We start from the raw sequence: 57,671 nt of genomic DNA, 5'->3' as shown, positions 1-57,671 counted from the left end.
TAGGTAAACTCAATATGGAAGACGACGGTGGTATCGATGCGAAATTAATCGCAGTTCCGCATGAGAAATTGTCACCATTGTACAAAGATGTACAAGAGTATACTGATCTACCAAAACTGTTGATCAATCAAGTTGAACATTTCTTCGCACACTACAAAGATTTAGAGCCAGGCAAATGGGTGAAGATCAGTGGTTGGGAAGGTGCAGACGTTGCGAAAGCAGAAGTGCTTAAAGCGATTGAAGCTGCAAAAAAATAAGATAAAAAAAATCAAACATCATTCAGTTGATGTTTGATTTTTTAAATATCTAAGGCCCTAGCGAGCGAACTGGCTAGGGCTTTTTTATGACTTAAAGGAACTTGATTGGGAAATCAATGAAAATACGCGTTTCGTTGGTATCTCCATAAGTATTCGCTCCGACATCGCTTTGACGCAAAATCGAGTAACGTGCACGGATTTTTAAATCCTTGGCAAAACCGCTTTGAACGGTATAGCTCAATTGGTTAAAGAACTCACGCTCGTTGGCATTGTCAATGTTAGTGCCGATCACATCGATATCCCAGCCATAAACAAATGCAGTGGTCCACTTCAAGCCTGGTACGTTATACGCGCCCAAATCGAGGTTATATTGCAATTGAACTGATTTCTCGCCTTTGCTGTTAAAGTCTGAAAGGTAAGAGTTTGGCAAATAAATACTTTGACCACCGTCTTGGTTGGCACCGTAGTCATAGCCAATACCACCGGTATTTTGCTGGTAAGCACCCATCACTGAGTGTGCACCTTGACTATATGTTGTAGAGAAGGCCCAGATATAGTTATTGAGATCTTCTGTACGTGTATTTGGTCCACCTGAGAAGTAAGTGTCTGCACCTGGCTTAAATTTGGTGCTATAACCGGCCCACTCGTAACTGAGAGAACTATCATTTGCCAGTGGTTGCTTATAAGCAGCACTTACGTAATGACGCTCAATTTTATCTTTGATGTCAGCGCCGTAATACGAAGCATTCAACTGATCGTTAAATTTGTATTTTGCACCCCACACATACGCACGATCAAGATGGTTTTGATCAGTTGCAATGTGCTCCGGCAATTGGTTCTTGGTAAATTTACCTGCAACAAGCTCAAGATCTTTGATTTCATGGCTGGTAATCAAAGTCCCTTCAAAATACTCTGGCGTGTTACGAGTGGTCATGCTGGCCAAAACAGGTAAATCAAGCACCTGAGTACCGTAGGTTAAGGCGGTATTTGACGCACGTGCTTTTACAAAGCCACCACCACGTGTCCATTGATCGTATGGATTACCATTTGAGTCACGTGGGACCATGCTGTTGCCTGAGTTTTTATTATCACCCAACTTAAATGAAAAATCGCCGACTACACCAGCAGCAAAACCAATCGGGCCTTGAGTAAAGCCAGACTCAAGATTCAGCATTGCCGATTGAACCCAAGAATTTGTATCTTTCAGTCCTTTCTTTTTATCGCGCTGGATAAAACCGTTGCGGAGTAAAACAGAACCCTGAGCACCTTCAACAAATCCTTTTGCATCGCTTTGTTCGCTTGCATATGCTGAAGTAATAAGTACAGCGTTGATCACAACTGCTAACGTAAGCTTTTGTGCTTTTAGCATTGAATACCTCGAGAAGATAAATTGTAATTTTTGTTTCTAAGAAGGCTTAGAAAATCACAAAATTGTATAGATAATCTATAGAAAAGATACATTTTTTATCAACATATTTTTCGCATTGTTTTCCAGTTTTCTACATAATCCTTGCAATTTATATATTTAGTTACATGTAGGTAAGATTATTTTTGCTTAAAAAATACGCGAAAAATAATTTCATTGCATATTTTTTGTGCGTAAATGCAGTTTATTGCTTATAAAGTGAGCAATCTTGGTGCATTCAAAATTATTTTGTTACAGCTAATGGATTTAGCCCTTTAAATGCCACTTAATTTTTTATATCTATCTTATGAAAAACGCACCATGCTGTATCCGACTGAACCATAAGTAACAATTTGTACAGCGTGAAAAATCGTATAGCCAGATACTCAATTCAAAGTTGTGATTCAGGGTTAAAATAAAAATCAAAAATAACACCTTGTTTAAATTCACAAAATCTCTTTTGCGAGCCGCATTTTCTCGAGTTTTTTCAACTTGGCATAGCATTTGCTTAATCTTTATCGATCCAAGTCAAAAAATCAAAAGTCTGTTGGTCATGCCCAACACGGGGGAGAATTACAATGAAAAAATTTGCATATCAAGTCGCAGTTCTAGCCAGCTTGGCAGCAAGTACAACTGCGGTGATGGCAGAAGACAAGCCGACAATGGCAGGTTTTTCGGTATCTGGGAACGTGGCTGCAACAACTGACTATCGCTTTCGCGGGGTAACACAGAGCTCGAATAATCCTGCAATTCAGGGTGGTTTTACTCTTAACCATGAATCTGGTGCTTATCTGACGCTTTGGGGGTCAAGTGTCGATTTCGGTATTAAAGGAAATTCGACTGAAACCGATGCATCGCTCGGTTATGCCAGCTCTTTTATGCTTACACCAGACTATAAAGTCGGCTATGACGTCGGTATAACTTACTATGGTTATATTGGCGCAAAATCTAACTTTACCAACCCGTACAACAACAAAACCGGTTTGGCCTTCACCGAAGTATATGGCAAATTAATTTTTGCAGATACGCTACTTAAGGGCGACAGCATCACCACCGGAATCAATTACACGCCAGATTACTGGGGTCGCACCGATGATTTCTGGTACTTCAATGTCGGTTATAGCGCACCGATTGCAGACACAGGTTTTACCGGAATTGCATCTTTAGGCTACAACAAATTTAAAAACAAAGAAGCACTGGCCGTGGTGGCAGGTGGTCCGGGTACCGACGACAGTTATCTTGATTACAAGTTTGGTGTGCAATACAACATTTTGGGTGTAACGGCTGAATTGGCGGGTGTGGGTACCGACATCAGCACCTCTGGCATGACCGATGCCGGTAAAAAACCGTATGATTTGGGTGCTGTGTTGACCCTATCCAAAACTTTCTAATGGGTTAAATATAAAAAAGACCGCTCTATGCGGTCTTTTTTATTTAGCTCATATCGGTACGATACGATAATGCTTCATTCAAATGGTGCCGCTCAATGAGTGGACTTTGCTCCAAATCTGCAATGGTTCGTGCCACGCGCAGTACCCGATGATAAGCCCGAGCCGATAAATTGAGTTTTTGCTGCGCCAAAGACATAATTTTTTCAGTTGCAGGACTAAGCTGAGCAAATGCTTCAAGCTGTTTTGGTGATAGCGCCTGATTTAAGCATTGCTGGCGTTGGATCTGATAGTGATAAGCCTTTTGCACACGTGCGCGAACACTTGCTGAATCTTCAACAGGCGCCGTATTTTGTAGTTCGTGTGCTTGAAGTGGCGGTACATCAATATGTAAATCGATACGGTCAAGTAACGGGCCAGAAATTCGACCTTGATAACGCTTAATTGCTTCGGGTGTGCATTGACAGCGTTGATCCTGATTAAAGGCATAACCGCACGGACATGGATTCATTGCAGCGATCAATTGAAAATTGGCCGGAAATGAAATTTGACGTGCAGCTCTTGAAATCGTGATGGCTTTGGCTTCTAGCGGCTGCCTTAAAACCTCAAGCACCTTGCGATCAAACTCGGGCAGTTCATCCAAAAAGAGTACGCCCAAATGCGACAGCGTGATTTCGCCGGGCTTTGGGTTTGATCCACCCCCCACCAAGGCGATGGCTGAAGCAGTATGATGCGGTGCTCGAAATGGCCTTAAACCAAATGGATGACGGGTATTTGCAATTGAATAGATGCTGGCCACTTCTAGATTTTCTTGGGCAGACAGTGGTGGCAATATGCTGGGTAAGCGTGACGCCAGCAAAGTTTTACCTGTTCCCGGTGGCCCTCTAAATAAGAGTGAGTGTCCTCCAGCTGCCGCAATTTCAAGAGCGCGGCGAGGACGTAGCTGACCTTTGATATCGGCAAGATCAAAAGGGTAGTGATGTAGATCGTTATCTTGTATCAATACAACCGGATCAAGCGGATGAATCTTTTGAAAGTGATCACAGACCTGTTTTAAATGGCTGGCTGCATAGGCCTGAAACTGTGGTAACTGACCAATTTCAATACTGTTGTCTTGCGGAGCAATGAGTTGATGTCCTGCCTGCTGACAGGCAATTGCAATGGTCAATGTGCTACTAACTGGACGAAGATGGCCATCGAGAGCCAGTTCGCCTACCAACTCATAACCATCGGTGCAGCCTTCGGGGAGTTGTCCAGATGCGACCAAAATTCCCAAGGCAATGGGAAGGTCTAAACGTGACCCATCTTTGGGCAAATCTGCTGGAGCAAGGTTTATTGTGAGGCGTTTACTGGGAAACTGAAAGCCACTGTTGATAATGGCTGAGCGCACCCGATCTTTACTTTCGCGAACGGCAGCCTCTGGTAAACCAACGATGGTGAGTGATGGAAGTCCTTGACTTAAATGAACTTCTACTTCAATTTGTGGTGCGTGTAACCCTAAAACTCCTCGCGTGAGAATTTTGGCAAAAGACATGATATTATTGTTCCATTATGGTGCTTTTTTTAAATAATTTTAAATCGAAAAAGTGCGCTAAAAAGAGGCTTATTGATTATTTTGGAGGTGCTCTTCAAGTAATGTGATTTGTTCTTGTAATTGAGTAAGACGCATATTGGCCTGTTCGAGCGCGATACGTTGACGTTCGATTTCGTGATGAGACACCAAATCGAGTTTCTCGACAGCTTCGTTTAAAAGCGCACGTAAATTGTGTTCAAGGTCTTTTTTGGGTTGATCCATCTGCTCAAGAATGGCAGCAATAAGCGTCTCAATCATAACGTATACACAATGCTTTATAAGATTTGAGCCCAGTTTAGCATCCCTGCTATTTTGGCTAAAGTCTAGATTATCAAAACAATCTTAATTCATTCAAAAAATTAATCGTTCTTAGAAAAAAGCCGAATTTTTAAGGTCAAAGCTACATCTGAAAGGGCAAATAGGTTATAAAGACAACTCATGCTTTTATTTCTATTTCCCCCAACCTTAGACATATTGGCATGAAAATTGAACATAAAACCTTACTGGTGAAAGAAGCCGAAGGAAAACAAACATGAAGCTCGTAACTGCAATTGTAAAACCATTTAAGCTGGATGATGTGCGTGAGGCCCTTTCCGAAATCGGAGTTCAAGGGATTACTGTCACGGAAGTGAAAGGATTTGGACGTCAAAAAGGCCACACTGAATTGTACCGTGGTGCTGAATATGTCGTTGATTTTCTTCCAAAAGTAAAAATTGAAATTGCGATCAGCGATGAAATGGTAGATGCCGTGATTGAATCAATCACTCGCGTTGCAAGCACAGGAAAAATTGGTGACGGAAAAATCTTTGTAACGAACCTAGAACAAGTGATCCGTATTCGTACAGGCGAGACTGGAGCAGATGCCGTTTAAGTGTTGGCATAAAGTTTGCTGAGTACAAAATAACTCATAAAAATTGAGGTTGGGGGATACGAATGAAAAAAATGCTTTTAGCGCTAAGTCTAACTGGTGCGCTTTTAGGTGGTTCGGCGGCATGGGCAGAGAATGCTGCATCTGCGCCGACAGCCGAAACAACAACCGTTGCTGCAACAACGACACCAGCACCTGTGACTGGTACGGTAGAAGCACCGTCCACCGCATCGACTGAGGTAGCGCCTGCACCAGCAGCAACACCTAAAATGGATTCGGGTGATACCGCGTGGATTCTGATCTCCACAGCTTTGGTTCTTTTGATGACTATTCCGGGCTTGGCACTTTTCTACGGCGGCATGGTGCGTAAGAAAAACGTTTTAAGCACCATGGCACATAGCTTTGTCGCGGCTGCAATTGTGAGTTTGGTTTGGGTTGTTATTGGTTATACCTTGGCCTTTAGTCCGGGTAATGCCTTTGTGGGTGGCCTCGATAAAATCATGCTCTCAGGAATCACCACCACAGCACTCAGTGGCACTATTCCTGAAATTCTGTTTGTTATTTTCCAAATGACCTTTGCAATCATTACGGTTGCCATTATTAGTGGTTCGGTTGCAGAGCGTATGAAATTTGGCGCGTTTGTGGCGTTTATCACCATTTGGGTGATAGTGGTCTATGCACCTATTACCCATTGGGTGTGGGGCGGTGGCTGGTTAGGTAGCGATGGTGCACTTGATTTTGCCGGTGGTACCGTTGTTCATATCAACTCGGGTGTCGCTGGTTTGGTTGCTGCTTATATGTTAGGTAAGCGTATTGGGTTGGGTAAAGAATCCATGGCACCACATAATCTTGCACTTACAGTAATTGGTGCAAGCTTGCTTTGGGTGGGCTGGTTTGGATTTAACGGTGGTTCTGCACTTGCAGCCAATGGTGCAGCAGGATACGCATTGGTCACCACGCAAGTGGCTGCCGCTTCTGCCGCGCTCTCTTGGGGCTTGGTTGAAAAAGTGGTGCGTGGTAAAACCTCATTACTTGGCTTACTTTCTGGTGCGGTTGCAGGTTTGGTCGTGATTACGCCGGCAGCAGGTTTTGTTACTGTCAGCGGCGCATTAATTATGGGCTTAATTGGCGGTGCAGTATGCTTCTGGGGAATTTCAGGTTTGAAGCGTATACTTAAAGCAGACGATTCTCTAGATGCATTTGGTCTACATGCTGTAGGTGGTATTGCTGGCGCGATTTTAACAGCTGTTTTTGCAAGTCCGTTCATCATGGGCGACAAAGCACCTGCAAGCGTTGTACATCAGCTTTGGATTCAAATTGAAGGCGTACTTGCGACTATCGCGTACAGCGCAGTACTGACCTTTATTATCCTCAAAGTGATAGATGTGATCATTGGTATCCGCGTGACATCTGACGACGAGCGTATGGGCTTGGACTTGAGTCAGCACGGCGAACGCATCGAATAATTTGCTCTTTTATAAAAAAACAGCCGCTCAGGCTGTTTTTTTATGTCGTTGTGTTGGTGCGATTTTTCAAGCGTCTAATTTTTTGCTACATTAGCTCAAAGAAATGAATTCATTTGAGCTGCCATGCATTGTCCATTTTGCAACGCCGCAGACAGCAAAGTGATTGATTCACGTCTGGCGGCTGAGGGATGTCAGATTCGTCGTCGACGCGAATGTATCAGTTGCGGCGAGCGTTTTACCACTTTTGAAAGTTATGAAGTTGTCATGCCACGTGTGATTAAATCGAATGGTAAAAATGAACCTTTCGATGAGGCAAAACTTCGTCGTTCCCTGATGCATGCCTTGCAAAAACGTCCCGTGACTCAAGACCAGATCGAAGCCGTTTTAAGTGATATCCAGTTAAAGATCCGCCGTTTGGGCGAGCGTGATGTGAAGTCCCGCGTGATTGGTGAAATTGTCATGCAGGCGTTGTTTGCGCTCGATCATGTGGCTTATGTTCGCTTTGCCTCGGTTTATCAAGACTTTCAGGATGTCGAGGCTTTTCGTCGTCAGATTGAACAAATGCAACAACGTGAACAAGAGTATTAAAAGATGATGGCTGAAGTTGATCGTGATCACCACTGGATGTCTCAAGCATTACTACAAGCCAAATCGGCACAGTTTCGTACCCGTCCTAATCCTGCCGTTGGTTGTGTGATTGTCAAAGATGAGCAGATTATTGGGCGTGGTGCAACTGCACAGGTGGGTGGACCACATGCCGAAGTTTTTGCATTACGTGAAGCAGGTGAAAAGGCACGCGGCGCGACAGCTTATGTGACGTTAGAGCCATGTGCGCATTATGGCCGTACTCCACCATGCGCTGAAGCGCTGATTCATGCGGGATTGTCGCGTGTGGTGATTGCAACACTCGATCCGAATCCACTGGTGGCTGGCAAGGGTCAGACCATGTTGAATCAGGCAGGCATTATCACACAAGTGGGTGTGCTAGAAGAGCAGGCACAAGAACTGAATCGCGGGTTTTTAAAGGTCATGGCGGGAGGTTTACCTTATGTACGCCTTAAAATTGCAGCCAGTTTAGATGGACGTACGGCCATGGCATCGGGAGAATCCAAATGGATTACCGGCGCTGATGCACGACTCGATGTGCATTACTGGCGTGCTCGATCGGCTGCGATTGTGACTGGAATAGAGACAGTATTGGCCGACGATTGCCAGCTCAATGTTCGCTCGTTACCAGCGGTTGACGATATTCAGGAAATTGTACAGCCCAAACGTGTCGTGCTGGATCGACAAGGTCGTTTGCCCTTAACTGCAAAAATCTTACAGCAACCCGAGATGCTGATGGTCATGGGGCCATTTCGTCAGGAACTTGCAGACTTAGGTGTGGTACAATTGGCTGTTCAACCCTTAGATACGTTATTAAAGACGATGGCGCACACCTATCATCTTTATGATGTGATGGTTGAAGCCGGTGCCACTTTATCGACCGCATTCTTGCAACAAGGTTTGGTCGATGAATTGATCAGCTATATAGCACCGACATTGCTGGGGCGAACCGCGCGCACCATGTTTCATGCAGAATTTGAAAGCATGGCTGAGCAGCGACGTTTTCAGTTGATTGATCTGGCTCAGCTCGGTCAAGATATCCGCTTAAGGTTAGTTCCGATTCAAGAGACAGTATGAATTCAGAGGCTTCGGTTTACCATAAACGCCGCCATGCGGCGCGAACGACAGATGAGTATTTATTTCATCAGTTGGTTCCATATCTGGGGAACAAACGTCGTTTGCTACACCTCATTCTAGAAGCACTAGAAATTACTGGAACACTCAATAGCAAGAAAAAAAATCCTCCTATTTTTGCCGATTTCTTTGCAGGCAGTGGCGTGGTTTCACGTCTGGCCAGACAAAATGGCTATCGTGTGATTGCAAATGACTGGGAACCATATAGTCATGCACTGAATCACGCGATATTGGCCTGTACCGATGCGCCTGCTTTTAAGGAATTGGGCGGTTATCAAAAAGCCATTGATATCCTAAATCGGTTACCTGAAGTAAAAGGCTGGGTGACGCATAATCTGTGTCCACGCAATGACGATGTTTATGATCCAAGTCGAGATCGCTTGTTTTTTAAACGCCGTAACGGGATGCGAATTGATGCCATTCGTCAGCAGATTGCTACATGGCAGGCACAAGGTGCGATTAACGATGTCGAAATGAGTGCCTTGCTTGCGCCCTTGTTGTATTCGGCCAGTTTTGTGAGTAATACCAGCGGTGTCTTTAAGAGCTTTCATCAAGGCTGGGGCGGACGTACACAGACTGCATTAGAGCGAATTGAGTCGTTATTGTGGCTGACGCCAAGCCGTTTTTGTGAGATTGGCGATCCGAAACGACCAGCTGCTGAAATGTGGTGTGTCGATGCACAGCATCTGGCCTCACAAATGAGTAGTTTTGAGGTCGATGTTGCTTATCTGGATCCTCCTTATAATCAGCATGCCTACAGCAGTAATTATCATGTGTTAAATGCACTTACGCTTTGGGATCAAGCCGACTTACCACCGCCAGATACCAAAGGTTATAAGAGCGGGATTGATCGTGCATGGCGTAAAGAGCGTCCAAGCCCCTATAATTCTTCAAAATATGCCAAAGATGCATATGAGAAACTGCTCGAAACCATCAATGCGCGTTATATCCTGACCAGCTATTCGACCGATGGCAACATTGAGCCAAAAGATTTGCTCACAGCCAATCTAAAGCGTGGCAAAGTGACCTTGCTGACGCAGGATGTGCCGCGCTATCGGGTGAGCAAGCAGCGCCAGTCGGAGCGGGCACGTGTACTTGAGTTCATTGTGATCACAGACACGCACGCGAAATCTGGCCCACCACTACGGCAGTTACTCGGACAACTGTATCATTTTGCCGAATTGGGTGGGGTTGATACGTCGGGGAACAGCACCCAACTGGCCTTGTGGTGATTACGGCTGAATTAATCTTCTACACATTGGAGAAAGTACCATGTTTACAGGCATTATCGAGAGTCTTGGCAAGGTCGAGAGCGTTCAGAATGTCGGTGGTGATGTACGGCTGCGTATTCAAACCGACTTAGATATGTCGGATGTCCATTTAGGTGATTCGATTGCCACCAACGGTATTTGTCTGACCGTAATTGAGTGGGGAGATAACTGGTACGCGGCGGATGTTTCCCGCGAAAGTTTAAACCGAACCACACTCGGTCAGTGGAAAGTGGGCCAGCCGGTCAATGTGGAAAAAGCCATGTTGCCGACCACGCGCTTTGGTGGACATATTGTGAGTGGGCATGTGGATGCAGTGGGCGAAATTACCGTGGTGCGTGAAGATGCGCGTTCGATTTATTATGAAATCACAGCACCTGTAGAAATTGCCAAATACCTTGCCGAAAAAGGTTCTGTCACCGTAGACGGTATTAGCCTGACCATCAATCATTTGCGCGGCAATATTCTGAGCTTGAATCTGATTCCTCACACGGCTGAGCGTACCAATATTGGCACCTGGAAAACTGGCAGCAAGGTCAATTTGGAAGTCGACGTATTGGCGCGTTACATCGAGCGACTTTTGCTGGGTGACAAAGCCGCTGAACACACCCATCAATCGAATATCAGTATGGCATTTCTGGCCGAGCACGGCTTTATGAAATAAGCAAAAAAAGCAGGCGGATCAGCCTGCTTTTTTATTTCTGGTGTCGGGTGTGATTTGAAAAATTTGAACGACTTAAAATATAGTCAATTTCTTCTTGTGCCGACTGCTTTAACTGGCTGCGAAACTGGGCAACGGCTTCTTCAATGCGCGTATCTGCCTCAAGTTCGAGGCGCAAACGTACGCTTTCAAGCTCCGAGATGATTTGACTGTCGGAAATACGGCTAGCACGTGAGTAATCCATACTGACATCTGGATTTTTATGATAGCGTGCAGCGAGTTGCTCAACCTCAGAGTCAATTTGAGCTTGTAGCTCAGCCAAAACCACGCTTTGTTGCTTGAACTGCTGAACTTCATCGGCATAAAGCGCGGCGTGATAACGGGCTTGCTCGGCACGTTTTTCTGCCAGTGATTTCTCTAGTGCTTGTTGCTTGCGAATGCGCGCTTGCTCGATCAGTTCTGCCTTAAGGGCAGCATAAGCCTCTTCAATCTGTTGCTGTGCAAGCTGTTGTTGTTTTTGATCGTGCTCAATCCAGTATTGAATTGGAGTTTTCGGCTCTAATAAATCGCAAATCCGGTCAAGATCGTTTTTGAAGGTCTGGCGAACCGCCTCCGGTGCATTGAGCCAACGCGTTTTAAAATCATGCCCGACATTTAATGCCACAATAGTCTCCTTCAACAACTCTACGCGATGTCCTTATAATTTAAAGGTACGCGGTTCAACCCCTAAACGACGATAAAATTTGAATTTTTCTCGTCCAATCTGTTTGGCCGCTTCGGTATTTTCAATAATTTCAATAATGTGACTAAACTGAATGCCATGTTCAAGAGCATGATTGTTAAAATTAAAAATAATCCACTCTGCGCTATCAGGCAATTGCTCTGAAATACATACCGCTGTATCGGGCTGGTTAATTCCATGCCCGATAAAGCTTTCAGCATCAAAGGTCCAGAGTTTTTCATCCAGTTCTTTTTGCAGCTCCAGTACTGGACAGTACCACCATAACTTTTGTTGCTGTTTGATGAGCTTGCGAACCAAACGGCAAGCACTATCGACTTGCCGTTCCTGACTGGTTTCAAACAGATAAAAACTAACTTTAGGCATTCGCTTTTACACGATTGGCCAAGAATTGAACCAAAAGCGGTACTGGACGGCCGGTTGCGCCTTTGGCTGTTCCAGATAACCATGCAGTACCGGCAACATCAAGATGTGCCCAGCGATATTCTTGAGTAAAGCGTTGCAAGAAGCAGGCTGCGGTAATTGCACCACCGTGTGGTCCACCAATATTGGCCATATCGGCAAATGGTGAATCGAGTAATTCTTGATACTCATCCATCACAGGAAGGCGCCATACACGGTCAAATGCATCTTCACCTGCATGCTGTAATTCAAGTGCTAACTCATCGTCTGGTGAAAATAAGCCACTCACCACCTTGCCCAGAGCCACCACACAGGCGCCAGTCAGTGTCGCAATATCAATCACCACGCTTGGATTAAAGCGTTTGATGTAGGTAAGAGTATCGCACAGCACCAAGCGGCCTTCGGCATCGGTATTTAAGATTTCCACCGTTTGACCGCTCATGGTGGTGACGATATCACCTGGTCGAGTGGCTTTATCTGACGGCATGTTCTCGGCAGCAGCGACTGCACCCACCACATGAATAGGTAAGCGCGCCTCACATAAAGTGCGCATCGTGCCAAGCACAGATGCAGCACCGCACATATCAAATTTCATTTCATCCATGCCTTGTGCGGGCTTGAGTGAAATCCCTCCGGTATCAAAAGTGACGCCTTTACCGACTAGCACCACAGGCGCCTGTTCAAGCTGCGCATTATATTCAAGTGTAATGAGGCGTCCAGGACGAGCAGAGCCTTTGCTGACAGCCAAAAAGGCATTCATGCCCAAATCAGCCATTTGCTGTTCGTCTAGCACGCTCACCTTCAGCAGATCTGGAAATTCGGCAGCCAAGGCTTTGGCTTGTTCTGCCAGATATTCTGGAAAGCAGATATTTCCTGGACGATTCCCTAAATCACGTGCCAAACCTTGGCCTGAAGCCAATGCTTCGATCAGGCTGAGTTGGTCGGCATCAAGCGTGGTCGAGGTCGCAATCAAATCGATACGTTCAAGTAAGGTTTCTGTTTTTTTAGATTTGAATTCGTTAAAACTGTAATTGGCTTGAGTCAGACTCAGGGCAAAAAGATAATGTAATTCGACAGGTAAGGCCGAAATATCGAGTACGATGTGTTGGAATTTGGTGTTTGCTGTTTTTATCACGCTTTGAGCGAGCTTGGCCAGTTTCGCCGCTTTAAGCTCTACCAAATCACCCAAACCGATCAGTAGCGCATTTGGATAGGCCACGATTTTTTCAATCAGCGGGAGAGTGTCGTTAAAACCAGCCTTAAACTGTGTTGTGGCAAGAGTCGCGTCTAATCCATTAATTTTATATGTATTTTGTAATGATTTTAGTGCCTCTTCATGGGTGAGTGCGACAAAAAATCCACGCGTTTGTGTTTCAGGTGCAGTCGATTGAAGGGTAAATTTCATGGGGCTTTTAATACCTGTTCGCCATTGATTAACTTCTGACATTGAAACATTTTCTTTAAGCCAGTTTCAATGTGCAACACACGGATAGGTTTTATATTTTTATCATTCGGGTAAACTAGCAGAAGTTTGAATTGCCTTTTTGGAAGCACTAATTTGATTATTCGGCGTTATCTCGTCAAACAAGTGGTATCGACGTCCTTGGTGGTGATTGCCTTATTGACCTTGATCATGATGGGCGGTCGATTAATCAAGTACTTTGGTGTTGCTGCTCAGGGTCGTTTGGATGTAGGGGTACTGTTTAGCATTATTGGCTACCGTATGCCTGAATTTTTGACCTTGATCTTGCCTTTAGGCTTTTTTATCGGCTTGATGCTGGTGTTTGGCCGTTTATACGTCGATCATGAAATGGCCGTACTCAACAGTAGTGGCATCAGCCGGATTCGCCTAGGACATCTCTTGGTGCCGCTTGCGCTGGTTTATTTAATTTTTCAGGGCATTTTGATGCTGTGGATGACGCCATGGGGCTTACGTCAGTTTGATCAGCTCTCGAGCAGTCAGGCCGTACGTACCGGATTTGATTTGGTTCGACCCAAAGAATTCATTTCATCTGGGCCCTATACCATCTACGCTGGCGATTTATCTGAAGATCGTAAAAATCTGAAAGATATTTTCTTTTATCAGCGTGCGCAAAAAGAAGGTAAGCCAGATGTCATGATTCTGGCCAAAGAAGCGACGCGTGTGGTGCTCGACGATGATACCGCAAACGTTGTAGACCTCATTCAAGGTCGCCGATACGAGATTCATGCAGGGCAGCCAAAATATTCACAAGCCGAATTTCAACGCTACCGATTACGCTTGGAAAACGACAAGTCTGCGACTTTTGAAACCGATAAAGTTGAAGCACTGCCGACCACAAAAATCTGGAATAAGTGGAATGATCCCGTCATTGCCAGTGAAATGGGCTGGCGAATCTTTGGACCATTTACCATTGTGATTGCCCTAATGATGGCGGTGGCACTGTGTGAAGTGAGTCCACGCCAAGGGCGCTACTACCGTCTGATTCCTGCCATCTTTATTTTTGCGAGTTTGATTGTTTTAATGATCGCGATTCGTACTCGAATCAGCAAAGATGAATTGGGTGTCTGGGCTTACCCGGCCGCACTGGTGATTTATGGCGCTGCGGCAGCACTATTTGCACGCAAACAAAAACTGGCACCAAAAATTAAGAAACAGATCAAGCGAGTGAGGGCATAATGTTAGCACGTCGAATAGTTGCACAGCATGTGACCAAAACCACGGCGCTGGCTATGCTGGGTACCACGATTGTTTTGGTGATTTTGCAGGTGCTGTTTACTTATTTAGGTGAATTGTCCAACTTAAAAGAAGGTTACAACGCGTGGCAGGCATTTTTGTACGTGTTGTGGGGCGCACCGCGTTATCTGTATCAAATTTTACCGGTTTCCGCGCTGATTGGTTCGGTACTGGGGCTCGGTACACTGGCATCCAACAGTGAGCTGATTGTCATGCGTTCGGTCGGTATTAGCTTATGGCGCATTGTGGGCTGGGTGATACGTTCCGCCTTGCTATTGGTGGTGTTGTCATTTGTTTTAAGTGAGTGGGTTGTCCCTTATACCAACGAACGTGCCAACAGCATTAAAAGCCATCAGTCGGTCGCGGCACTTGGCGAGGTACGCGGTTACTGGTCTAGAGAAGGTCAGCGCTTTATTTATGTCGACTATGCCAACTCACAAGGTCAGCTTAAGCGCATTCAGGTGGTCGATTTTGATCAGGATTACCGTTTGAAATCTATCACCAATGCCGATCAAGGACAGTTTGTCAAAGATGGGCAATGGACGCTGGGCGGTACGCAGCAAATCCAGTTGCAACCGGAAGGGGATGCGGTCAAAACAGTCGCGGCACAACAGCCATTCTCTTTAGCGCTACAACCCAAATATGTACACATGGTCACCATTGACCCTGAAGATTTGTCATTTAGCCAGTTGGTGAGTTTCATGAGCTATATGCGTGAATACAGCCAAGTACCAAAAACCTATCAGTTGGCATTTTGGAAAAAAGTCGCATCGCCATTTTCGCTGATTACATTGGTATTGATTGCGTGTTCATTTATTTTTGGACCACTGCGCCAGCAATCGATGGGCTTTCGTCTGGTTATCGCCTTATTTATTGGTCTTGGTTTTTACTATTTGCAAGACTTTTTAGGTTATGCCAGTCTGGTTTATACGCCATCACCGGCGTGGTTTGTACTTGGCCCGATTGTATTGCTATGTGCTGCGGGCAGCTATTTACTTTATCGGGTGAAGTAGGATCGGCTACATCAATTGAGTGTATGATCGACAGGATATAAAGCCCTGACTCAGGCATAGAGTCTGGCTTAAAAATTCGCTAAAATATTGCGACAAAATTATAGACATAACGAGTGTAAATTATGACGGATGTAACTGTTGGAAAAATCCCTCACGTGTTAGTGATTATGGATGGGATTGGGCATCGTGAAGCGGTGAAAGACAATGCTTTTTTAGCAGCGAAAACACCGAATCTGAGTATGATGAAACAGCAGCATCCGCATAGTCTGATTTCCGGCTCCGGTGAAGATGTAGGCTTGCCAGACGGTCAGATGGGCAATTCGGAAGTGGGACACATGAACCTAGGTGCAGGTCGCGTGTTGTACCAAGATTTTACCCGCATTACCAAAGACATCCGTGACGGTGGCTTTTTTGAGCACGACGTACTTATCGATGCGGTTGAAAAAGCCAAAGCAGCGCAGGGAGCTGTGCACATCATGGGCTTGCTCTCCGAAGGTGGGGTTCACTCACATGAAGACCACATTGTGGCGATGTGTGAGCTTGCACTCAAGCGCGGCGCCAAGGTGTATTTACATGCCTTTTTAGATGGTCGTGACACACCGCCAAAAAGTGCCCAGCCATCGTTAGAAAAACTCGATGCACTCTTTGCACAGTATGCTGGTCAGGGCCGAATTGCGACGCTGATTGGTCGTTATTTTGCCATGGACCGTGATAATCGTTGGGACCGCGTAGAACAAGCATATCGTTTATTGACTGAAGGCGAAGCGGTGCGTGTCGTCGATACAGCAGTCGAGGGTTTGGCACAAGCCTATGCCGCCGATGAAAGTGATGAATTCGTAAAAGCCACGCGTGTTGGTGCCGCTGCGCCGATTCAAGATGGGGACAGCGTTGTGTTTATGAACTTTCGTGCCGATCGTGCGCGTGAACTGACCCGTGCATTTGTTGAAAAAGAATTTACTGGCTTTGAGCGTCAGGTGGTGCCGCAACTGGCAAAATTTGTCATGTTGACTCGTTATCAAGCAACAATTGATGCGCCTGTGGCATATATGCCTGAGGCTTTGCACAATTCACTGGGTGAATACTTGTCCAATCTCGGCAAAACCCAGCTACGCATTGCTGAAACCGAAAAATATGCCCATGTCACCTTTTTCTTTAGTGGTGGTCGTGAAGATGAATATGCAGGTGAAAAACGAATCTTGATTCCATCACCGAATGTGGCGACCTATGACCTCAAGCCTGAAATGAGTGCCTATGAAGTGACCGAGCAATTGGTTGCGGCTATTGAGTCTGGAGAGTTTGATCTATTGGTGGTGAACTATGCCAATGGTGATATGGTTGGGCATACTGGTGTTTTTGATGCCGCAGTGAAAGCGGTCGAAGCGGTGGATACCTGCTTGGGCAAAGTCTATGCTGCTGTTATGGCCAAACATGGGCACATGATTATTACCGCTGACCATGGTAATGTGGAGCAAATGCAGGATTACGAAAGTGGTCAGGTACATACCCAGCACACCACTGAATTGGTGCCATTTATTTATGTGGGACCTCAGTCTGCGGAGATTGCCAATGGCGGTGTACTTGCAGATGTGGCGCCAACATTACTGCACTTGATGCAGCTTCCTGTTCCAGCAGAAATGCAAGGCCGTAATCTTATTCAGATTCACTCATAAGGACACTCTGTATGACTCAGCGCTTCAATTTTCGTGTTTTACTGACAGGTTGGTTGATGTGTTGCAGTCCCTTGGTGTTGAGTGCCGCACCTGCCACAGCGCAGGTGGGTGAAGATGGTCAAGCGATTCGATCAGTCGAAGTGCCGGTCGAATCGATACAGCAATTTGTACAAATTTATAATTTGGTCAAAGACAACTATGTCGAATCCAAGCCAGATGAAGTGCTGTTTCAGCAGGCCATCAAAGGTTTGGTGGGCGGTTTAGACCGATATTCACGTTATCTCTCGCCTGAAGAATACAAACAATTGGTTCAATATACCGAAGGTGATTTGGCCTCGGTAGATTTTGCCTTGGTGTATGAACCACGTGCCCACCAATGGGTGATCCGTGATCTGAAAGAGGGCGCAGACTCTTATAAACTTGGTCTTCGAAATGACCAAATCGTAACAAAAATTGATGGACAAGATTTGCAAGGCCTCAATCATGAACAGGTTCATGGCCTGCTTTACGGTTCGATTGGAACGCCGCTGCAAATGCAAACCAGCACGATGGCTGTGGCCCAGACCCTGATTCGTAATAAAAAAATCGAAGCCGATGTACAGCCCGTATTGCTACATAATCAGGTTTTGGTGCTTAAAGTTCGGGTATTTCAGCAAGATACAGCCAACGAAATTAAACGCTTAATTGAAGAATATGGTTCACCGCGTTTGAAAGCCGTACTGATCGACTTGCGTAACAATCCTGGCGGTTTATTGTCTGCGGCGGTTGAATCGGCTGATTTATTTTTAAATCAGGGCGTGATTGTCTCGACGAAGAGCCGTTCTGAAGGCAATCAGCAATTTCAGGCTTTGCCAAGTAATGAATTTCAGCGATTGAAACTGGGCATCTTAATCAATCATCGTTCTGCTTCGGCGGCTGAAGTCTTTACGGCAGCCATGAAAGAGCACCAGCGTGCATGGGTGATTGGAGAAAAAAGCTATGGTAAAGGCGTCGTACAGAAACTCTTTCCATTGCCAGATGGAGCGGCGCTGCAAATGACAGTGTCTCACTACTACACACCCAAAGACAATATGATTGAAGGTAAGGGCATTCAGCCCAATCAGGTCTATCCCTTACCGGCAGATATGAAAGATGAGATCTATCTAGAGAATGTCTCCGAAATGCTGCTGAAGCAGGCGAAGCTTTAAACTAACTTTCTTCAGTATCAAGACCAAATTTCTTCAAGCGATAGCGAAGTGAGCGAAAGCTCATGCCGAGTTTTTTTGCGGCCAAGGTTCGGTTCCAGTGACTACAATTCAATGCATTTAATAATATCTCTTTTTCAATTTTTTCAAGATATTGCTCGAGTCCTTCGTGAGGAAGCTTGGTTTTAGTTTCAGGCTGCTGTGTGATCACACGTGGAATTTTAAGATAATCGGTTGCTTCAGTTACTGCGGAAGTATAGTCGCGTAGGGAGGAGCCATTTAAGTGTTGCACGTCGATAAATGCAGTTTCACTTAAAGTTATGGCACGTTCGATCATGTTACGTAATTCACGTACATTCCCCGGAAACGGATAATGCAGTAAAAATTCTTCAGCTGCTGCGGTCAGTTGCTTGATCGGGATGATCCAGTCACGACAGACATGCCCAATAAAATGTCGTGCTAAAATCAAAATATCGTCTCCACGCTCTCGTAGCGGTGGCAGGGTAATGTCCATGACATGAATACGAAAAAACAAATCTTGGCGAAATTTGCCCTGTTGAACCAGTTGTTCAAGCTGTTGATGACTGGCACTGATCACTCGAAAATCCACATCGATTTCGTGCTCAGATCCGAGGGGGCGAATTTTCTTTTCCTGAATAGCGCGTAACAATTTGACCTGCATGCTCAGCGGTAATTCTGCCACTTCATCGAGAAACAGACTGCCGCCTTGAGCCGCTTGTATCAATCCTTGCTTGTCTTGTGTGGCACCGGTAAAACTGCCTTTTTTATGCCCAAATAATTCACTTTCCATCAGTTCGGCTGGAATTGCACCACAGTTAATCGCAATAAAAGGGCCTTCATTACGATTACTTAAGCGATGAACGAGATTGGCCACCACTTCTTTACCTGTTCCGGATTCACCGGTAATAAAGACCGGCGCCTGTGAGCGCGAGATTTTTCGTAGCGCAATCCGAAGTGCTTCAATGGGTTCAGATTGCCCAAGCAAGAGCTGGTGTTCAAGAGTTTCCCTATCATTGTCGGGATGCATCTGGCTACTGTTAAGTGCGGTCTGTATCAGTTGTTTCAGATGCTGCGGATTGATCGGTTTACTGACAAAATCAAAAGCACCCGCTTTAAGCGCTGAAATGGCAATTTCCATGTTGCCATAGGCTGTGATCACAGCAATCGGAATATACGGAAAATGTTCATTCACATGATCAATCAAATCTAGTCCATGACCATCGGGTAGATTGAGGTCGGTCAGACAGGCATTGTATTCGTGTGTCGCAAGCAATTGTTTGGCCTGCTCTACATTGTAGGCACAATCTGTATGGATGCCCATGCGCGACAGGCTAATTTGCATCAATGAGCAAAGATCTTCTTCGTCATCGATCAGTAATACACGTGGTTGAAGAATGGTCATAACCCCACAAAACCTAATTTATATATTTTAATTTATTGGGCAGTGGATTCTAAAGCATGCCCCTTTATCTTGTTCAACATAGGTCAGCTTGGCATGATTGGCCTCGCAAAGACTCTGTGATAAATACAATCCTAAACCAGTTCCCTGAATTTCGGTACTAAAAAACGGTTTAAACAGTTGCGAAAGATTACGTTTTGTTACGCCCTCACCAAAATCGACAATATCAATCCAGATCGAAGTCGATGCCAACTGCACCACAATCTGTACTGCGGGTGCATCTGGTGCATTGTGACGAAGTGCATTTCGAATCAGATTGACCAGCACTTGCCGGAGTTGAGATGGATCAAACACAATCGATACATCATGTGCTGGGAGCTGAAGTTCTAATTTCTGCTGTACATCATTTAAGTCTTCGTGCAGTAAACTCTGTAAAAACGGATTGAGCTGGATGGTGATTGGGGTGGTGGTCTGATTACGCGCCATCCCGAGCGTATCTTCAATAATGCCATTGATCCGTTTGGTTTGTTTTCTGATCATGTTCTGCAATTGCTGCTGCTCATGCAGTTCACTATCAGACAGTAATTCATTGGCTTGGGCAATTGCAGCCAAAGGATTGCGAATTTCGTGGGCAATACTGGCCGAGAGTTGCCCCAATGCGGCAAGTTTTAACTGCTGAACACGTTGATTCATTCTTTGAGCGTCTTGCAAGATCAACAAGATTAAGGATTGTTGCGGAACCCGTAAACGCTGAATACGCACATGAAGACGATAAGTCGAAAACTGTGATTCAAAATTGAATGTTTCACCATCTTGCAGCGAGGTCGATCTGAGCACTTCAACTAAGTCTGGCTGAAGATTCACCAATGGCAATTGTTCATGCGCAAAAAGCGGCTGTATGCCTAAAAAACTCGACGCTGCGGGATTACACACCACAACATGATAACTTTCGTCGAGTACCAGATAGCCCTCTTTGGCCTGATCTAGAATATAACGATTGATATTTTGGAGTTGATTGAGCACGTCAGATTGATGATTGGCAATGTTCTCAAGTAACTGAAAACGTCGCACCGCGATTTGCCCGATTCCGTAAACCACAAAAAATAAAAAAGCCAGCAAAATACTGTTGCTGATCGAGCTGAGATGGTCTTTGTCAAACAGGACCAACACCACTTGCTGATAGATCACCACAATGACCGCGAGAAGTGTAACGGTCAGTGACATTCGTGCTTGCAGCAAAATCGCCGCCGAAAAGACCGTCACCACGTACAGCATGCTCAAGTGCAGACTTGGGCTGCCCACGGCGTAGGTGAGTAAACTCAGTACCACAATGTCGACAATAAACAGCAAGGTGAGCTGTGAGGCAATCCATCGTGTAGAGAATTTAAATACGCCACCTTGCATAAAGCTGAGCATGGTGTAAATCACCAGTGTAAAAACGTAAAGTTCGGGATGTAAATAGTCTGAGCTGTGACCCTGACCTGTGGTGTAAAAGATCAGAATCAGGCTTAAGCCAATAATGACACGATAGGCACCATACCAAGCGCCTAAACGATAAATCGTATACGACAGCTGGGTAGACAGAGCAGGCGCCGGCATAGAACAATCAGGAAATAGAAGACTAAGGTTTTATCAGTCCATAACGAATGGCCAGATGGGTAAGTTTGACATCACTGTCGATGGCGAGCTTTTCAAAGATGCGATAACGATAGGTGTTGACGGTTTTGACACTAACAAACAGTTTATCCGCGATTTCCTGCGCACTGATACAGTTCACCACCATCATGGCGACTTGCATTTCACGTTCAGATAAAACATCAAATGGCGATTGCTGGGTATCAGACAGGTAAGAGCTGGCCAATTGCTCTGCAATGTCGGCACTAAAATATTTACCGCCTTGCATGACTTTATTGATGGCACGTACCATTTCGGCAATTGGGGCACCTTTGGTGATATAGCCTTTTGCCCCGGCTTTAAGCAATAAAGATGGATAAGGCTCTTCCGCCAAACCGCTGACCGCTATCACTTTGGTCTCAGGTGCAGATTGCAACAGACGACGTGTGGTTTCGACGCCCCCAATCCCAGGCATATTCACATCCAGCAAGACCACCTGAGGATGCTTCTGACGCACGATATTGATTGCATCTTCACCTGATTCTGCTTGTCCAATCACATCGACATCGGCTTGATCCTCAAGCATACGACAAATGCCCGTACGTACCAATTCATGGTCATCAACGACTAAAACAGTGATCACACAGGCCTCCTGAAATTACAAAGATGGTTTTTTGTTACATAAAGCAAAATTCACTTGCATTGTAATGACAAAATTAGCAATTCTATTCACATAAGTTGAGAGAATAGTTGTACGCAAACATGTCTGACATTACCGTCATGCTGTATGTCCAAATGTAAGGCATAATGCAGGTAATAAGCAAATTTGTGTTCACCCTGAGTTGAGTAATTTACCGTGAAATATGCCAAAAAAACTCTGAAACATGCTTTGGGCATGTCGATTTTGCTAGCTTTGAGTTCAACAAGCTTTGCAGAACTCATTGTGAATCCATCTCCGGGGAATGCTGCTGGTGCTGCATCTTTAAGCTGGTCATCGGATGACGCAAATCAATTATTAAATTCAGACCGTTCGCTTGAGGCTGCTGCCAGTCCTCAGGGGTCGACGTCTGTCACAACCACATTACGCAGTACCACGACCACCACGCTTACGCCTGCACCTGCTGCGCCATCGGCAATTCGTGATACTGGTGGTTATGGCGCGCAACCTGCTGTCAGCGCTCGTGCGGCTTTGGTGATGGATGCACAAACAGGCGAAGTCTTGTTTAGTAAAAATACCAATGCATCGATGCCGATTGCATCAATTACCAAGCTGATGACCGCTGTGGTAACCGCAGATGCGCGCTTGGATATGTCCCAAGAAATCACCTTGGAATCGATTGATTTTGCCGGGGCAGGTGGGAAAAATTCGAGTTCAACCTTGCGCGTAGGCGACAAGATGAACCGTGCCGAAGTATTACTGTTTGCTTTAATGAAATCTGAAAACCCTGCTGCTGCTGCACTGGCACGTACTTATCCGGGCGGACGTCCAGCATTTGTGGCGGCCATGAATGCCAAGGCACGTCAATTGGGCATGAGCTCAACACACTATGTTGAATCTTCAGGACTCGATCCGCACAATATCTCGTCAGCACGTGATTTGGGGATTTTAGTCAGTGCTGCTTCGCAATATGGTTTGATCCGTCAGTTTTCGACCACACCTAGCTATGACTTCAATCTAGGTTATCGCGTATTGAAATCAAACAATACCAACGCGTTGGTACGAAATGGTGGCTGGAATATTAATTTATCGAAGACTGGTTATATCAATGAAGCGGGCCGTTGTGTGGTAATGCATGCAACCGTTAACTCGCGTCCTGCGGTGGTGGTATTGCTCGGTGCAGGTTCAACGCAATCGCGTAACAACGATGCAACCAACCTCTTAAACTGGCTGGCACAACAACCAAAGCGCATTTAAAACGATATACAAACAAGTGCAATAAAAAACCCGTTTCAGAGAACGGGTTTTTTATTGCCTGATAACTTACATGTTCGACAAGATAGAGTCTTTCACTTGTGTCATGGTGGCATCGATAGACAGCATCACGGCATCTGCACATTGCTTGATTGCAGTATCCGGATCTTTTAAGCCATTGCCTGTAACGGTACAGACAATCACAGAACCTTCAGGAATTTTACCCGCTTTGATGTCGCGCATTGCACCGCCAATTGAGGCAGCAGATGCAGGCTCAACAAATACGCCTTCGTACATCGACAATAAACGCTGCGCTTCTAGAATTTCAGCATCTGTTAATTCATCGAACCAACCTTCTGAATCACGAACAGCTGCTTTGGCATGGTTCCAGCTTTGTGGATTACCAATACGAATAGCCGTTGCAATCGTTTCAGGTTGCTCAATCGGTGCGCCACGCATAAATGGTGCTGCACCTGCTGCCTGATAACCCACCATCGTTGGCAGACCGTCTGGTTTAGGGCCCGTAAACTGGTCGGTTGCAGCATCGTAAATCACTTGCTCGAACTGCTCAGCTGGCTGGTTGGCAACCGCTTCGGTATAACCCATCCAGTGTGCGGTGATGTTTCCTGCATTTCCAACAGGTAAGCAGTGGTAGTCTGGCGCACGACCTAATGATTCAACAATTTCATAGGCAATGGTTTTTTGACCTTGTAAACGGTACGGGTTAATTGAGTTTACAATCGTGACCGGTGCTTGGTCGGCCACTTCTTTCACTAAACGCATACCGTCGTCAAAGTTACCACGAATTTGCATGGTGATTGCGCCGTACATCATGGCCTGAGCCAATTTGCCCATTGCAATTTTGCCTTCTGGAATCAAGACAAATGCTTTCATGCCTGCACGTGCAGCATAAGCCGCCGCTGCCGCCGAAGTATTACCTGTTGATGCACAGATAATGGCTTTTGAACCTTCTTCAGCAGCTTTGGTCACTGCCATGGTCATGCCGCGGTCTTTAAATGAACCAGTTGGGTTAAGCCCTTCATATTTCACATAAATTTCGACATCTTTGCCAATAATGCGTGGAATATTCTCTAGTTTAATCAGCGGAGTATTTCCTTCACCTAAAGAAATGGCACGCGTCGTTGCAGAAACTGGCAAACGGTCACGATAACGATCCACGAGACCGGTATAACGATTGGCATTAGACATGATGATTTATGTTCCAAGAGTAAGGTAGAGCTGGCGAGAGGGTTAACCCTCTCCACCTGATTAACTATCGAGCGATTCTAAACGAATTCGCACAATTTCGCCATGAATTGCAGGTAAAGCCTGAATTTTTGCAATGGCGTCATCCATTTTGGATTCGACCACTGGATCAGTCAAAATCACGATCGGGATAAGATCTTTTAAACGCGACTGCTGCATAATCGCATCGATACTAATACCTGCACGGCTCAGAATCGTGGTGATATCTGCCAGTACGCCGGTTTGGTCTTCAGCATCGACACGTAAGTAATAACCTGTGGTCATTTCTTCGCGCTTTAAAATTGGAAGGTCGGTCAAGGCTTCAAAAGCAAGTTGTGGGATGGTGCCTGCACCATCTTCAGTATAAGAAATATCGCGTACAATATCGACGATATCGGCAACCACAGCAGATGCTGTAGGGCCTGCACCTGCACCTGCGCCGTAGTACAACGTTGGGCCAACCGCATGCGCCTGTACCAGTACAGCATTTTTAACGCCATTGACGTTGGCAATCAGTTCTTCTTCTGGAATCAGGGTCGGGTGTACGCGAAGTTCAATACCGTGTTCTGCACGACGGGCAATACCCAAGTGCTTAATTCGAAAACCTAGTTCTTCTGCATATTTGACATCTTGTGCGGTAATCTTGCTGATCCCTTCGGTGTACACTTTGTCAAATTGAAGCGGAATACCAAAAGCACATGAGGCCAAAATGGTCAGTTTGTGTGCCGCATCGATGCCTTCAACATCAAAAGTTGGATCAGCTTCGGCATAGCCGAGTTCTTGTGCTTCTTTTAAGACATCTGCAAAAGCACGACCTTTGTCGCGCATTTCAGTCAAAATAAAGTTGCCTGTTCCATTAATGATTCCAGCCAACCAGTCAATACGGTTTGCGGCCAAACCTTCACGAATCACTTTAATAATTGGAATGCCGCCAGCCACTGCCGCTTCATATGCAATCTGAACAGCATTGTCTTCGGCAGCTTTAAACAGTTCGTTACCATGCTCGGCCAGAAGCGCTTTGTTGGCTGTGACCACTTGTTTGCCATGCTTGATGGCTTCCATGATAAGTTCGTAAGCAGGATGGATACCGCCCATTACCTCAACCACGACGTCTACATCGGGCTGGCGCACAATGTGCATTAAATCGTCACTTTGCTGAATGCCATTAAGGTCAAGATCTGGGCGAGGACGGCGAGTGCCAACGTAGGTAATTTGAATTTCACGACCGGTGCGACGTTTAATTTCAGCAGCGTTTTCTTGTAATAGTTTAAGGGCACCACCACCAACGGTTCCGAGACCGAGTATTGCCAGACGAACTGGTTTCACGTCACACTCCATACATGCATAAAAATTCAATAGGTCTAGATCATAGCTAAAAAAATCGTCAGACTCTAGGGTTTGTTGGCATTTCCATAAGGAAATGCCAACGCTATTGTTTTTTAGTCAAGATGATTTAAGTTTGAACAATGTAGCACTGCAAATATAAGCAGGCTTGATTACTTATTAAGACGTGTATCAAGCTCTTCAGGAGTCAAGTAACCGCCTAAGTATTCACCCTCGACGCTATAAATAGCAGGTGTACCGTTCACGCCAATTTTTTGACCCAGTTGATACTGATCACGTACAGGATTTTTGCACTGTGCTGCTTGTACCGGTTGGCCCTGAACGGCTTGCGCAAATGCTGCTTTACGATCTGCGCTACACCAGATAGCTTCCATGGTCGGCATGAACTGATCGCCACGCGGCCAAGCAATATAACGGACCTCTATGCCTTTGGCATTGATTTCATCAAGATGCTCGTGCAATTTGTGGCAATACGGACAGCTTGCATCGGTAAACACGTAGACCACATGCTTGGCTTTACCATTTTTGGCTGGATACACAATCAGATCTTGTGTCTTGAGCGTTGCAAATAATTTTTTGTTTTCTTTGGCTTGTAAGGCTTCACCTACACTTACTAACTCTTTATTCCCCAACCGGATCACATCGCCTTGAATAATGTATTTACCATCGCTGGTGGCATAAACCGATGGCATGCCATCTAAACTTACCCAATACAGGTTGGGTACTTCTGTCGACTGAACACCGGTAATTTTGGCATTGATGTTGGCACTTTTGAGATGATCCTGCAAAGTCGAAATCAGACGTTGTTGAGCATTGCGTTCACTTAAGGTCGATGCCTCACCCGTTGCCGGTGTATTTGCAGTCAACGTATCTTGTTTGGCAGCATCATCCTGCTTGGAACATGCCGATACAGCTAAACTTCCAGCCAAAGCGCAGGCGATAAAAAGGTGCGAACGGGTAAATGACATAAACAACCCTTTTCATTTCAATTGTTATTTAAAGGCTTTTAGAATATCAAAAAAAAATCCAACTGATGGTAATTATTCGATGCGCTCTGTAACTGATCCGTCTTTGTATCTGGTCTGTTGGCAAGATTAAGCGCGCGGATGGTATTGTTCATGCAATTGCTGCATACGGATTTGAGCCACATGGGTATAAATCTGTGTGGTCGATAAATCACTATGCCCCAAGAGTAACTGCACCACACGCAAGTCGGCACCATGATTGAGTAGATGTGTTGCAAAGGCATGGCGCAAGGTATGCGGAGAAAGCTCCATCTGAATATTGGCTTGCAATGCATAGCGCTTGATGGCGTACCAAAAATTTTGTCGGCTCATAATGCCGCCATGCTGGGTTAAAAAGAGATAATCGGTCGCGCTTTTATATAGCGCAGGGCGTGATTCGCGCAGGTAGCGCTCGACCCATTCAGTCGCAAACTGACCCAGAGGCACCAAACGCTCTTTGTTGCCTTTACCGGTAATACGCAAATAGCCTTGCTTTAAATTAATCAGCTCCAGCTTTAGGTTCAGCAGCTCAGACACCCGTAAACCGCAGGCATATAAAACTTCAAGCATGGCACGATCGCGTAGCCCTAGCGCCGTGGAGGTATCTGGTGCATGAATCAGTGCATCGACATCTTGCTCAGATAAATCTTGTGGCAGACTTCGACCCAGTTTCGGGCTTTTATGCAGCGCCACAGGATTATCGGTTCGAATTTTCTGTTCACGTAAAAACTTATAAAACTGACGCAGTGCCGAGAGACAGCGTGCTATTGAGCGCGGGCTTTTCCCCAGTTTAGTGAGTTCAATCAAAACATCCGAGATGTCATCGGCACTCCATTCGGGCAGGGCGTGGCGAGACAATTGGGCACACTGGATCAAATCGCTTAAATATGCGTTACGGGTATGCGGGCTGACACTTTGTGCCACCAGATAGTCTCTAAAGCCATGCAAAAAACTAAATGGTTTTGGAATTGTAATTGGCGCAGGCGTGCGAGGCTTTTTACTGATCATTCAAGCAACAGATGTTCTGTGATAACAATACATTAGTGTAAACAGCGTTTGCTGTCGATGAGATTTTACAGATGTGAATCGTAACGATTCCTTATTTGTTAATTATTCTCATTTGGATGTATACTATGCAAAAGCTTTCAGGATCAAATTGCAGTGCGTTTATCAGAACTTAGAGTGAAGCAAACTGCCATCATCACAGCGGTGGATCATACCCTTGATGGCAGTCCGGATCAACAAGATCCAATCGCAAACCGCCTTGAAACCTTAGGATTTGTTGCGGGTGAAAAGGTACAGATCGTGACAAAAGGCGTGTTTGGTGGCGATCCGATTCTGGTGCAACTGGGTTTTACCCGCTTTGCTTTACGTAAAGAAGAAGCTGCAAGAGTTCAAATCAGTCAAGAAGGGGCAGGCACATGAGTGAAGCACTTCGTGTCGCCCTTGTTGGAAATCCTAACTGCGGTAAAACCTCTTTATTTAACCACCTAACCGGTACGCGCCAGAAGGTTGCCAACTATGCTGGTGTGACAGTAGAGCGTAAAGTCGGACACTTTGATCTGCCTTCAAAAAAACCGGTGCGCGTGCTGGATTTACCAGGGACCTATAGCTTAAGTGCCACCAGTCCAGATGAAGCCATTACCCGCGATGTGTGTTTAGGCAAAATTGAAGGGGAACGCGATCAGGACGCATTTTTGTGCGTGGTCGACGCCACCAACTTAAAACTTCATTTAGGTTTGGTACTGGAAATTCTTGAACTCAAAAGACCGGTATTGGTTGTGCTGAATATGATGGATGAAGCACGCCGTCGAGGTATTCAGGTGAACTCACAAAAGCTTTCGGAGCGTTTGGGAGTGCCTGTCGTTGAAACGGTTGCAGTGCGTAATTCAGGGATTCAAAACCTGATGAGTGCGCTGGATCAGCACAAGTTTATGGTGCCGCAAACCGAAATGACGGGTCTAAAAGGCACACACCATCAAAAAATTGAAATGATTTTAAATGACGTGGTGCAGTCTGTAGAAGATGCGGATGCGCGTTCCGATCTCTTAGATAAAATCTTTTTACACCCGGTGCTTGGTTTGCTCAGTTTGGCACTCCTGATGTTTGTGGTGTTTCAGGCCGTGTTTGCTTGGGCTGCGCCATTTATGGACAGCATTGAAGGCTTTTTCGGCTGGTTGGGGGAAAGTGTGGGTGCCTACATTTCCCAGCCTTTACTGCATAGTCTAGTGGTCGATGGCATTATTGCTGGTGCCGGCGGCGTGGTGGTGTTTTTACCACAGATTTTGATTCTGTTCTTTTTTATTTTGGTGCTTGAAGAATCTGGCTATCTGCCACGAGCTGCCTTTTTGCTCGATAAACTTATGTTTAAAGCCGGCTTAAGTGGGCGTGCATTTATTCCACTCCTTTCAAGTTTTGCCTGTGCTATTCCGGGCATTATGGCCACGCGTAGTATTACCGATCCACGCGACCGTTTCACCACCATTATGGTGGCACCGCTGATGACCTGTTCGGCGCGTTTGCCGGTGTATGCCTTGTTGATTGGTGCTTTTATTCCTGCACAAACCGTGTGGGGAATTTTTAACCTGCAAGGATTGGTGCTATTCGCCTTATATATGGCGGGTATCTTAAGTGCGCTATGCGTATCGTTTGTAATGAAGTTTTTCCAAAAAGATAATTCACAACATGCTTTATTGATGGAACTGCCAAGTTACCGTTTACCCGATTTAAAAAGTGTGGGAATTGGTTTACTGGATCGCGCCAAAATCTTCTTAAAGCGTGTGGGCGGGATTATCTTTGCCTTGTCGATTTTGCTTTGGTTTTTGTGTACTTTTCCGCAGCCGCCAGAAGGCGCAACGCTTCCGGCAATTGATTATAGTTTTGCCGGTATGCTGGGACATTTGATTCAACCTATTTTTGCGCCGCTTGGCTTTAACTGGCAAATCTGTATTGCACTGATTCCAGCAATGGCAGCGCGTGAAGTGGTTGTGGCCGCACTCGGCACAGTGTATGCACTATCTGCTACCAGTGAAGATGCGGTTACGCAAGGGCTATCGAGTCTGATCAGTGCTGATGGTTCAGGATGGTCGCTTGCAACCGGGCTTGCTTTGCTGGTGTGGTTTGTTTATGCGCCGCATTGCTTGGCCACATTGGCGACGGTTCGTCGTGAAACGGGATCTTGGAAAAATGTGGCTGTGATGACTGGATATTTGTTCGGTCTGGCGTATTTGATGTCATTTTTGACGTATCAATTGGCATCACGTTTTTTCTCTTAAGTGGTTGAGGTGGAGCATGATTGAGTATCTGATTATTGCAGTATTGGTCATCTGGAGTGCATGGGTAGTGTTCAGGAAAGTCTTTCCGAAAACTTCGACTGCGCTATTTATGTCACTTTCAGATCAGTGCCAACAACGTGGCTGGCACGCACTGGCAACACGCTTAAAACCCAAAATGGTGGCCGGATGTGGCGGTAGCTGCGGATGTCCGACTGACGATAAGCCGACATCGCCAGTGCAAGAGATCAAGCCGGTAAAATGGTTGCAATAATACCGCAGATCAACTGATTAAAAAGCCATCAAATCGATGGCTTTTTTTACGCGCTGACACAAAAAACGTCGAATAAAACCAAAACTGAAAAAGCATTCAAAACCCCAAAGTGCTACCATTTTGGCAATCAATTTTTGTCACAATGCGGGGCATGCATGCTTATACAACGGGGTGGACTAAAAGTCGTTGCGGGTCTAGGAATCTCAGGGGTTTCCGCCGTTAATTTTTTACATGAACAAGGCTACCGCGTTGCTGTCACAGATTCTCGTGCAGTCCCCCCGGGGCATGATCAGATTCCGGCAGAGGTGCAAACTCATTTTGGTGCGCTGGATCTGGAGTTGCTCTTACAAGCAGAAGAAATTATTTTAAGCCCTGGATTAGCGCCACAGTTGCCTGAAATTCAGCAAGCAATTGCGCACGGTATACCCGTGATCGGCGATATTCAGGTATTACGCCGTGCCACTACTGTTCCTATTGTGGCGATTACCGGTTCAAATGCCAAAAGTACGGTCACCACCTTGTTTGGTCAGATGGCCAAAGATGCAGGCAAACGCGTAGCAGTAGGGGGTAACTTAGGTCGTCCAGGGCTCGATTTACTAAAAGACGAGCCTGAATTACTGGTGCTTGAGCTGTCAAGTTTTCAGCTCGAAACCACCTCGCATCTGAATGCCGAAGTAGCTGTTGTATTAAACATGAGTGAAGATCATCTGGATCGTCATGGGGATATGCTGGGTTATCATCAGGCCAAGCACCGAATTTTTCAGGGCGTAAAAAAGGTGGTGTACAACCGTGATGACGGCTTAACCCGTCCACTTGTGCCAGACAACACCCCGATGCAAAGCTTTGGACTGAATGCACCAGACATCAATCAATACGGTGTGTTGCGCGAAGATGACGGGACGATGTGGCTTGCACGTGGTCGTAACCGCCTCATCAAAAGCACCGAGCTGTACATTCAAGGCACGCACAATATTGCCAATGCACTGGCCTGCTTAGCACTTGGCGAAGCAATTGGACTACCGCTCGACTCCATGCTCGAGACACTCAAGCAGTTTAAGGGCCTAGAGCACCGCTGTGAATACGTTAAAACTGTTCATGATGTACGTTACTATAATGACTCAAAAGGCACCAATGTCGGCGCTACATTGGCAGCCATTGATGGCCTCGGTGCCGCGATTAAACCCCAACATGGTCAAGTGGTGGTGATTTTAGGAGGACAGGGTAAAGGGCAAGATTTCAGCTTGCTGCGCCCATCGGTTGAAAAATATGTCAAAACGGCAATTCTGATGGGTGAAGATGCCCAACAAATTGAACAGGCATTACAGGGAACAGCGTCAATGGTGCATGTTTCAACTTTGCAAGACGCCGTGACTCAGGCGCAACAGCATGCCCAAGCAAACGACGTCGTATTGCTGTCTCCTGCCTGTGCAAGCTTTGATATGTTTAAAGGCTATCCAGATCGCGGGCATCAATTTGTTGCTTGTGTAAATGCCCTTGTTTAAATAACAAAAATCAGAAGGATAATGTGATGGCTGGCTTTGCTCAGACAACCATAACCAAAATTAATCAATGGTACGATCGCTGGATGCCGCGTGTACCAACCGAAATGACGGCGCGTAACGTGCTGATTTTCTGTGTGGTGTGTTTGCTTTGTATTGGTTCGGTGATGGTGGCATCCGCTTCGATGCCGTATGCCGAATATATGCATGAGAATCCATTTCACTATGTGGTTCGCCATGCGATTTCAATTGCAACCGCCGCAATCGTGGCCTATTTCGTTTATAAAGTACCGCTGAATGTCTGGTTTAAAAATACCTTTTCATTATGGCTGATCACGATTTTGCTGTTACTTGCCGTTTTGGTGATTGGAACAGAAGTGAACGGTTCGCGCCGCTGGATTCGACTGGCAGGTTTTACCCTACAGCCAACCGAAGTTGCCAAAGTGATGATGGCCATTTTTACCGCCGATTATGTGGTACGACGTGCTAAAGAGGTGCGTACCCATTGGAAAGGGCTGGTTCGCTTAAGTGGTGTTATGGCCATTACGGTCGGGCTGATTATTGCTGAGCCAGATTTGGGCGCCACCGTGGTGATTGTCCTGATGATGGTCGGTATTTTCTTCTTGGCTGGCGCACCGCCGACTCAGTTTGCGATTATGCTGGGCGCGGTCGTGATGGGCATCGGCTTTTTAATTTTGTTTGAACCTTATCGTCTGGCACGTGCCTTATCATTTACCAATCCGTGGGCAGATCCACTCGGAACAGGCTATCAGCTTTCAAATGCATTGATGGCCTTTGGCCGCGGGGAATGGTTCGGTACAGGGCTCGGGCACAGTGTACAAAAGCTCTCTTACCTGCCTGAGGCACATACCGACTTTATGCTGGCGGTATTGGGTGAAGAGTTTGGTTTTGTCGGTATTTCGATTGTCATCGGCTTGTCGTTTACTATGCTGGCGTGCTGTATCAAAATTGGTCATCGTGCACTGAAGCACAACTTCTTGCGCGCAGGTTATCTGGCGTATGGGATCAGTATTATTTTTCTGCTACAGATCATTGTAAATGCAGGAATGAATATGGGCTTAATGCCAACCAAAGGACTTACCTTACCGTTTATTAGTTATGGTGGAACATCATTAATGATGTGTGCTGCGATGATTAGTCTGATTTTGCGTGTCGATGCTTCCACGCAAGAGCTCAATCCAGATCGTGAAGAATCGAATTTCTAATCGATTTGCTTCAATAAAAAAACCGTCATTTGACGGTTTTTTTATTATTGGATTAGAGATAAATCCCTTCGAGCATGGTGTGTTTGGGAATCTGCTCTACATCCCACTGAGCCACGGCCTGCGCAAGCATCTGCCGAGGTGTATCACGTTCTACATTAGGTTGCTGCAAGGCGTTAAGTGCCTGTTGAATATAATCAGCTGGGTGTGCCGGATCGAGTGCAGCCGCCAGATTTTGCTTGGAAAGCTTTTGTCCGTGCTCGTTCATCGCCAGTGGTAAATGCATATAGCGCGGTGTGGGGTAACCCAGAAGCTGCTGAAGCCAAATTTGCCGTTGGGTGTTGTCAAGTAAATCTGCACCACGCACCACATCCGTGACACCTTGTAGGTAATCATCGACCACCACCGCCAGTTGATAGTTTAAAATGCCGTCACGGCGCTTTAATACAAAATCACCGAGTTCATCGGCCAGATTGCTGCATTGTCTGCCTTGCAAACGATCTTCAAAACAAATGGGAACTGCGCTGACTTTGACCCGAATGGCCTGATGTTCAAAGGCTAAATTCAGTGTTTGACAGGTGCCAGGATAAATGGCATTGGAGCCGAGGAGTTTACGGGTGCATTGACAAGCATAAATCTGCCCCTGTGCATGTAATTGGTCGAGCACCTGTTCGTACAGCGCCAAACGATTACGCTGAAACACGATTTCGTCGTCCGGCTCAAAACCAAAGGCATCAATGCATTTTAAAATATGTGCTTCACTGCCCGGGTAGATTCGTGGAATATCGGTATCTTCGATGCGAACCAGCCACTTGCCTTGATGCGCTTTGGCATCACAATAGCTGGCAATGGCAGTAATGAGCGATCCAAAATGCAAAGGGCCGGTTGGCGATGGCGCAAACCGACCCACATAAGCAGTATCACGATGAGGCATCGTATTAACCGTTATTTTGCTTCTCTTTGATCTCTGCAAGCGTCTTACAGTCGATACATTGGGTGGCTGTTGGACGTGCTTCTAAACGACGCAGACCAATTTCAATGCCGCAAGTTTCACAGTAACCGTAATCACCTGCTTTAATTTCTTCAAGCGACTGCTCGATTTTACGAATCAATTTACGTTCGCGGTCGCGGGTACGTAACTCAATTGCAAACTCTTCTTCCTGCGTGGCACGGTCGTTGACATCAGGCAATGCTGATGATTCATCTTGCATGGTGTTTAGGGTGCGATCCACTTCGCTCATTAATTCACTTTTCCACGCCTCAAGGATTTGGCGAAAGTGATCCAATTGAGCATCAGACATGTATTCTTCGTTTTTCTTAGGCTGATAAGGCGCGATACCAAATAAGCTGGCAGTAGTGCCCCCTTCAGAGGCCTTTGGCTTGGCTTTGCGTGCAGGCTTAGCCGCCTTTTCGGCGTCTAGAACTTGGGTATTTTCGTCTAAGACGTGGTTTTGGTTGTCATTCGCCATAAAGGGCATTCCTCATCATATACGTATTATCTATACGCAAAAAATATGGTGGTATGCAAGTGTTTTTTATCCAATCCCGTTGGCGGATTTTCCCTCGGGGACGTCATCATATAGAGTTTTACACGAAGATGATAGTCGTGCCGATGTGGATTTTATGTGAATCTATCGGACTCAAGCCTTAAAATAAGCCAAAAAAATAAAAAAGAAAAGTTAATAGCCTGAAATTTCAGTATTTATGTTTTGTAGCATTTTTTCGATACGATGAATATGGCTTTCAAACTCACCATTTGCTTGTAGTTTCAGCACGCGATAGCCAGACGGCAAGGCATCAAAGGCAAAGTCATCGCTTCTGGGTTTGAATTGAACCGAAGTCGAGGGCGATGATAAAAACTCGACATGTTCCCAGCGATGTGAGGACTCTTGATGCACATGGCCGCACAGCACTGCCTTCACTTGTGAATGAGCGTGAATGACATCCAGTAATGTGGCGGTATTTTTTAGTTTGTGCTGGTCAATCCATTTGGATTGCATTTCAAATGGGTGATGATGACACGCCAAAATCATGGACACATTCGGGTGCTGTTGAAGATGTTGCTGAAGTTGCATTAACTGATGGTCGCTGATCCAGCCATCGACTTTCCCGACTACAGCACTGTTCAAGAGCACCAGATGCCATTGGCCCATCGCCACAATACTGATATCTTGCGGTGACGATGCATGAAAGGGAAAATGTGCAGGATCGTCGTGATTGCCTGGCACATGAAAAAACGGAATGCCCAGGGTTTGCATATAATCAAGATAACGCGCATAGGTGACTGCGGTAGGGGTCTGTGCCAGATCACCCGTATGAATAATGGCATCGATCTTGGGATAATGTGCCCGAATATGTGCGATCACCTGATGAAAACTCTGTTCAGGATTAATGCCCACGAATTCATGCTGAGGGTCTTCAAGCAGATGCGTGTCGGTAATTTGAATAATTACATGCGCCTGACTTGAAAAAGGGGCTACCTGAAACATAGTCATATATCTCTTAAGTCGGTGGAGAGTTGAATCTGTTGCCAGAGCCACTGTAACGCCATAATGACGGGTGCATTACGCAAACGCCCAGAACTCAGCAGCATCTCGATTTGAGAATAATCCAAGATATGCAGCTGGATATTTTCGTTTTCCTCTGGCAAACCAAAGATGCCCCCATGTTCTGGAAGATCGGTTTGTGCAGCATAGAGGTGAAAAAGTTCCGAACAGGCACCTGCCGATGGATAGAACGAGAATAAATGCGTCAGTTCATCGATTTGACATCCAGATTCTTCGACACTTTCACGACGAACACATTCTTCCGATGGTTCATCGCCATCGAGTACACCCGCAATAATTTCGAGTTGCCACGGCGATTGAGTGTCATCGAGTGCACCGACCCGAAATTGTTCAATAAGCGCAAATTTTTGTTGGGTGTGGTTGTAAAGCAACACGCCAGCAGCCTGTTTTCTTCGAATCAGTTCGCGCTGGAAAGGCTGGGTATAATGCGATTGCCCAAAAAGTCGATGCTTGAGTGTGACTTTTTCAAGCTGTGTAAATCCCTGATAGAGCGATTCACGGTTTTCTACCTCAACATCATCATGTGAATAACTGGCTTGTTCTATTATGGTCATACTCATTATTAAAAAGGATGAAATACGTGACTGTATTTCATCCTAACTGAGTTCAATTTAAAGACAAATGCTTTTTTCGTATTTTTAGAGCTTTTGATACAGTTTTTGACCGTTTGCGTGATAGGCCGCTTTCATGCTCTTGAGACCCTGTTCAATGTCTTCAGATGAAGCATCGATTGCAGTGCTATTCTCCTGATTTTGTGCATAATTCCGCACGTTTTGAGTGATTTTCATCGAGCAGAATTTCGGACCGCACATCGAGCAAAAGTGTGCCGATTTATGTGCCTCTTTGGGCAGTGTTTCGTCGTGCATGCTGCGCGCCGTATCTGGATCTAGACTCAGATTAAACTGGTCATCCCAACGGAATTCAAAACGTGCTTTAGACAAGGCATTGTCACGAACTTGCGCACCCGGATGACCCTTGGCCAAGTCGGCGGCATGTGCTGCAATCTTATAGGTGATAATCCCGTCTTTAACATCTTTTTTGTTAGGTAGACCTAAATGCTCTTTGGGGGTGACGTAGCACAGCATGGCCGTACCGTACCAGCCAATCATGGCAGCACCGATGGCCGAGGTAATATGGTCATAACCCGGTGCGATATCGGTGGTGAGTGGCCCTAAGGTATAAAAAGGTGCTTCTTTACAAACCTCAAGTTGCAGATCCATATTTTCTTTAATCATGTGCATCGGTACGTGACCCGGTCCTTCAATCATGACCTGCACATCGTGTTCCCAAGCGCGTTGAGTTAGTTCACCTAAAGTGCGTAGTTCACCAAACTGTGCCGCATCGTTGGCATCTTGGATACAGCCTGGACGCAAGCCATCACCCAAGCTAAACGAGACATCGTAAGCCTTCATGATTTCGCAAATTTCATCGAAGTGCGTGTACAAGAAGTTTTCTTCATGATGCGCCAAACACCACTGCGCCATAATTGAACCACCACGCGATACAATACCCGTCAGGCGATTGGCAGTTAAAGGCACATAGCGCAGTAACACGCCGGCATGAATGGTAAAGTAATCGACGCCTTGTTCGGCCTGTTCAATGAGTGTGTCTTTAAAAATTTCCCAGGTCAGATCTTCGGCCACACCGTCTACTTTTTCCAACGCCTGATAAATCGGAACGGTTCCAATCGGCACAGGGGAGTTACGGATGATCCATTCACGGGTTTCATGAATATTTTTACCCGTCGATAAATCCATGATGGTGTCTGCGCCCCAGCGTGTGGCCCAGGTCATTTTCGCAACTTCTTCATCGATACTCGAGCCTAAAGCCGAATTTCCGATATTGGCATTGATCTTGACCAGAAAATTACGTCCGATAATCATCGGTTCAATTTCAGGGTGGTTAATGTTGGCCGGAATAATTGCCCGACCAGCTGCCACTTCCTGACGCACAAACTCAGGGGTAATTTCGGTTAGGTTTTTGGCACCGAAATTCTGTCCAGCGTGTTGGCGCATGTCGACATTGTCGCGCTGGCGCTGGTTTTCACGGATGGCGATATATTCCATTTCCGGTGTGATGATGCCTTTTCTGGCATAGTGCATTTGAGTAACATTCTGTCCGGCTTTGGCACGGCGAGGTTTTTGAATGTGTGCAAATCGAATATCGGCTGTACGGATATCTTTTAAACGTTCCTGACCAAAAGCTGAGCTGAGGGTGCTCAGTTGCTCGGTATCTTGACGCGCTTCAATCCAGTGCTGGCGCACGTGTGGTAAGCCTTTATTTAAGTCAATCTGTACATTCGGATCGGTATACACGCCCGATGTGTCATAGACCATCACGGGTGGATTATGTTCTCCGCCCAAACCAGTAGGTGTATCGGTCAGTTCAATCTGACGCATAGGGACCTGAATGTCTGGGCGAGAGCCTTGGATGTACACTTTGCGAGATGCAGGCAAAATACGCGTCAGGTCTTTTGCATCTTGTTCGTGTTGCGCTGAGAGATCAGCAGAAGAAAGATTCGTTAATTGGTTCATGGCATGATCCTTATGAAAAACACTAACGAATCAAGCAACCAAAAACGATGGCGGGTGTATTTGTAGAACACAAATAGAGGGCTTAAGATTTTGATAACTTGATTCCTACGCAGGTTCTAACCTGATCAGGTTCAACGGTACTCGGGATCAAATCATTGCAAGGCAATCATTTACCCAATCTCAGCGAGTTATTACTCGCGCTCCGTCAAGCATGCGCCCATACTAGCACGGATTGCGGATATTTAAAGATCAAAATATGCCACTTTTTAAGAACAAATCCCGATCGGGATCAATTGTATTTTTGCCTGATTTTTCTTAGTCTAGAACAGCACTATTCAAGGTTGATCATTCTTAGATGTCTATAAAAAAACTGATTGTCGTTATGGGGATGTTGGGCGGTGTTCAGTCGCTGTTTGCACTGGATCTGGTGGGTGCCTACGATCTGGCAAAACGAAATGACCCAACCTTGCAAGCTAATTTGTATCAGTTCCAGGCTGATCAACTCAATTTGGGCATTGCCAAAGGTGCCTTGTTACCTACAGTGACCTTGGCGGGCAATCTAACGCGTGACAGACAATCCGTTAAAAATGATCAGTCTTTCGATTTTCCGGGTGGCACAGATGTGTCGAACAGCTTGATTAGCAACACATCGACCAAGAGACAGGTTTCTTTAACCGCACGTCAACCGCTATTTCGAATGGATGCATGGCAGGGCTATAAGCAAGTAAAAACCTCGGTTCAGCTGAGTGAAGTCACGCTGAAAATTCAGATACAGCAACATCTATTAGATGTCGCGCAGGCATATTTTAATGTACTGCGTCAGCAGTCGCTCAACCGCACCTATTTACAAGAAGAACAGGCATTATCTGAACAATTAAAGATGATGAATGCCAAATTACAGCAGGGTTTATTGGCACGAAGCGATGTCAGTGAAGCCAATGCGCAGTATCAAAATGCGCGTGCGAACCGCATTTCAGGTCAGGTGCAGCAGATGCTGGCTCAAGAGCAACTCAATCGGTTTATTGGGCATAACCCAGATCAGGGATTAGCTGTGCTTCGCACCGATGTGGTGTATCAGCCGCCAGTCCCTGCACGCCTAGACGACTGGTTACAACTGGCTCAGACGCACAATTTATCTATTCAGCAAGCTCGTCTACAGCGCCAATATGCAGACGATAATCGCCGTGTGGAAAAAGCAGCACTTTATCCACAGTTAAATGCATTGGCCACTTATGGTTATACCAAGCAAAGTCCAGATACACTGATTTCCACCAATGGTGCCTTTGATCAGATTGGACTGGAGCTAAGCTGGAATCTATTTAATGGCGGACAGACCCAGACCTCAATTAAAAAAGCCGTTGCCCAGCTTGATCAGGCACAGGCCCAACTCGATGCTGCAGAGCGCAGTGCAAGCGTTGAGGTCAAGCAAGCCTTTTTACAATTACAAACCGACCAATCCAAACTCGAAGCGCGACAAGCGGCCATGCGTTCAGCCGAACAGGTATCGCAGGCTTCCTTGGCGAGTTATAACGAAGGCCTCAAAACCATGGTGGATGTCTTGCTGGCGCAGCGCAATGCGTTTTCGGCCAAGCAAGAGTATGTCAATGCCCAATATGATTATCTAATCAATGTGCTCAAGCTCAAAGCTGCGGTTGGACAACTCAGTGAGGAAGATCTGGTGCAGATGAATACATGGCTCAGCAACGATTAAATTTTGAATGAAATTGCGGCATTGTCATTAAAGTTTCACAATGAATGTGCTTTAATCTCTGCTCAACTTTGTACCGTGCATTTAGCCCGTTTTGGAGGCTGTCTTGAGTCCAACTAATCCTGTCTTGACCCATCATATTTCCTCTCAATTTAACGAGGATCTGCAAGGGGTGAATACCAAATTCATGACCATGGGCGGGCTGGTCGAGCAGCAGGTGGCCAATGCAATTCATGCCTTGCTGGATACCGACGTCGAAATGGCGGTCGATGTACAATACCAAGACAACGTGGTGAACCAGTATGAACGCGAAATCGATGAAGGACTGACCCTGATCTTGGCGCGTCGACATCCTGCTGCGATTGACTTGCGTATGGTGATTGCCATGAGTAAAGCCAATACCGACCTTGAACGTATTGGCGATGAAGCTGCAAAAATTGCCCGTATTGCACAAAATTTATGTGAAGAAGGCGGTTCCCCGCGTGGCTACATGGAAACACGCCATATTGGGAATCAGGTACGTGTCATGATTCATGATGCCTTGGATGCCTTTGCACGACTCGATGCAGAACAAGCTTTAAGAGTATTACTGGCCGATGCCGACATTGATCGTGAATATCAGTCTGCGACACGAACCTTGATGACTTATATGATTGAAGATCCACGACATATATCGCGGGTGATCAATGTGATGTGGGTGCTGCGCTCACTTGAACGTATTGGTGATCATGCGCGTAATATTTCAGAGCAAGTCATTTATATGGCCAAAGGCCTCGATGTACGACACACTAAAATTGAAGAAATTGAACAACATGTGCAGCGTAAATAACTCTATTGTGATCAAGCATATTTTTATCAGCCACAAAACACCTTAGCGATATGCTAAGGTTTTTTTATGCACGTAAAAATCGAATCACGTGACCGCAAAACTGACGCCGATCAACCTCAATTTTAAATAAAAATTTTAAATAAAAAAATCCCAGATTTTTTGGGGGAAAATCTGGGATGAAAACATCGTTAAGCTGCATTTTTATTCAAGATGCGGGGTAACATCTTGCTATAAGTTTATAGTAGATCACATTGGTACGGATGTCTTGAGTAGTCTTGTGAGGCTATGTAATGTTATATGATGATCTGTAAGATTATAAAAACAACGTAGTGAATCCGTGACTCAACGGCTTAAGACACATATACATAAAAAACAGGCAGACCGTTTTAGCGTCTGCCTGAGTCAACCAGAAAAGCAAGATTAGTCTTACTCGGGTTTCCAGCCTTCGGCAGTTTCAACACTGGCATCATTGTTGAAGAACTTTTCACGCTGTTCTTCCAGAAACTTTTTCGCTTCAGGTTCAAAAACGTTGAGTCGCTTTTCATTGATGAGCGTGGTTTGATGCTTCAGCCATTCTTGCCATGCCTGTTTAGAAACATGTTCAAACAGTTCCTGACCTTTAGCTCCCGGAAATGGTGCAAAATCGAGGCCTTCCATTTCTTTTTGATATTTACGACAAAATACGTGACGAGTCATGGCGTTTCCTTAAGCATAAAGTTGGGCAAGACGGTCATGAGCGCGTGCAATTGCAGCTTCAACCTGTTTTGGTGATGTTCCGCCAATATGATCACGTGCATTGACAGAGGCTTCGAGGGTGAGGGCTTTGTCAAATACATCGGCGCCGATCAAATCGGAAAACTGTTGGAGTTGCTCAAGTGAAAGTTCAGACAGATCTTTATCTTCTTGTACACCAAGCGCCACTGCTTTACCCACAATCTCGTGCGCATCGCGAAATGCCACGCCTTTTTTCACAAGGTAGTCGGCAAGATCAGTTGCAGTCGAGAATCCACGAAGTGCAGCTTCACGCATAATCTCAATGTTTGGAACCAATGCTGGCACCATGTCGGCAAAGGCCATTAATGAACCGCGTACGGTATCAATCGCATCAAACAACGGTTCTTTGTCTTCTTGGTTGTCTTTGTTATAGGCTAGTGGCTGACCTTTCATGAGCGTGAGCAAGCTAATCAAATCGCCAAACACACGTCCTGATTTACCACGAATCAGTTCAGGTACGTCTGGATTTTTCTTTTGCGGCATAATCGATGAGCCAGTACAGAAGCGATCTGGAATATTCACAAATTTGAACTGTGCCGAAGTCCATAGAATCAGCTCTTCAGACATACGTGACAAATGCATCATGATCAGTGCAGCTGCTGCATTAAATTCAATCGCAAAATCACGATCAGATACTGCATCGAGCGAATTTTCAGAAACAGCTTCAAAACCAAGTAGCTGCGCCGTATAGGCACGATCAATCGGATACGTGGTTCCTGCCAGAGCAGCAGAACCCAATGGCATACGGTTCACGCGTTTGCGGCAATCTTGCAGACGCTCGGTGTCACGAACAAACATTTCAAACCAAGCCAACAGATGATGTCCGAAGGTTACTGGTTGAGCGGTTTGTAAATGGGTAAAGCCTGGCATAATGGTATGCGTATGGCTGGCAGCCAAACCTAACAAGCCCTTTTGCAGGCGCTGTAAAATCGACAAAATATCGTCAATTTCATCGCGTAGGTACAAGCGAATGTCGGTAGCGACTTGGTCGTTACGGCTGCGGCCGGTGTGCAGTTTTTTACCCGTAATCCCAATACGCTGAGTCAAACGTGACTCAATATTCATGTGCACATCTTCTAAATCAATACGCCATTCAAAGCGGCCAGCTTCGATTTCAGCTTTGATTTCACTCAAGCCCTGAATAATATCGTCACGCTCTGCATCAGTAAGTACACCGACTTTGGCAAGCATGGTCGCATGCGCGATAGAGCCTGCGATATCCTGTTTATAAAAACGTTGGTCAAATTGCACAGATGCGGTAAATTCAGCAACAAAGGCATCGGTCGCTTCGGTAAAACGACCGCCCCACATACCAGACGTTTGGTTTGCGGTTGGCTGTTCAGCGGATTGAGAAGATGTGGTCATGTCGGCTCGGTAAAATAAAAAAGAGTATAACAAATTCTGCCGCACTTGCCGACGCATCAAATGACAAGAAAACATAGCGCAGGCACAAGACAGCAATGCAGAAATCCTATTTTTTTACCAAAATTGGTCGTTGGCAACATTTATTAGAACTGATTGTGGCCAGTAATATGCTGGGGTTGGTGCTTACACTGGCAGAAGCAGGGACGTGGACAGCCTTCGATGGGTTGCGCTTATTGCAATATATCTTATTCATTAATTGGGTGGTTTTTGCTTTTTCGGCACTGATCGATCGCTTTCAAAGTAATTTACATCGTTTACCGCAGGTTGCTGCCTTGGGGGTGGCGTTCGTTCTGTTACAAATGATTGTACTACTTACCACCGTCGCAACCAATCTTATGCTGCACTGGGGGAGTCACTTTCATTTTTATACCTCAACATGGCCACAGTTGTTTACTGGCGCCAGCATGCATCTCAGTTATGGCGTGTTATTGGGTGGTTTTTGCCTACGTTATATGTACATGCGGGATCAATGGTTGAAGCAGCAATATAGTGAATTAAATGCCAGAATTCAGGCCATGCAGGCGCGTATTCATCCACATTTTTTGTTTAACAGCCTCAACAATGTGGTCAGTTTGATCAGTATCGATCCGGAAAAAGCCGAAACCTTACTGATCCATTTGTCTCGTTTGTTTAGAGCCAGTTTTCAAGAGCTAAAACTGGTCAGCTTGGCCGATGAAATCGAACTTTGCCAACGCTATTTGGCCATCGAAAGTGTGCGTTTGGGTAGCCGGTTGCATGTGGAATGGAAATTTGATCCGAATCAGCCCCAATTTCAACAGGTCCAGATTCCACTCCTGACTTTACAACCTTTGCTGGAAAACTGTATTTTTCATGGCGTTGAACCGAGGAGTTCACGCAGTACCATTACAATACTGGTTGAAATATTGCAAAGTGAGGTCAGTATAGTCATTACTAATCCGTACAGTCTGGATAAAATAAAATCGAGAAATGGGCACGGTATTGCCGTTGAAAATGTGAAGCAGCGTTTAATTGCGTACTATGGACGTACAGTAAAATTTCAAAATTATTGCGCACGTGAGTTATATACCACAGTGGTAAGTTATCAATACCGATCAAAATAATAAGTCTGAAACCCCTTAAAAACAGGATGTCATGGGGCCACGACAAAGGAGGAAAAATGAGGATTCTGATTTGTGACGATGAACCTCTTGCGATTGAACGTTTGTCACGGTTGGTGGTGCAATTGGGGCATGAAGTGGTTGCGCATGCCTGTAATGGTCGTGACGCGATTGAGCTGGTGGATCAACATCAGCCTGATGTGGTGCTGCTGGATATTCAGATGCCGGAAATGAACGGCTTATTATGTGCAGAACAATTAGGTACATTCGACCCAATGCCGGCGATTATTTTTTGCACCGCCTACGATGATCATGCACTGGATGCGTTTAAATCCAAAGCACAAGGTTATTTACTCAAACCGATTGCGCAAGACGATCTGGCGCGTGTATTGCATCAGTTGCCGCGTTTAAATCAGGCCCAGATCACGCACATTAAACAACAAGATACCCATGATCGTCCTCATCAGCGCCAGCATATTACGGCACGTACTTATCGTGGTGTTGAGCTGATTCCGGTTGAAAATATTTACTATTTTCTGGCAGATCAGAAATACGTCACCGTACGTCATAAGCATGGCAGTGTGCTGATCGACGAGACACTCAAAGATCTCGAGCATGAATTTCAAGATCGTTTTATTCGTATTCATCGCAATGCATTGGTCTCGATGGATTATTTGGACGGTCTGGAACTGATCAGTTCAGGACAATATCAGGTACGCTGTAAAGAGGTCGATGAACGGCTTGCGGTCAGTCGGCGTCATTTACCCTATTTGCGTGATCGCATGCAAAAACTATAAATTTGAGCCAACTTGATCCTGATTTGATGCGCTACGGGGATATTTTACTTGCATTTTTAATCAATCAAGTTAAGTTTAGAGTCTGTTTTTTTATCGATCTGAGCCCTTATGCAGACCTTAAAGATTGCTACACGACAAAGCCCGCTTGCACTTTGGCAGGCAGAACACATTCGTGATCGTTTACAGGCACTTCATCCGGGACTTCAGGTTGAGCTGGTCAAATTTGTGACCCAAGGTGACAAAATTCTAGATACGCCCTTAGCCAAAATTGGGGGTAAAGGCTTATTTGTCAAAGAGCTTGAGGCGGCATTACTGGATGGGCGGGCAGATCTGGCCGTGCATTCCATGAAAGATGTACCGATGCATTTGCCTGAAGGATTAAGCCTCGCGGTGATCTGTGAGCGAGAAGATCCACTCGATGCTTTTGTATCGAATGAGATTAGCCATTTCGATGCACTGCCACAGGGTGCACGCGTGGGTACATCGAGTTTGCGCCGTAAGTGCCAGATTTTAAAGCAACGCCCAGATTTGAATATTATCGATTTACGCGGCAATGTAGGCACGCGGTTATCGAAGCTGGATCAGGGTCAATACGATGCGATTATTCTGGCCAGTGCAGGCCTAAAGCGTTTAGGTCTGAACGAGCGTATTCGTCACACGCTGCTGCCACAGATGAGTTTACCTGCGGTAGGGCAAGGTGCATTAGGGCTGGAATGTCGTTCAGATGATCATGCATTACTGGAACTGATCGCACCACTTGCGCATGAGCATACCAGTGCATGCGTACGTGCTGAACGAGCTTTTAATGCGTATCTTGAAGGCGGTTGTCAGGTACCGATAGCAGGTTATGCCACTCTTGATCATGACCTCTTGACGTTAGAAGGACGAGTTGGCAGTGTAAAGGGTGATATTCTGTTGAAAGATACTGTTCAGGGGCATCCGGATCAGGCCGAAGCACTTGGCATTCAACTTGCAAAACAATTACTTGAGCAAGGCGCTGGCGATTTACTGCGCGAGTTATACCGCGACTAAATATGTATTTTATCAACACGCGACCTCTGGATCGAGCCGATGAGCTAACACAAGCCTTAGCTGCGCAAGGCTTTCGGGTTGAGTGTCTGCCATTACTGGAACTGGTGGAGCAGCCCTTCGATGCGCATTTGAACGCGCTTTATCAAGACTTAACGCATGCGCAAGTGATCGTGGTGGTAAGCCCGACTGCGGTTGAAATTGGAATGCGCTATTTGCAGCGTGCAGGGCTCACCTTGCAGGATGTGGCACAGGCTGACTGGATTGCTGTAGGGCAGCAAACAGCACAAACATTGTCGCATTATGGTATTCAGGCGCACGTACCGACGATCGAAAGTTCTGAGGGGATGCTGCATCTCCCTGTTTTTGAAACTCAGAGCGCGCTCCATCGTGTGGCATTTTGGCGTGGTGAAGGCGGTCGGCAATTTATGATGCAACACTTGGCCGAGCAAGGGATTCAAATTCTCAATTTTGTTTTATATGATCGCCGCTGTCCTCTGGTTAGCAAACAGCAGATTGGCAATATTGCAGCCAAAATTAAAGAACAAAAACAAAGGGCTTGGGTATTAATCAGTAGTGAAGCCAGTTGGCTCAACTGGCTGGCACTGACCCAGTATGATACGCCATTCTTTGATCTATGCGATTACGTAGTCTTGGGCGAACGACTCGAACAAATATTAACGATCTATCAGAACCAGTCTTCACAGAGTTTTACTATCATACGTGTGGAGAATCTTAAGGCGGCAACGCTTTTGCGTCACTTACAGACATAATCAGGAACATTATGAGAAAAATTTTATCTGTCATTTTGATTTTAGCTTTAGGTTGGTTGGCCAAGCTAAGTTATGACATGTTTCAAATTTCTCAGCAGCTTCCGGTGCTTCAACAAAATTTACTCAAACTCGATCAAAATAATGCCAAGCTGAACGATCAACTGGTGGCTTTACAACGCCAGATCGTTACAGCACCTGAACAGCATTCGCCTTCATCGGCACCGGTTACAAATGCTGCTTTTACAGCAAATCCGGTTGTTTTGATCAAGCAACAGTTGGAGTTTGTCGAATTTGCATTGCAACAACAACAATATACATTGGCAGTTGAAAAGCTCAATGAACTGGATCAATCTTTAGGGCTATTTAATCTGGCACCTACACTCAAAGACAGTCTGCATGTGGCTTTGGCCCAAGACCGACAAACCATTCAGCAGGTAGTGAATGTTAAATCGGCACAGCGTGAACAATTTAATGCTTTAATTTCGCAAATGGACAAACTGCTACAACAAGCTGGACATCAGTCGCGTGTGGAGCTTGATCGTAGTGACACGACGTATTTCTGGCAAGGCTGGTTCCAGTTTGAGAAGGTTCAGCAGCCCTCAGCCAATCTTATGAATCGACAATTAGTTTTTAAAGAAGTTCAGTTGCGTTTGATTTTAGCCAAACAAGCACTTAATTTGGGGCAGGTCACTGAGTATCAAACCACTATCCAAACCATCATCGAGCAAATAGGCCAGCTACCCGATAAAAACAGCCAGCAATTAAAATCAAAATTTGAAAAACTCAAGCAGGTGCCCGTTGTTCCTGTACCTAAACTTGCCGCTTTAGCGCTGATCGGCTAGAAGGAAGCTGTATGAAAGGATTAATCTGGACCTATCTGATTGGTGCCTTGTTTGTTTTGGCGATACTGAGTGTTTTAAGTTATGGCTTTGGTGCCGGGTATGTGTATGTCTACTGGCGTGACTGGCAGCTACAAACAACTGTTTGGGCATCCATTTTTGTCATTGCCATATTAGGTTTTGTGTTGCAACTGCTCTGGATTAGCGTGAAGCGCTATTTAAGCCGTGAGCAACGTAAACTAGAAACGGTTTTTGATTTTAAAAACCTACATCCTTATGAACAACTTGGTGTCATCTGGCTGCTTGATGCTGCACAAGATCAACATGCATTTATCGATCGAATTTTTACCCAATCTGGTTTGTTAAAAGGCATTGTTGAATCCAAGCTGCTGTCTAGGCAAGGTCATTATACACAGGCACTCAACGCACTGAATCATACCGCGCCGATGGCATTTGAGCTGGCAGAGTTGCAACGTATCGAAATTTTTCTTGCTTTGCATGATACAGAAAAGGCTTTAACGCACCTCGAATTTCTTCAACAGCATCAGTTATCACCTTGGCTCAAAGATATTGAGCAGTCCTATCGCCAAAAGATTACAGAATACTGGGGACGTTTAGCCCTTCAGCAATCTTGGTTATATTTACGCTCGCTTCAATATGGGCATCTAGATGCACATACACGTGATCTTTGGTTGCAACAGGTATTAACTCAGTTTGAAGAGGCATCGGTAGATGATTTATATGCCTTACAGCAACGTTATTTAGAATTGGAACAAGAAATACAGACAAGGCCGTATAGTAGTAAGGTGCTCTGGCTAAAACTTTTATCACGCATGCCAGAAATGAGTATTCAGCATGAGCGTTTGGCATTGCATTTACTACGTGAACAGTTTGATCGGGACGTATTTTATTTATGGTTTCAGCAACAATTGTTAAAACAAGCACCAGATTATGCTGATATTGAAACTAAAATTGAAGAAATGGAACAGATATATTTAAGTCAGCCGATTTTAAGTTTTGCTAAATGGTATGTTTATGAAGCCACTGAGCGGCATGCGCAAGCAGATGCATTACTGACACTGTATCCAGACAATGTTTTAATGAGCTATTTAAGAATTAAAGCGAAAATTAAAGACAATGATGAGTTGGTTCAACAGCTCAATCTTATTTTTGAAAATGATGCAAATTTTATTCAATTTAAAATATGAGAAAAAAGATGAAGGAACTCAATCAACATCCTGTTATCCATGAGCAGGCGGTCGCGTGGGGCGACATGGACGCATTCGGTCACGTGAATAATGTGTTGTATTATCGTTATATCGAAAGTGCCCGGATTAAATATATGGACATTTTGGATTTTTTTGCAGCAGAGGTGTATACCGTTGTTGCCTCAAATCAGTGCAAATATTTAAAACCCGTATTTTATCCCGATACACTTAAAATTACGGCATCTATTGAAGAGATTCGGACCAGCGGTTTTAAAATGACGTATCAGATCTGGAGTACGACACAAAATACTTGGGTGGCCAGTGCTGAAGCCATTATGGTGGTAGTCGATAAAAACACCTTAAAAAAACAGGCTATTCCAAATAATATAAAAAACAAGATTATTGAGCTTGAAACTGTTGCTGGAAATACACCTACTGTTTTTTAATTGAGATCAATTAAGTCAAAATTAAGATTTGTATAAATAATGAAAGCGACGCTTTAATCATATTTATTTAAATAGATTCCTGTTTTAACATGAAGACATTGCTTGATTATTTAAACTAATCTAAATATTATGAGCTTAGATGTGATTTAAACAGTTAGCGTTATTGGTCTATTGTTAAAAAGTTTTAATAAACTTGGAGTTGGTTTAAATGAAACCAGATATTAGCGAATTATCCGTTGAAGATTTAAAGCGTTTGCAAGCAGAAGCTGAGCAACTTATTGCCTCTAAAAAAGATCAAGCAATTGAAGATGCGTATAACCAAATTTTAGAAGTTGCTGAAAGCGTGGGGTATAGCGTTGAGCAGTTACTTGAATACGGCGCGCAAAAACGTAAGAAAACAACACGTAAATCTGTAGAGCCACGCTATCGCAGCAAGAGCAATCCAGAAGAAACGTGGACTGGTCGTGGTAAACAACCGCGCTGGTTAGTCGCTGAGCTTGAAAAAGGTGCAAAATTAGAAGATTTCCTTATCTAATTTCATCATTCGGTCACCTTTGGCCAGTAAGCTCGATTAAACCAAGCATCTGCTTGGTTTTTTTATATAAGTGAATTGGCGATGATGGAAAAGTATGCATAATGTCGTAAAGAGAGGAAATTCCTCATCCATGGAAGACACTGTGCAGCGGTAATGACTGAATGAATAAAAAGTCGAAACAATTAAAATGGTGGATCTTTGCAGTCATTGTCTTTGGAGTATTTGTAATTTTACAGATTCCAGCCAACTGGTTAATTGCAAAATTTTCGAAAAACAACCAAGTCTTGAGTAATGTCTCAGGCAATATCTGGCAAGGTCAAGCCGACTGGCATAAAGATCAGCTAAAGGGTTCTGTGCACTGGACTGTCCGTCCGATGGATCTGTTTTTATTAAAGCTTGGCGCACACGTAGAAATTCATAGTGCCAATACTGTTTTAAATGGCAATGTCGGTTACGGTTTTGGGAAAAAATTCAGCATTCGAAATTTAAACGGCGAGATTGCACCCGACACCTTAAAAGCACTCGTCAATTGGCAATGGCCAAATAATAGTATCCAGCTTAAAGATGTCCAGTTGAATTATCAAAAAGCGCAAGGATTCAGCGCAGCATCTGGCAATATGCAATGGGCGGGTGGGCCTTTGGGGTATACCTTTGCCCAGCGCCAAGAGCGTATGAATATGCCATCGCTGCAAGGGACTGTATTGAATCAAGATAATCAACTTGAATTTGATATCCGTGATCAGCGTAATCAAAAAATGGTGAATTTATTGCTGGCACCCGACCTCATGCTTGATGTTCGTCTTACCCAGCGTTTTCTACTGAATGTACCCTCGTATAACGGTCAGGCCGGGCTTGATACCTATGTGATCAGTTCACGTCAGCCCCTGCTTAAAGGAGCGTCATAATGCTCAAGTCATGGGTGGAAACCATTCGGCAAAAACGGCTCGGTCAATTGGATCGCTTGGCACCTCTCATATTGGGGCTGTTGATTGTGTGGCTGTGCTGGAAGCTGGCAGCACTGTTCTGGCTAATTCTAGCCCCTCCACAGGCGATGCAGTTTGAGCGGGTTCAATTAGGATCACAACAAGCGCAAATTCCGAATATCAGCAGCTTTGCCCTGTTTAACGAGCCACAATTGTCGAATAATCCCAATGATCAGCAAAACTTTGAGTTACAGGGGGTGATGCTGGCGTATCCATCACGATTGTCTTCTGCTGTGATCAAGGGTAAAGACAGTGTGGATCGTTATCGTGTGGGTGAGGCAGTGGACAATAGCAGCTATCAACTCAGTGAAGTGTATTGGGATCATGTGGTCTTGAGTCAGCCCAACGGCACCACGCGTGAAATTCGGTTTAAAGGCATGGAAAATGGGCTGTATCAACCGATTCTGGGTACCACGACCACCCCTCAAAATGCTACATCCGTTCCTCCTGCAAGTAATACCGGTAGCTCTGGTTCGGGAGCCGCTTTGGGTCAGGCCATTCAGCAAATGCAGCAAAATCGTGAGCAATATTTGGAAAATATGGGCGTCAGCAGCACCGCCGATGGCTATGAGGTGACCGAACGGACACCCGCGGCTTTAAAAAATACATTGGGCTTAAGGGCTGGAGATCGTATATTGTCTGTCAATGGTCAACGTGTTGGACAAGGACAAAACGATGTTCAATTGCTAGAACAGGCGCGACGTGATGGACAAGTGAAAATAGAAATAAAACGTGGTGATCAAGTGATGACCGTACAACAAAGTTTTAAGTGATATCAGATGGTCACCATAATTTTAGGAAAAATAACCCGCTATGGCTTTATTTAATCATCGTCCCATTTGGGCTTTAGTTGCAGCCGCTCCGGTGATGGCTGTGATCAGTACAAGCACGTATGCACAAACATGGAAAATTAATTTACGCGATGCCGATTTAACGGCTTTTATCAATGAAGTGGCGGATATCACGGGTAAAAATTTTGCAGTTGATCCACGTGTTCGAGGCAACGTCACGGTCATTTCCAACAAGCCATTAACGCGTGATGAAGTCTATGATTTATTTCTGGGTGTACTGAACGTCAATGGCGTGGTGGCGATTCCTTCTGGTAATACCATCAAACTGGTGCCAGACAGCAACGTTAAAAATGCAGGTTTACCTTACGATATGCGCAATCGCGCCCGTGGAGACCAAGTGGTCACGCGGGTTATTTGGGTAGAAAACACCAATCCAAACGATCTGATTCCGGCGTTGCGGCCTTTGATGCCTCAATTTGCCAGTCTTGCTGCCGTGCCGGGCACAAATGCACTAATTGTCTCAGATCGGGCGGCAAACATTGCACAACTCGAAACCATTATTCGTAACCTCGATGGTACGGGACAAAATGATGTCGAGGCCATTACCCTGCAAAATAGCCAAGCTGAAGAAATGGTGGGGCTACTTGAGTCAATCAGTTCAACAGGCGCTTCAAAAGATGTGACTGGTTCACGTGTCAGAATTATTGCTGATGCCCGCACCAACCGGATTTTGATCAAAGGGGATACCGGAACGCGTAAGCGAATCCGCAACATGATTGAAACCTTAGATGTACCCTCAGCAGATCGCTTGGGTGGATTGAAGGTATTTCGTCTCAAATATGCCAGTGCCAAGAACCTGGCAGAAATTTTACAAGGGCTGGTCAGTGGTCAGGCCGTAAATAGCTCGCAAAGTAAAACTGGGAGTAACTCAGGTTCATCTTCTTCCACTGGTCTCAATAGCCTCATTGGTGGAAGTGCATCGCAGAGTAATACCACGGGCAGCAATAACGCTACATCTGGTTCATCCATTAATCTCAATAGCAGTAATAATGCGAACAATCAAAACAGCATCACCAGTTTTAACAATAATGGTGTCAGTATTATTGCCGACAGTGCACAAAATGCTTTGGTGGTCAAAGCAGAACCACAATTGATGCGCGAAATTGAATCGGCGATTCAGCAACTCGATATTCGCCGTGAACAAGTCTTGATTGAAGCAGCCATTATTGAGGTGTCGGGGGACGATGCCGATCAACTCGGGATTCAGTGGGCGCTGGGTGATTTAAGCAGTGGTATTGGCTTGATCAGTTTTAGCAACGTAGGCGCGAGCCTAGCTTCAATTGCGGCAGGTTATTTGTCTAATGGCTCTACAGGTGCTGCATCTGCGATTGCCAGTGGTTCAAATGGTGGCAATGGTGCGACCTTGGCATTGGGTAATTTTAGTAACTCACGAAAAGCCTATGGTGCGCTCATTCAGGCACTTAAGACCAATACCAAATCTAATTTGCTTTCTACACCATCGATTGTCACGATGGACAACGAAGAAGCCTATATTGTGGTGGGGCAGAATGTTCCATTTGTGACGGGGTCGGTCTCAACAACTTCAACGGGTGTGGCCAATCCCTACACCACGGTAGAGCGTAAAGATGTGGGTGTCACGCTCAAGGTGATTCCGCACATTGGTGAAAACGGCACGGTGCGTCTGGAAGTCGAGCAAGAAGTTTCTGCTGTGCAAGACAAGGGTCAAGCCACCGATCTGATTACCAGCAAACGTGCCATCAAAACATCAGTTTTGGCAGAACACGGCCAGACTGTGGTCTTAGGTGGCCTCATTTCGGATAACCGCACGTTGTCGCGTCAAGGTTTGCCGGGTTTAAGCAGTATTCCCTACGTTGGGCGTTTGTTCCGTGCAGATTCAAATAGCAACGAAAAACGTAATCTGCTGGTGTTTATTCACCCAACCATTGTGGGCGATGCCAATGATGTGCGCCGGATTTCGCAGCAGCGCTACAATCAGCTTTACAGTTTACAGCTCTCTATGGATAAAAATGGCAACTTCGCTAAATTGCCAGAAAATCTAGAACAGCTCTACCAACAACCTGCCGCGCCTGTCGCTGCGATTCCGAGCACTCCTTATCAGCAGGTTCCCGTCACAACGGTCACCACGCCAGTGGCAACAGTACGCCCAAGTTCACCCGTTGTGCGTAAGGGGACTTCTTATGCCTTACCCATACAGCCGACTGTAAAAACCCAGTCCTTGAGTGAGCCAGAAGTAGAGCGAACCAGAAATACAGTGACCACCACCACCTTGCGACCTGTGTCATAACGGCAGGCGACGAAGACATGAAGCATGTTATGATGATCACAAATCACGATAAGAGACAGACTTAAGATGATGACGTGGAAATTACAAGCCATTACAGGTGAATTTACAGGACAGGAAATTGCGATTGAGCAGGACATGCTGGTGGGTCGCCATCAGGATGCCGGTTTGGTTTTGCAAGCGGCCGAAGTATCGCGTAAACATGCAGCGCTACTGCTGCAAAACGATCAACTTTGGGTGCAAGATCTAAAATCATCCAATGGTACTTTTGTGAATGACGTGCGTATCGAGGGCGAAGTACAGCTTCACGATGCCGATATTGTTCAGTTTGCCAGTCTTAAATTTGCAGTGTTGGCACCAGCAAAACCACAACTTGAGCGAGAGGCGTTGCCTGAGGTTGAGCTTGAACCGGTTCATCATTCGGTGGAACAGCCAAATGTTAATGCGCATCAGACACAGCCCGTCGATGCAGGTATGCCAACTTTAACCGAACGTGATACCGGTGCTGAAGTGAGCCGTGAAGGTATGCCGCAAAACGTTGCTGTACCAAAACCTGCGCCAATTCCGGACGGCGTGGTGGTGAATGCAACACCAGATCCGAAACCTGTGGCCATTGAGCAACCAGTTTCGTCGGTAGAAAAAGAAATTGAACAACGTAAAAATGCCTCTGTGGGTTTTATGACCATCGTGGTGTTGATTATTCTTGCAGTGATGGCGTGGGTATTTTTAAAGTAAGCATGCCCGATCAATCGTAAGGTCACTCAAGGCATGCCAAACGCATGCCTTTTGGTTTTTAGCAGACAGGTAAAATATGAGTGTAGTGCAATTAGAGCGTCGTCAATTGGTATTGTTTGATCTAGATGGAACCTTGGTCGATACCGCATCCGATATGTATCGTGCCATGAACATCACCTTGCGTGATCTTGGCTGGCCGGAAGTGAGTGAGAAACAAATTCGTCAGTGGGTTGGACAGGGCACAGGCAAACTCTGTGATGCGGTGCTGACTTTTTTATTTCAGCAGATCGATCCTGAGCGTCATCAGCAGCTTCTGGCGCACTACCTGCATGTCTATGCCCAAGAGTTATGTGTGACCAGTCGGCTATTTGATGGCGTTGAAGCATTTTTACAATATTGTCAGGCACAGCACATTTGTATGGCATGTGTCACCAACAAACCAGAGGCACTTGCGCGCAAGTTGCTTGAAGAACTAGACATTGCGCATTATTTCGATCTGGTGGTGGGAGGGGATAGTTTGCCAGTTCGCAAGCCCGATCCATTACCCCTTCTACATAGTGCTGCACAATTTAATGTCGAGCCTCACGCAACACTCATGATTGGCGACTCTAAAAATGATGTGGAAGCAGCACGTCGCGCGGGTATCGATTGTATTGTGGTCAGCTATGGCTATAATCATGGAGAAAATATTTACGACAGTCAGCCACAACAGGTGGTGGACCGTTTAGATCAACTGATTTAGTAATACAGGGGTGGGGCATGTATCAGCGCATGGTGTTTCGATGGCGATAATCGCGTCTTTAATCACTTTTATCGGGCTTCACTTAAAACCATTGAGATAACATCATGACAACACACATTCAGTTTGAACAACTTAAAGCTGCTGGCTACAACACGATTCCCGTGTATCGACAACGTTTGGCCGATACCGATACGCCACTGTCGGTCTTTGCGCGTTTGCGCGATCATACTCAAGCATATTTGTTTGAGTCGGTAGAGGGAGGTGAAAACTGGGCGCGCTACTCCATTATTGGGCTGGGAGAATCTACGGTTTTTTCCTGTAATGCAGGGCAGTTGACCATTAAAAATCCACAAGGTCAGATTTCTACTCAACCATGCACAGATCCGTTTACCTATATTCGCGAGTACCAGCAACAGTTTAAGGTTCCACCGCACGCACTCACACCAGAACTCCCGCAATTTTCTGGGGGCTTGGTGGGCTACTTTGGTTACGATGCGGTGCGTTATATCGAGCCGCGCCTGAATAACGTACCAGAGGCTGATCCAGTTGGATTACCTGATATCTGGATGATGCTTTCCAAGACCGTAATTATTTTTGACAATCTCAAAGACACACTGTTTCTAATTGTGCATGCCGATACTGCACATGAAGATGCTTTTACACAGGCACAACATCAACTCGACAGCCTTGAGCAGTTACTGGCGACACCGGTGAGCCTGCAGGCAAAACCGCATACGCCGCCGCACTTCGAATCGCTCACTGGCAAAGACAACTTCTTGGCATCGATTGAAACGGTGAAAGAATATATCCGTGCTGGGGATGTCATGCAGGTAGTTCCGGGTCATCGTATGGTATCGGATTTTGATGGGGATCCTTTACAGGTTTACCGTGCGCTGCGTCATCTTAATCCATCGCCGTATCTTTTTTTGGTGCAGGGACAGACCTTAACCGATCAGACACCGTTTCATATTGTGGGTTCTTCACCAGAGATTCTATCGCGTCTGGAAGATGGGATTGCCACAGTACGACCACTGGCCGGTACCCGACCACGTGGCAAGACCAAAGAAGAAGATCTGGCGCTGGAAAAAGAGCTCTTGGCCGATGAGAAAGAAATTGCAGAGCACTTGATGCTGATCGATCTTGGGCGTAACGATGTGGGCCGTGTATCCAAGATTGGTAAAGTACAAGTGACGGACCGGATGGTGATCGAACGCTATTCACATGTCATGCATATTGTCTCGAATGTGCAGGGTGAAGTCCGTGACGATATCGATGCGTTAGATGTCTTTAAGGCAACTTTCCCTGCGGGCACCCTTTCCGGTGCACCAAAAATTCGTGCGATGGAAATTATCGACGAAGTAGAACCGGTTAAACGCGGTATTTTTGGTGGCGCAGTCGGTTATTTAGGCTGGCATGGTGAAATGGACATGTCGATTGCGATCCGCACATGTGTCATTCGTGAAAATAAGGTGTATGTACAGGCGGGGGCAGGGCTTGTAGCAGACTCAAATCCTGAATCTGAGTGGAATGAAACCCAAATAAAAGCTCGCGCAGTGATCAAAGCGGTTGAATTATCGTCAAACGGATTGATTTTATGAGTTTTTAGCGGTTTTTTTTAAAAAACCGCTTGCATCGTTTGTGAGTTTTGCTAAACTGCACACCGTTCCGATACGAAACGTACGAAACACTAAGAAGCGCCGGCATAGCTCAGTTGGTAGAGCAACTGACTTGTAATCAGTAGGTCCACAGTTCGAATCCGTGTGCCGGCACCATCTTAAAGTGGTTCAATGTTGAAGTAAAGAACTTACACTGAAAGTTAAGTGTGATATTGGTGAGATTCCCGAGCGGTCAAAGGGGGCGGACTGTAACTCCGCTACGAAAGTTTCGAAGGTTCGAATCCTTCTCTCACCACCAACTAACTTCGATTGAAGTGGTAAATGTACCAACGCTGTGCGGGAGTAACTCAGTTGGTAGAGTGGCAGCCTTCCAAGCTGCATGTCGCGAGTTCGATCCTCGTCTCCCGCTCCATCGAAGGATTATCGCTCTTATAGCTCAGTGGTAGAGCACTCCCTTGGTAAGGGAGAGGTCTCGAGTTCAAATCTCGATAAGAGCTCCAGATACAGTTTGGTAGAGTAAAATCTACAAAGATTTCAAAAAGCAGGCTAATTAGTCTGCTTTTAAAGTATTGGGCGTCTGTTTTTTTAGACTAATGTCGATGTGCTGAGTAGCTTCGATGCCTTTTGTAGCCTCTTGTAGCTTGCTTTCGACGTAAACGAGGAAGATCATCATGGCTAAAGCCAAGTTTGAACGTAATAAGCCGCACGTAAACGTGGGCACAATTGGTCACGTTGACCATGGTAAAACAACTCTTACTGCTGCGATCGCAACTATCTGTGC

General features: G+C 45.6%; 55 protein-coding genes, 4 tRNA genes and 1 riboswitch (1 of these 60 running past the window's edge). Of the genes, 39 read left to right on the top strand and 20 right to left on the bottom strand.

Going from position 1 to position 57,671, the window contains the following annotated elements; all coding sequences use genetic code 11:
- Window positions 1-257: the end of an inorganic diphosphatase gene (gene ppa / locus QLG00_RS04490; RefSeq protein ID WP_004932145.1), read on the top strand. The gene continues 271 nt to the left of window position 1, outside the view; only the last 257 of its 528 coding nucleotides appear in the window; its start codon lies beyond the left edge, outside the window; its stop codon occupies window positions 255-257.
- 91 nt (window positions 258-348) lie between these two features.
- Here ppa and QLG00_RS04485 read toward each other — a convergent pair whose 3' ends face one another.
- Window positions 349-1,626, bottom strand: coding sequence for an OprD family porin (locus QLG00_RS04485; RefSeq protein WP_282470567.1), 1,278 nt, complete (start codon window positions 1,624-1,626; stop codon window positions 349-351).
- A 614-nt stretch (window positions 1,627-2,240) separates the two neighbouring features.
- Between QLG00_RS04485 and QLG00_RS04480 the strand changes: the two genes are divergently transcribed.
- Window positions 2,241-3,053: a TorF family putative porin gene (locus tag QLG00_RS04480; protein WP_151791881.1), complete on the top strand. Its 813-nt coding sequence runs from the start codon at window positions 2,241-2,243 to the stop codon at window positions 3,051-3,053.
- Between the two features lie 43 nt (window positions 3,054-3,096).
- Here the strand turns inward: QLG00_RS04480 and QLG00_RS04475 are convergent, their stop codons facing one another.
- The gene (locus QLG00_RS04475; RefSeq protein ID WP_282470566.1) at window positions 3,097-4,584 is read right to left on the bottom strand and encodes a YifB family Mg chelatase-like AAA ATPase; all 1,488 of its coding nucleotides are present in this window, start codon (window positions 4,582-4,584) and stop codon (window positions 3,097-3,099) included.
- Window positions 4,585-4,653: 69 nt separating this feature from the next.
- Window positions 4,654-4,881, bottom strand: coding sequence for an accessory factor UbiK family protein (locus QLG00_RS04470; protein ID WP_004932220.1), 228 nt, complete (start codon window positions 4,879-4,881; stop codon window positions 4,654-4,656).
- A gap of 274 nt (window positions 4,882-5,155) precedes the next feature.
- Here QLG00_RS04470 and glnK point away from each other — a divergent pair, with 274 nt between their 5' ends.
- The 6 genes from glnK to QLG00_RS04440 all read left to right on the top strand — a co-directional run bounded on the left by glnK (window position 5,156) and on the right by QLG00_RS04440 (window position 10,629).
- Complete coding sequence (gene glnK / locus QLG00_RS04465; RefSeq protein WP_004281042.1) at window positions 5,156-5,494, top strand: P-II family nitrogen regulator; 339 nt, start codon at window positions 5,156-5,158, stop codon at window positions 5,492-5,494.
- 62 nt (window positions 5,495-5,556) lie between these two features.
- On the top strand, window positions 5,557-6,957 hold the full coding sequence (locus tag QLG00_RS04460; RefSeq protein ID WP_282470565.1) for an ammonium transporter: 1,401 nt from the start codon (window positions 5,557-5,559) through the stop codon (window positions 6,955-6,957).
- A gap of 123 nt (window positions 6,958-7,080) precedes the next feature.
- Window positions 7,081-7,545: a transcriptional regulator NrdR gene (gene nrdR / locus QLG00_RS04455; RefSeq protein ID WP_004932226.1), complete on the top strand. Its 465-nt coding sequence runs from the start codon at window positions 7,081-7,083 to the stop codon at window positions 7,543-7,545.
- Between the two features lie 6 nt (window positions 7,546-7,551).
- Window positions 7,552-8,640, top strand: coding sequence for a bifunctional diaminohydroxyphosphoribosylaminopyrimidine deaminase/5-amino-6-(5-phosphoribosylamino)uracil reductase RibD (gene ribD / locus QLG00_RS04450; protein ID WP_025096173.1), 1,089 nt, complete (start codon window positions 7,552-7,554; stop codon window positions 8,638-8,640).
- Window positions 8,637-9,929 (top strand): DNA adenine methylase, encoded by a 1,293-nt coding sequence (locus QLG00_RS04445; RefSeq protein ID WP_004932229.1) that lies wholly within the window; start codon window positions 8,637-8,639, stop codon window positions 9,927-9,929. The genes ribD and QLG00_RS04445 overlap by 4 nt, the downstream gene beginning before the upstream one ends.
- A gap of 40 nt (window positions 9,930-9,969) precedes the next feature.
- Window positions 9,970-10,629, top strand: coding sequence for a riboflavin synthase (locus QLG00_RS04440; protein WP_004932232.1), 660 nt, complete (start codon window positions 9,970-9,972; stop codon window positions 10,627-10,629).
- 31 nt (window positions 10,630-10,660) lie between these two features.
- Here QLG00_RS04440 and QLG00_RS04435 read toward each other — a convergent pair whose 3' ends face one another.
- From QLG00_RS04435 to QLG00_RS04425, 3 genes are read right to left on the bottom strand one after another with little or no spacing between them, the layout of a single operon-like run.
- Window positions 10,661-11,290: a hypothetical protein gene (locus QLG00_RS04435; protein ID WP_004932236.1), complete on the bottom strand. Its 630-nt coding sequence runs from the start codon at window positions 11,288-11,290 to the stop codon at window positions 10,661-10,663.
- A 33-nt stretch (window positions 11,291-11,323) separates the two neighbouring features.
- Window positions 11,324-11,731: a DNA polymerase III subunit chi gene (locus QLG00_RS04430; protein ID WP_282470564.1), complete on the bottom strand. Its 408-nt coding sequence runs from the start codon at window positions 11,729-11,731 to the stop codon at window positions 11,324-11,326.
- On the bottom strand, window positions 11,724-13,172 hold the full coding sequence (locus QLG00_RS04425; RefSeq protein ID WP_151869149.1) for a leucyl aminopeptidase: 1,449 nt from the start codon (window positions 13,170-13,172) through the stop codon (window positions 11,724-11,726). Before QLG00_RS04425 ends, QLG00_RS04430 begins: the two co-directional genes overlap by 8 nt.
- 153 nt (window positions 13,173-13,325) lie before the next feature.
- On the opposite strand from QLG00_RS04425, the gene lptF reads away from it, so the two are divergent.
- From lptF to QLG00_RS04405, 4 genes are all read left to right on the top strand, one after another.
- Window positions 13,326-14,426 (top strand): LPS export ABC transporter permease LptF, encoded by a 1,101-nt coding sequence (gene lptF / locus QLG00_RS04420; RefSeq protein ID WP_004932245.1) that lies wholly within the window; start codon window positions 13,326-13,328, stop codon window positions 14,424-14,426.
- The gene (gene lptG / locus QLG00_RS04415; RefSeq protein WP_004932247.1) at window positions 14,426-15,496 is read left to right on the top strand and encodes an LPS export ABC transporter permease LptG; all 1,071 of its coding nucleotides are present in this window, start codon (window positions 14,426-14,428) and stop codon (window positions 15,494-15,496) included. Before lptF ends, lptG begins: the two co-directional genes overlap by 1 nt.
- Before the next feature lie 122 nt (window positions 15,497-15,618).
- On the top strand, window positions 15,619-17,166 hold the full coding sequence (gpmI, locus tag QLG00_RS04410; protein ID WP_004944141.1) for a 2,3-bisphosphoglycerate-independent phosphoglycerate mutase: 1,548 nt from the start codon (window positions 15,619-15,621) through the stop codon (window positions 17,164-17,166).
- Window positions 17,167-17,177: 11 nt separating this feature from the next.
- On the top strand, window positions 17,178-18,353 hold the full coding sequence (locus QLG00_RS04405; RefSeq protein WP_048766003.1) for a S41 family peptidase: 1,176 nt from the start codon (window positions 17,178-17,180) through the stop codon (window positions 18,351-18,353).
- Window position 18,354: 1 nt separating this feature from the next.
- On the opposite strand, the gene QLG00_RS04400 is transcribed toward QLG00_RS04405, so the two are convergent.
- The 3 genes from QLG00_RS04400 to QLG00_RS04390 are packed head-to-tail and all read right to left on the bottom strand — an operon-like array spanning window position 18,355 to window position 22,027.
- The gene (locus tag QLG00_RS04400; RefSeq protein ID WP_282470563.1) at window positions 18,355-19,773 is read right to left on the bottom strand and encodes a sigma-54 dependent transcriptional regulator; all 1,419 of its coding nucleotides are present in this window, start codon (window positions 19,771-19,773) and stop codon (window positions 18,355-18,357) included.
- Between the two features lie 27 nt (window positions 19,774-19,800).
- The gene (locus tag QLG00_RS04395) at window positions 19,801-21,369 is read right to left on the bottom strand and encodes an ATP-binding protein (RefSeq protein WP_282470562.1); all 1,569 of its coding nucleotides are present in this window, start codon (window positions 21,367-21,369) and stop codon (window positions 19,801-19,803) included.
- A 22-nt stretch (window positions 21,370-21,391) separates the two neighbouring features.
- Window positions 21,392-22,027, bottom strand: a complete 636-nt coding sequence (locus QLG00_RS04390; RefSeq protein WP_004932261.1) for a response regulator — start codon at window positions 22,025-22,027, stop codon at window positions 21,392-21,394.
- Between the two features lie 213 nt (window positions 22,028-22,240).
- Between QLG00_RS04390 and pbpG the strand changes: the two genes are divergently transcribed.
- Window positions 22,241-23,299 carry a D-alanyl-D-alanine endopeptidase PBP7/8 gene (gene pbpG / locus QLG00_RS04385; RefSeq protein ID WP_004932264.1) on the top strand — a complete coding sequence of 353 codons (1,059 nt, stop codon included), beginning with the start codon at window positions 22,241-22,243 and terminating at the stop codon, window positions 23,297-23,299.
- A gap of 66 nt (window positions 23,300-23,365) precedes the next feature.
- Here the strand turns inward: pbpG and thrC are convergent, their stop codons facing one another.
- The 4 genes from thrC to xerD all read right to left on the bottom strand — a co-directional run bounded on the left by thrC (window position 23,366) and on the right by xerD (window position 27,897).
- Complete coding sequence (thrC, locus tag QLG00_RS04380; protein ID WP_004944129.1) at window positions 23,366-24,505, bottom strand: threonine synthase; 1,140 nt, start codon at window positions 24,503-24,505, stop codon at window positions 23,366-23,368.
- 60 nt (window positions 24,506-24,565) lie between these two features.
- Window positions 24,566-25,867 (bottom strand): homoserine dehydrogenase, encoded by a 1,302-nt coding sequence (locus tag QLG00_RS04375; protein WP_004932270.1) that lies wholly within the window; start codon window positions 25,865-25,867, stop codon window positions 24,566-24,568.
- Between the two features lie 170 nt (window positions 25,868-26,037).
- Window positions 26,038-26,853: a DsbC family protein gene (locus QLG00_RS04370; protein ID WP_004932272.1), complete on the bottom strand. Its 816-nt coding sequence runs from the start codon at window positions 26,851-26,853 to the stop codon at window positions 26,038-26,040.
- Window positions 26,854-26,979: 126 nt separating this feature from the next.
- The gene (xerD, locus tag QLG00_RS04365) at window positions 26,980-27,897 is read right to left on the bottom strand and encodes a site-specific tyrosine recombinase XerD (protein ID WP_004932274.1); all 918 of its coding nucleotides are present in this window, start codon (window positions 27,895-27,897) and stop codon (window positions 26,980-26,982) included.
- Between the two features lie 153 nt (window positions 27,898-28,050).
- Between xerD and QLG00_RS04360 the strand changes: the two genes are divergently transcribed.
- From QLG00_RS04360 to ftsW, 5 genes are all read left to right on the top strand, one after another.
- Complete coding sequence (locus tag QLG00_RS04360; RefSeq protein ID WP_004932278.1) at window positions 28,051-28,314, top strand: FeoA family protein; 264 nt, start codon at window positions 28,051-28,053, stop codon at window positions 28,312-28,314.
- Window positions 28,311-30,164 carry a ferrous iron transporter B gene (locus tag QLG00_RS04355; RefSeq protein WP_025096182.1) on the top strand — a complete coding sequence of 618 codons (1,854 nt, stop codon included), beginning with the start codon at window positions 28,311-28,313 and terminating at the stop codon, window positions 30,162-30,164. Before QLG00_RS04360 ends, QLG00_RS04355 begins: the two co-directional genes overlap by 4 nt.
- 16 nt (window positions 30,165-30,180) lie before the next feature.
- Entirely contained in the window at window positions 30,181-30,435 is a 255-nt protein-coding gene (locus QLG00_RS04350) for a DUF6587 family protein (protein ID WP_282470561.1), read from the top strand.
- A gap of 155 nt (window positions 30,436-30,590) precedes the next feature.
- Entirely contained in the window at window positions 30,591-31,937 is a 1,347-nt protein-coding gene (gene murD, locus QLG00_RS04345) for a UDP-N-acetylmuramoyl-L-alanine--D-glutamate ligase (RefSeq protein ID WP_151869140.1), read from the top strand.
- Between the two features lie 26 nt (window positions 31,938-31,963).
- A complete protein-coding gene (gene ftsW, locus QLG00_RS04340) occupies window positions 31,964-33,160 on the top strand; it encodes a putative lipid II flippase FtsW (protein WP_004932288.1) in 1,197 nt (398 codons plus the stop codon).
- 52 nt (window positions 33,161-33,212) lie between these two features.
- Here ftsW and gluQRS read toward each other — a convergent pair whose 3' ends face one another.
- From gluQRS to thiC, 5 genes are all read right to left on the bottom strand, one after another.
- The gene (gene gluQRS / locus QLG00_RS04335) at window positions 33,213-34,091 is read right to left on the bottom strand and encodes a tRNA glutamyl-Q(34) synthetase GluQRS (RefSeq protein WP_282470560.1); all 879 of its coding nucleotides are present in this window, start codon (window positions 34,089-34,091) and stop codon (window positions 33,213-33,215) included.
- 4 nt (window positions 34,092-34,095) lie between these two features.
- Window positions 34,096-34,626: an RNA polymerase-binding protein DksA gene (gene dksA, locus QLG00_RS04330; RefSeq protein ID WP_004932295.1), complete on the bottom strand. Its 531-nt coding sequence runs from the start codon at window positions 34,624-34,626 to the stop codon at window positions 34,096-34,098.
- 210 nt (window positions 34,627-34,836) lie between these two features.
- On the bottom strand, window positions 34,837-35,652 hold the full coding sequence (gene cpdA, locus QLG00_RS04325) for a 3',5'-cyclic-AMP phosphodiesterase (protein WP_171496208.1): 816 nt from the start codon (window positions 35,650-35,652) through the stop codon (window positions 34,837-34,839).
- Entirely contained in the window at window positions 35,649-36,278 is a 630-nt protein-coding gene (locus QLG00_RS04320; protein WP_282470559.1) for an NUDIX domain-containing protein, read from the bottom strand. Before QLG00_RS04320 ends, cpdA begins: the two co-directional genes overlap by 4 nt.
- 84 nt (window positions 36,279-36,362) lie before the next feature.
- Window positions 36,363-38,258, bottom strand: a complete 1,896-nt coding sequence (thiC, locus tag QLG00_RS04315; protein ID WP_025095815.1) for a phosphomethylpyrimidine synthase ThiC — start codon at window positions 38,256-38,258, stop codon at window positions 36,363-36,365.
- Window positions 38,259-38,343: 85 nt separating this feature from the next.
- Window positions 38,344-38,473: riboswitch (TPP riboswitch) on the bottom strand.
- A 140-nt stretch (window positions 38,474-38,613) separates the two neighbouring features.
- Between thiC and QLG00_RS04310 the strand changes: the two genes are divergently transcribed.
- Window positions 38,614-39,969 (top strand): TolC family outer membrane protein, encoded by a 1,356-nt coding sequence (locus tag QLG00_RS04310; RefSeq protein ID WP_282470558.1) that lies wholly within the window; start codon window positions 38,614-38,616, stop codon window positions 39,967-39,969.
- Between the two features lie 103 nt (window positions 39,970-40,072).
- Window positions 40,073-40,795, top strand: a complete 723-nt coding sequence (gene phoU, locus QLG00_RS04305; RefSeq protein ID WP_004932310.1) for a phosphate signaling complex protein PhoU — start codon at window positions 40,073-40,075, stop codon at window positions 40,793-40,795.
- A gap of 426 nt (window positions 40,796-41,221) precedes the next feature.
- Here phoU and QLG00_RS04300 read toward each other — a convergent pair whose 3' ends face one another.
- Window positions 41,222-41,491: an oxidative damage protection protein gene (locus QLG00_RS04300; protein ID WP_048766022.1), complete on the bottom strand. Its 270-nt coding sequence runs from the start codon at window positions 41,489-41,491 to the stop codon at window positions 41,222-41,224.
- A 9-nt stretch (window positions 41,492-41,500) separates the two neighbouring features.
- On the bottom strand, window positions 41,501-42,934 hold the full coding sequence (argH, locus tag QLG00_RS04295; RefSeq protein WP_004932317.1) for an argininosuccinate lyase: 1,434 nt from the start codon (window positions 42,932-42,934) through the stop codon (window positions 41,501-41,503).
- A gap of 95 nt (window positions 42,935-43,029) precedes the next feature.
- Between argH and QLG00_RS04290 the strand changes: the two genes are divergently transcribed.
- The 19 genes from QLG00_RS04290 to QLG00_RS04200 form a co-directional block, all read left to right on the top strand.
- Complete coding sequence (locus QLG00_RS04290) at window positions 43,030-44,076, top strand: histidine kinase (protein WP_282470557.1); 1,047 nt, start codon at window positions 43,030-43,032, stop codon at window positions 44,074-44,076.
- Between the two features lie 56 nt (window positions 44,077-44,132).
- Window positions 44,133-44,870 carry a LytTR family DNA-binding domain-containing protein gene (locus tag QLG00_RS04285; RefSeq protein ID WP_004932323.1) on the top strand — a complete coding sequence of 246 codons (738 nt, stop codon included), beginning with the start codon at window positions 44,133-44,135 and terminating at the stop codon, window positions 44,868-44,870.
- Between the two features lie 108 nt (window positions 44,871-44,978).
- Window positions 44,979-45,902 carry a hydroxymethylbilane synthase gene (gene hemC, locus QLG00_RS04280; protein ID WP_088458840.1) on the top strand — a complete coding sequence of 308 codons (924 nt, stop codon included), beginning with the start codon at window positions 44,979-44,981 and terminating at the stop codon, window positions 45,900-45,902.
- A gap of 2 nt (window positions 45,903-45,904) precedes the next feature.
- On the top strand, window positions 45,905-46,672 hold the full coding sequence (locus QLG00_RS04275) for a uroporphyrinogen-III synthase (RefSeq protein ID WP_282470556.1): 768 nt from the start codon (window positions 45,905-45,907) through the stop codon (window positions 46,670-46,672).
- An 11-nt stretch (window positions 46,673-46,683) separates the two neighbouring features.
- The gene (locus tag QLG00_RS04270) at window positions 46,684-47,514 is read left to right on the top strand and encodes a hypothetical protein (RefSeq protein WP_076033385.1); all 831 of its coding nucleotides are present in this window, start codon (window positions 46,684-46,686) and stop codon (window positions 47,512-47,514) included.
- Window positions 47,515-47,525: 11 nt separating this feature from the next.
- Window positions 47,526-48,719 carry a hypothetical protein gene (locus tag QLG00_RS04265; RefSeq protein WP_025095807.1) on the top strand — a complete coding sequence of 398 codons (1,194 nt, stop codon included), beginning with the start codon at window positions 47,526-47,528 and terminating at the stop codon, window positions 48,717-48,719.
- Window positions 48,720-48,727: 8 nt separating this feature from the next.
- Window positions 48,728-49,165, top strand: a complete 438-nt coding sequence (locus tag QLG00_RS04260) for a thioesterase family protein (protein ID WP_149930909.1) — start codon at window positions 48,728-48,730, stop codon at window positions 49,163-49,165.
- 208 nt (window positions 49,166-49,373) lie between these two features.
- Window positions 49,374-49,700, top strand: coding sequence for an H-NS histone family protein (locus QLG00_RS04255; protein ID WP_004932341.1), 327 nt, complete (start codon window positions 49,374-49,376; stop codon window positions 49,698-49,700).
- 161 nt (window positions 49,701-49,861) lie between these two features.
- Window positions 49,862-50,605, top strand: a complete 744-nt coding sequence (gspN, locus tag QLG00_RS04250; protein WP_282470555.1) for a type II secretion system protein N — start codon at window positions 49,862-49,864, stop codon at window positions 50,603-50,605.
- Entirely contained in the window at window positions 50,605-51,456 is an 852-nt protein-coding gene (locus QLG00_RS04245) for a type II secretion system protein N (protein ID WP_004932348.1), read from the top strand. The genes gspN and QLG00_RS04245 overlap by 1 nt, the downstream gene beginning before the upstream one ends.
- Before the next feature lie 40 nt (window positions 51,457-51,496).
- Entirely contained in the window at window positions 51,497-53,800 is a 2,304-nt protein-coding gene (gspD, locus tag QLG00_RS04240) for a type II secretion system secretin GspD (protein WP_282470554.1), read from the top strand.
- 69 nt (window positions 53,801-53,869) lie between these two features.
- Window positions 53,870-54,532, top strand: a complete 663-nt coding sequence (locus QLG00_RS04235) for an FHA domain-containing protein (protein WP_025095803.1) — start codon at window positions 53,870-53,872, stop codon at window positions 54,530-54,532.
- Window positions 54,533-54,608: 76 nt separating this feature from the next.
- Complete coding sequence (locus tag QLG00_RS04230; RefSeq protein WP_282470553.1) at window positions 54,609-55,274, top strand: phosphoglycolate phosphatase; 666 nt, start codon at window positions 54,609-54,611, stop codon at window positions 55,272-55,274.
- Window positions 55,275-55,378: 104 nt separating this feature from the next.
- Window positions 55,379-56,872: an anthranilate synthase component I gene (gene trpE, locus QLG00_RS04225; RefSeq protein ID WP_282470552.1), complete on the top strand. Its 1,494-nt coding sequence runs from the start codon at window positions 55,379-55,381 to the stop codon at window positions 56,870-56,872.
- A gap of 98 nt (window positions 56,873-56,970) precedes the next feature.
- Window positions 56,971-57,046, top strand: a tRNA-Thr gene (locus QLG00_RS04220).
- A 58-nt stretch (window positions 57,047-57,104) separates the two neighbouring features.
- Window positions 57,105-57,188: transfer RNA gene (locus QLG00_RS04215), tRNA-Tyr, on the top strand.
- Between the two features lie 38 nt (window positions 57,189-57,226).
- Window positions 57,227-57,302 (top strand) — tRNA-Gly (locus tag QLG00_RS04210).
- A gap of 13 nt (window positions 57,303-57,315) precedes the next feature.
- Window positions 57,316-57,390: transfer RNA gene (locus QLG00_RS04205), tRNA-Thr, on the top strand.
- A 171-nt stretch (window positions 57,391-57,561) separates the two neighbouring features.
- On the top strand, window positions 57,562-57,671 hold a 110-nt coding region (locus QLG00_RS04200; RefSeq protein WP_017396676.1), incomplete at its 3' end, for a GTP-binding protein.

Source organism: Acinetobacter sp. V89_7 (genome assembly GCF_029967895.1).
Classification (GTDB): Bacteria; Pseudomonadota; Gammaproteobacteria; order Pseudomonadales; family Moraxellaceae; genus Acinetobacter; species Acinetobacter soli.
Note: the sequence above shows the minus strand (reverse complement) of the source record. Positions and strands in the feature narration are given on the sequence as shown.

Excerpts from the sequence above, each read along its gene's own strand:
- QLG00_RS04485 (WP_282470567.1), bottom strand. The coding sequence starts at position 1,626 with ATGCTAAAAGCACAAAAGCTTACGTTAGCAGTTGTGATCAACGCTGTA.
- QLG00_RS04480 (WP_151791881.1), top strand. The coding sequence starts at position 2,241 with ATGAAAAAATTTGCATATCAAGTCGCAGTTCTAGCCAGCTTGGCAGCA.
- QLG00_RS04475 (WP_282470566.1), bottom strand. The coding sequence starts at position 4,584 with ATGTCTTTTGCCAAAATTCTCACGCGAGGAGTTTTAGGGTTACACGCA.
- QLG00_RS04470 (WP_004932220.1), bottom strand. The coding sequence starts at position 4,881 with ATGATTGAGACGCTTATTGCTGCCATTCTTGAGCAGATGGATCAACCC.
- glnK (WP_004281042.1), top strand. The coding sequence starts at position 5,156 with ATGAAGCTCGTAACTGCAATTGTAAAACCATTTAAGCTGGATGATGTG.
- QLG00_RS04460 (WP_282470565.1), top strand. The coding sequence starts at position 5,557 with ATGAAAAAAATGCTTTTAGCGCTAAGTCTAACTGGTGCGCTTTTAGGT.
- nrdR (WP_004932226.1), top strand. The coding sequence starts at position 7,081 with ATGCATTGTCCATTTTGCAACGCCGCAGACAGCAAAGTGATTGATTCA.
- ribD (WP_025096173.1), top strand. The coding sequence starts at position 7,552 with ATGGCTGAAGTTGATCGTGATCACCACTGGATGTCTCAAGCATTACTA.
- QLG00_RS04445 (WP_004932229.1), top strand. The coding sequence starts at position 8,637 with ATGAATTCAGAGGCTTCGGTTTACCATAAACGCCGCCATGCGGCGCGA.
- QLG00_RS04440 (WP_004932232.1), top strand. The coding sequence starts at position 9,970 with ATGTTTACAGGCATTATCGAGAGTCTTGGCAAGGTCGAGAGCGTTCAG.
- QLG00_RS04430 (WP_282470564.1), bottom strand. The coding sequence starts at position 11,731 with ATGCCTAAAGTTAGTTTTTATCTGTTTGAAACCAGTCAGGAACGGCAA.
- QLG00_RS04425 (WP_151869149.1), bottom strand. The coding sequence starts at position 13,172 with ATGAAATTTACCCTTCAATCGACTGCACCTGAAACACAAACGCGTGGA.
- lptG (WP_004932247.1), top strand. The coding sequence starts at position 14,426 with ATGTTAGCACGTCGAATAGTTGCACAGCATGTGACCAAAACCACGGCG.
- gpmI (WP_004944141.1), top strand. The coding sequence starts at position 15,619 with ATGACGGATGTAACTGTTGGAAAAATCCCTCACGTGTTAGTGATTATG.
- QLG00_RS04405 (WP_048766003.1), top strand. The coding sequence starts at position 17,178 with ATGACTCAGCGCTTCAATTTTCGTGTTTTACTGACAGGTTGGTTGATG.
- QLG00_RS04400 (WP_282470563.1), bottom strand. The coding sequence starts at position 19,773 with ATGACCATTCTTCAACCACGTGTATTACTGATCGATGACGAAGAAGAT.
- QLG00_RS04395 (WP_282470562.1), bottom strand. The coding sequence starts at position 21,369 with ATGCCGGCGCCTGCTCTGTCTACCCAGCTGTCGTATACGATTTATCGT.
- thrC (WP_004944129.1), bottom strand. The coding sequence starts at position 24,505 with ATGTCTAATGCCAATCGTTATACCGGTCTCGTGGATCGTTATCGTGAC.
- QLG00_RS04370 (WP_004932272.1), bottom strand. The coding sequence starts at position 26,853 with ATGTCATTTACCCGTTCGCACCTTTTTATCGCCTGCGCTTTGGCTGGA.
- xerD (WP_004932274.1), bottom strand. The coding sequence starts at position 27,897 with ATGATCAGTAAAAAGCCTCGCACGCCTGCGCCAATTACAATTCCAAAA.
- QLG00_RS04355 (WP_025096182.1), top strand. The coding sequence starts at position 28,311 with ATGAGTGAAGCACTTCGTGTCGCCCTTGTTGGAAATCCTAACTGCGGT.
- QLG00_RS04350 (WP_282470561.1), top strand. The coding sequence starts at position 30,181 with ATGATTGAGTATCTGATTATTGCAGTATTGGTCATCTGGAGTGCATGG.
- murD (WP_151869140.1), top strand. The coding sequence starts at position 30,591 with ATGCTTATACAACGGGGTGGACTAAAAGTCGTTGCGGGTCTAGGAATC.
- ftsW (WP_004932288.1), top strand. The coding sequence starts at position 31,964 with ATGGCTGGCTTTGCTCAGACAACCATAACCAAAATTAATCAATGGTAC.
- gluQRS (WP_282470560.1), bottom strand. The coding sequence starts at position 34,091 with ATGCCTCATCGTGATACTGCTTATGTGGGTCGGTTTGCGCCATCGCCA.
- dksA (WP_004932295.1), bottom strand. The coding sequence starts at position 34,626 with ATGGCGAATGACAACCAAAACCACGTCTTAGACGAAAATACCCAAGTT.
- cpdA (WP_171496208.1), bottom strand. The coding sequence starts at position 35,652 with ATGACTATGTTTCAGGTAGCCCCTTTTTCAAGTCAGGCGCATGTAATT.
- QLG00_RS04320 (WP_282470559.1), bottom strand. The coding sequence starts at position 36,278 with ATGACCATAATAGAACAAGCCAGTTATTCACATGATGATGTTGAGGTA.
- thiC (WP_025095815.1), bottom strand. The coding sequence starts at position 38,258 with ATGAACCAATTAACGAATCTTTCTTCTGCTGATCTCTCAGCGCAACAC.
- QLG00_RS04310 (WP_282470558.1), top strand. The coding sequence starts at position 38,614 with ATGTCTATAAAAAAACTGATTGTCGTTATGGGGATGTTGGGCGGTGTT.
- QLG00_RS04300 (WP_048766022.1), bottom strand. The coding sequence starts at position 41,491 with ATGACTCGTCACGTATTTTGTCGTAAATATCAAAAAGAAATGGAAGGC.
- argH (WP_004932317.1), bottom strand. The coding sequence starts at position 42,934 with ATGACCACATCTTCTCAATCCGCTGAACAGCCAACCGCAAACCAAACG.
- QLG00_RS04290 (WP_282470557.1), top strand. The coding sequence starts at position 43,030 with ATGCAGAAATCCTATTTTTTTACCAAAATTGGTCGTTGGCAACATTTA.
- QLG00_RS04285 (WP_004932323.1), top strand. The coding sequence starts at position 44,133 with ATGAGGATTCTGATTTGTGACGATGAACCTCTTGCGATTGAACGTTTG.
- hemC (WP_088458840.1), top strand. The coding sequence starts at position 44,979 with ATGCAGACCTTAAAGATTGCTACACGACAAAGCCCGCTTGCACTTTGG.
- QLG00_RS04275 (WP_282470556.1), top strand. The coding sequence starts at position 45,905 with ATGTATTTTATCAACACGCGACCTCTGGATCGAGCCGATGAGCTAACA.
- QLG00_RS04270 (WP_076033385.1), top strand. The coding sequence starts at position 46,684 with ATGAGAAAAATTTTATCTGTCATTTTGATTTTAGCTTTAGGTTGGTTG.
- QLG00_RS04265 (WP_025095807.1), top strand. The coding sequence starts at position 47,526 with ATGAAAGGATTAATCTGGACCTATCTGATTGGTGCCTTGTTTGTTTTG.
- QLG00_RS04260 (WP_149930909.1), top strand. The coding sequence starts at position 48,728 with ATGAAGGAACTCAATCAACATCCTGTTATCCATGAGCAGGCGGTCGCG.
- QLG00_RS04255 (WP_004932341.1), top strand. The coding sequence starts at position 49,374 with ATGAAACCAGATATTAGCGAATTATCCGTTGAAGATTTAAAGCGTTTG.
- gspN (WP_282470555.1), top strand. The coding sequence starts at position 49,862 with ATGAATAAAAAGTCGAAACAATTAAAATGGTGGATCTTTGCAGTCATT.
- QLG00_RS04245 (WP_004932348.1), top strand. The coding sequence starts at position 50,605 with ATGCTCAAGTCATGGGTGGAAACCATTCGGCAAAAACGGCTCGGTCAA.
- gspD (WP_282470554.1), top strand. The coding sequence starts at position 51,497 with ATGGCTTTATTTAATCATCGTCCCATTTGGGCTTTAGTTGCAGCCGCT.
- QLG00_RS04235 (WP_025095803.1), top strand. The coding sequence starts at position 53,870 with ATGACGTGGAAATTACAAGCCATTACAGGTGAATTTACAGGACAGGAA.
- QLG00_RS04230 (WP_282470553.1), top strand. The coding sequence starts at position 54,609 with ATGAGTGTAGTGCAATTAGAGCGTCGTCAATTGGTATTGTTTGATCTA.
- trpE (WP_282470552.1), top strand. The coding sequence starts at position 55,379 with ATGACAACACACATTCAGTTTGAACAACTTAAAGCTGCTGGCTACAAC.